Here is a 56303-nt window from a genome sequence, read left to right on the forward strand (position 1 = left end):
AGGTTGTCGATGCCGGTGAGTACATAGGACGTGCCGAGCGTCGCGATGATGGGCGGCACATGCAGATAGGTGATGACCGCGAAGTTCCCGCCTGCGGCCGCAGGGCCCCCGGCTTGGTCCGCGGGATCTGCCTGCCGTCCGTGCCGACCACCGTGCGGCCGTCGAGCGGCGCGTCCAGCCGTACGGTCCTCACGTACTGCTTGGCGATCAGGATGCACACCTTGTCCGGCCAGGGCTTCTCGGTCACGGTGACCTTCACCTGCCGCGGGCTCTCCTTCACCGACACCGCGTAGTCGGCGCACACGCCGCCCATGAAGCTCACGGTCAGCTCCCGGTCGTCGGCGGTGTAGCCGTCCACCTTCACGTCGTGCGACCGCGCGCCGGGCGACCGCGGTGACGACGTCGGTGACGAGGTCGGGTCCGGAGCCGGTGCCGGGGCCGACGGCGAGGTCAGGTACTTCGACTCGACCGCCGGGTACGTCACCGTGAAGGCGCCCTGCGCCGCCGAGCCCCGCACCTCGAACAGCCAGGACGGCACCAGCGTCTGCCGCCCGGCGACGGAGTGCGCGGCCAGCCCGAACACGGCCTTGTCCACGGTGAACGCGCCGGTCCCCGAAGCGGCGGCCGCCCGCGGCACCGACTCCGCCTTCGTCCCCGCCCCCGAACCGGTCTCCGGCTCCGCCTTCGCCCCCGGCGCGGGCGCGGGCGCGTTGCACAGCTGTTCCAGCCGGTCCTTCAACGGCACCGGACGCGCGCAGCCGCCGATGCCCATCCGGTGCCCGTGCCGCTGCGCCGCGTTCATCAGCGCCAGCGTCTTCCGCGCGCCCAGCACGGGGTAGGAGGCCCCCTTCACCGGCGCCACCAGCAGCCCGTGGCCGCCGACGACCGAGCCCTTCCTGTCGACGGTCAGACCGGTCGTCCAGCCGGACGTGGGCAGACCGCCCACCACGGGATCGGCGTTCACCACCCGCTGGGCGCCCATCACCTGACTCGCGTCGACCTTCGCGTCGTCCTGCCCGAGCGCCTTCAGTACGGGCGCCGCCGTCCGTGTCGCCACCGCCGTGCTCACCGGCTCGCCGGCCGGGGCGCCCGGGTCCTGCGTGCAGACGGTGACCTTCTCGCAGTTGTCGGTGCCGGGCGCGTACCGGCTGATGGTCCAGCTGCCCGGCGCGTCCCCGGCCACCCGCAGGGCCGGCCCGAAACCGTCCTTGCCGCCGACGCGCCAGCCGCCGCCCTGCGCCACAGGCGTGCCGTCGACCCCGAGCGCCTCGGCCAGCCGGGCCACCGCGTCCTCGCCCACCCGGCCCCGCGGCGCGTACACCGGCGCCGAGCCGGGGCCGTCCGGCAGCTTCCCCGCGGCCGTGTACGTGGCGCCGTACGGATCCGGCTCACCGGGCGCGATGCCACCCGTGCCGGCCCCCGCCCAGCCGTCCAGGACGAGCGGCGGGGGAGTGCCGCCGCCACCGGACGCGCCCGCGTCGCTACGGCCGCTGGGCCCCCCGCTCGCCGCGAGGTACGCGCCACCGCCCCCGACCAGCAGCACGGCCGCCGCGACGGAGAAGACGACCAGGGGAGTACGGCGCCGCCCGGACGCCCCCTCGGTGTGCTCCGAGGGGCCGGGGTCCTCGTGCTCCGGGTTCCTGGGGGCCTCGGGGTTGTCAGGAGCCTCGGAATTCTCGGGCCGCTCGGTGTCCACCGCATCGCTCCTCGCTGGTTCGTGTCCCACGTCCCCGGCACGGGGGACGGCGATGGGACGCGCGAGGGGAGCGCACGGTTCCCGCCGGTGCGCTCGTCGCTCAGTCGCCGTAGTCGGACATGGCGTCCAGCAGCCGGGCGGACCGCGTCGGCACGGACACCCCGTGGATCAGCGACGGCGGCACCGGACGCGACGCGGCGTGCTCGGGAGCCGTCCAGCGCGGGGCCATCCGGGCGCAGTCGCCGCGCAGAGAGGCGAGATCGCCTTCGAGGTCGGCCGGGGCGGGCGAGGTGACCTTGAGGTTCGTCATGACGGCACCGTAGGCATGAGGAGTGCCGCGAAGAAAGGTCTACTATCGGGTAGTTTTGCCAGCTTCAGTGGCCGTCACCGAGCGGGTAGCGTGAACTGTCAACCCTCTTTCCCGTCGCCCACCACCCCTCCAACGAGCGCTGACGCGCGCGTTTCACTCATCCGCAGGAGAATGTCCGTCGTGCGCATCGCAGTCACCGGCTCCATCGCAACCGACCACCTCATGACCTTCCCCGGCCGCTTCGCCGACCAGTTCGTCGCGGACCAGCTGCACACGGTCTCGCTCTCCTTCCTGGTCGACAACCTGGACGTCCGCCGCGGCGGCGTCGGCGCGAACATCGCCTTCGGCATGGGCCAGCTCGGCACCCGGCCGATCCTGGCCGGGGCCGCGGGCTTCGACTTCGACGAGTACCGGGCCTGGCTCGACCGGCACGGTGTGGACACCGAGTCGGTCCGTATCTCCGAGACCCTGCACACCGCCCGCTTCGTGTGCACCACCGACGCCGACCACAACCAGATCGGCTCCTTCTACACCGGCGCGATGAGCGAGGCCCGCCTCATCGAGCTGAAGACCGTCGCCGACCGCGTCGGCGGTCTCGACCTGGTCCTCATCGGCGCCGACGACCCGGAGGGCATGCTCCGCCACACGGAGGAGTGCCGCTCCCGGAACATCCCGTTCGCCGCAGACTTCTCCCAGCAGATCGCCCGGATGGAGGGCGAGGAGATCCGGATACTGCTGGACGGGGCGACGTACCTCTTCTCCAACGAGTACGAGAAGGGCCTCATCGAGTCCAAGACCGGCTGGAGCGGCGCCGAGATCCTGTCCAAGGTCGGCCACCGCGTCACCACGCTCGGATCGCGGGGCGTGCGGATCGAGCGGGAGGGCGACGACCCGATCGAGGTCGGCTGCCCCGAGGAGGAGCGCAAGGCCGACCCCACGGGTGTCGGCGACGCCTTCCGCGCGGGCTTCCTGTCGGGTCTCGCGTGGGGTGTCTCGCTGGAGCGCGCGGCTCAGGTGGGCTGCATGCTGGCGACGCTCGTCATCGAGACGGTGGGGACGCAGGAGTACCAGCTGCGGCGGGGGCACTTCATGGAGCGGTTCACCAAGGCGTACGGGGACGAGGCGGCCGAGGAAGTTCTGGCTCACCTGAGCTGAGCGCCGTTGCCGTTGCCGGGTGCGGGTGCGGGTGCGTGGGGCTGAGCGCGCCGTTCCCCGCACCCCTTGGTCTCTCAGCTCGTCCGGCGGACCACGTACGCCGTGCCCCGCTGCGCCGGTTCCTCGCCCACGTACTCCTGGCCCCGCATCTCGCACCACGCCGGGATGTCCAGGCGGGCCGCCTCGTCGTCCGAGAGGACGCGGACGGTGCCGCCGACCGGCACCGTGCCGATCACCTTCGCCAGTTCGATGACCGGGATCGGGCACCGCTTGCCCAGGGAGTCGACGACCAGTTCCGCCGCCCGCACCACGGTGGCCGGGGCAGGCGCCCCCAGCTTCTCGCGGACCCCGGCCACGGTCGCCGGCAGGACGTCCAGGAAGCGTTCCACGTCCTCCTCGGCCGTTCCCGCCGGCAGGGAGACCCGTACGTTGCCCTCGCTCAGCACCCCCATCGCCTTCAGCACATGGCTGGGCGTCAGCGTGCTGCTCGTGCAGGAGGAACCGGACGAGACGGAGAAGCCCTCCCGGTCCAGCTCGTGCAGCAGGGCCTCGCCGTCGACATAGAGACAGGAGAAGGTGACGATCCCCGGCAGCCGCCGCTCGGCGTCGCCCACCACCTCCACGTCCGGCACCAGCTCCGGCACGCGGGTCCGGATCCGCTCCGTCAGCTCCCGCAGCCGTACCGCCTCCTGGGCCGCCTCGGCCCGTACGGCCCGCAAGGAGGCCACGGCCGCCACGATCGCCGGGATGTTCTCGAAGCCGGCCGAGCGCCCGGACTCCCTTTCGTCGACCGGGCCTTGGGCGGCGAAGCGCACGCCCTTGCGCACGACGAGCAGTCCGACCCCCGAGGGCCCGCCCCACTTGTGGGCGCTGCCCGTCAGCAGCGACCAGTTCCCCTCCACCGGCCCCCACCCCAGCGACTGGGCGGCGTCCACCAGCAGGGGCACCCCGGCCGCCCGGCACGCCTCGGCCACCTCGGCCACCGGCTGCACGGTGCCCACCTCGTGGTTGGCCGACTGGAGAGCGGCCAGCGCGGTGTCCGGCCGGAGCGCGGCCGCGTAGGCCGACGGGTCCACCGCTCCTGCCCGGTCGACGGCCACTTGGGTGACACTCCCGCCGTCCGCCTCGAACAATTCCGCCGAATGGAGGACGGAGGAATGTTCGACGGCCGACACGATCAGGTGGCGCCCCACCCGCCGACGTCCGGCCGACGCCCCCGCGATCCCGGTGTGGACGGCACGGGTCCCCGAGGGCGTGAACACCACCTCGTCCGGCCGGCACCCCACCGCATCCGCGGCCGCCTCCCGAGCGGCGTCCAGCAGCATCCGTGCCTTGCGCCCCTCCCGGTAGAGACGGGCGGGATCCGCCCACCCCTCCTCCAGAGAGGCCAACAGAGCCTGACGGGCCACAGGGTGGAGAGGGGCGGAGGAGGCGGCGTCGAAGTAGGGCACACAGCAACGTTAAGTCTTCGGTGGGAGCGGCCGGCCCAGGGGTGCCGGGCCGGGCCGGCATGCGGCTCCGTCGCGTGCGCTGCGACCAGCCACAACGCACCCGCACCCGCCCGTCAAACCCCCACAACCCGAGCTATTGGGCACCCGTTCCCACCCCAACAGGGTGACAGGCGACGCGTATGCCCCCCTCCCCGCGAACCCTCGAAGAGCGTCGGCTAGGGTTTGGTCCGCATAAACATCCAAACCCCTGCCCGCCGCAGGGCGGCGACCGACCAGCGAGAAGGCCGCAGCCGACCGCGCGGGCGAGACTCTCGGGAAGGCGCTACGTGAGTCCCAACGGCTCCGACCGCTCGCCGCGGCGCCCGATGCGGCGGAAGCTGCTGCAGGCACTGACCGCGGGCCTGGTCCTGGCGACCGCAACCGGTTGCACATACAAGGACTTCCCCCGCCTTGGCATGCCCACCCCGACCACGGAAGAGGCTCCGCGGATCCTCTCCCTGTGGCAGGGCTCCTGGGCTGCCGCACTGGCCACCGGCGTGCTGGTGTGGGGCCTGATCCTGTGGAGCACCATCTTCCACCGGCGCAGCCGCACCAAGGTCGAGGTTCCTCCGCAGACCCGGTACAACATGCCGATCGAGGCCCTGTACACGGTGGTCCCGATCATCATCATCTCGGTGCTCTTCTACTTCACGGCCCGGGACGAGACGAAGCTTCTCAGTCTCACCGACAAGAAGGCCGACGTCACGGTCAACGTGGTCGGCTTCCAGTGGAGCTGGGGCTTCAACTACATCGAGAGCGTCCCGGGTTCCACCGGTGACGCCAAGACCGACAAGAACCTGGACGCCATTCCGGACCGGTTCAAGAAGGACTTCCCGGCGAACGCCGGCGGTGTCTACGACGTCGGTACCCCCGGTACGCGGAACCCGCAGACCGGCAACCCCGGTCCGACGCTGTGGCTCCCCAAGGGCAAGACGGTCCGCTTCGTCCTGACCTCGCGTGACGTCATCCACTCCTTCTGGGTGGTGCCGTTCCTCATGAAGCAGGACGTCATCCCGGGCCACACCAACGCCTTCCAGGTGACCCCCAATCAGGAGGGCACCTTCCTCGGCAAGTGCGCTGAGCTCTGCGGCGTCGACCACTCCAGGATGCTGTTCAACGTGAAGGTCGTCTCCCCCGAGCGTTACGAGCAGCACCTCAAGGACCTCGCCAAGAAGGGGCAGACCGGTTACCTTCCCGCCGGCATCGCGCAGACGAGCCACGAGAAGAACCGGGAGACGAACAACCTGTGAGCATCCTCAACGAACCCCAGGGTGCCGCGGCAGCTGAGGACTCGTACGAGAACGAGCTGCCGGTCAGGCGCAAGCAGCCCGGCAATGTCGTGGTGAAGTGGCTGACGACCACCGACCACAAGACGATCGGCACGCTGTATCTGGCGACGTCGTTCGCGTTCTTCCTGATCGGCGGCGTGATGGCGCTGCTCATGCGCGCCGAGCTGGCCCGTCCGGGCCTGCAGATCATGTCGAACGAGCAGTTCAACCAGGCGTTCACGATGCACGGCACGATCATGCTGCTGATGTTCGCGACGCCGCTGTTCGCCGGTTTCACGAACTGGATCATGCCGCTGCAGATCGGCGCGCCCGACGTGGCGTTCCCGCGGCTGAACATGTTCGCCTACTGGCTCTACCTGTTCGGCTCGACCATCGCCGTCGGCGGCTTCCTCACCCCGCAGGGTGCGGCCGACTTCGGCTGGTTCGCCTACTCCCCGCTGTCGGACGCGGTCCGCAGCCCGGGTGTCGGCGCCGACATGTGGATCATGGGTCTGGCCTTCTCCGGCTTCGGCACCATCCTCGGTGCGGTCAACTTCATCACCACGATCATCTGCATGCGTGCCCCGGGCATGACCATGTTCCGCATGCCGATCTTCGTGTGGAACGTGCTGCTGACCGCCGTCCTGGTCCTGCTCGCCTTCCCGGTCCTCGCGGCCGCGCTGTTCGCCCTGGAGGCGGACCGCAAATTCGGTGCGCACGTGTTCGACGCGGCAAATGGCGGAGCCCTGCTCTGGCAACACCTCTTCTGGTTCTTCGGCCATCCAGAGGTGTACATCATCGCGCTGCCGTTCTTCGGCATCATCTCCGAGGTCATCCCGGTCTTCTCCCGCAAGCCGATGTTCGGCTACATGGGTCTGATCGCCGCGACCATCGCGATCGCCGGTCTGTCCGTGACGGTGTGGGCCCACCACATGTACGTCACCGGTGGTGTGCTGCTGCCGTTCTTCTCCTTCATGACGTTCCTGATCGCGGTTCCGACCGGCGTGAAGTTCTTCAACTGGATCGGCACGATGTGGAAGGGCAGTCTGTCCTTCGAGACGCCGATGCTGTGGGCGACCGGCTTCCTGGTCACCTTCACCTTCGGTGGTCTGACCGGTGTCATCCTGGCCTCGCCGCCGCTTGACTTCCACGTCTCCGACTCGTACTTCGTGGTGGCCCACTTCCACTACGTGGTGTTCGGTACGGTCGTCTTCGCGATGTTCTCCGGCTTCCACTTCTGGTGGCCGAAGTTCACCGGCAAGATGCTGGACGAGCGCCTCGGCAAGATCACCTTCTGGACGCTGTTCATCGGCTTCCACACCACGTTCCTGGTCCAGCACTGGCTGGGTGCGGAAGGCATGCCCCGCCGGTACGCCGACTATCTGGCGGCCGACGGCTTCACGGCGCTGAACACGGTCTCGACGATCGGTTCGTTCCTGCTCGGCCTGTCGATCCTGCCGTTCCTCTACAACGTCTGGAAGACGGCCAAGTACGGCAAGCCGGTCGGCGTGGACGACCCGTGGGGCTACGGCCGCTCGCTCGAGTGGGCGACGTCCTGCCCGCCGCCGCGGCACAACTTCCTCACCCTGCCGCGGATCCGCAGCGAATCCCCGGCGTTCGACCTGCACCACCCCGAGATCGCCGCCCTCGAGCAGCTTGGGGCCTCTGGCCACGGTGCCATCGCGGGCAGCAAGGAGGCCGGCAAGTGAAGATCCAGGGTCGGATGTTCATCTGGCTGAGCTTCTTCATGCTGATCATGGCCGTCGTGTACGGCGTGTGGTCGAAGGAGCCGGCCGGTACCACGGCGCTCTTCCTGGCCTTCGGGCTGTCGGTCATGATCGGCTTCTACCTGGGCTTCACCGCCCGCCGGGTGGACGCCGGTGCGCAGGACGACAAGGAGGCCGACGTCGCGGACGACGCGGGCGAGCTGGGCTTCTTCAGCCCGCACAGCTGGCAGCCGCTCGCCCTGGGCGTCGGCGGCGCGCTGGCCTTCCTCGGCATCGCCGTCGGCTGGTGGCTGGTGTACTTCTCGGCACCGATCATCATGATCGGCCTGTTCGGCTGGGTGTTCGAGTACTACCGCGGTGAGAACCGCACCCAGTAGCACGCGCTGAGACACGCCGGGAGCCCGGACCTCCGTCAGGAGAGTCCGGGCTCCTGCGTTTACAGCAGTGTCTGTCCCCCATATGGGTTACTTGGCGCGCTCATAAGGTCTGCACCTCATAGCGTGATCATATGAACCACACTGCGCGGACCCGCATCGTCGTCAGCTGCACCCTGCTGGTGACCGCCCTCGGCGCGGGCGTCACCGCCTGCAGTTCGCACGGCAACGCCCTGGCGGACAAGCCCTACGACGCAGCGGGTCAGATCTCCTTCAACGGCCCCACCGGTGCGGGGAAACAGGCCGATCCGGACAAGCCCCTGGAGGTCACCGTCAAGGACGGTGACGGCCGCATCACGGACGTGACCGCCCAGGACTCCACAGGGCGCTATGTGACGGGCGAACTGAGCGCCGACGGCAGCCGGTGGCACAGCACCTCCCCGCTGGCCGCCAACGCCCACTACACGGTCCGCGTCAGCACCGAGGACGACGACGGCGCACCGGGCCGCAAGCTGCTCACCTTCGACACCACCAAGCCCACCAGCAAGAAGCGGCTGACCGTCACCTTCGGGCCGGACGCAGGCGAGTACGGCGTCGGGCAGCCCATCACCGCGCAACTCGACCAGGCGGTCAAGGACACGGCGCAGCGGGCCGTCGTGGAGCGCGCCCTCAGGGTGGACTCGGTGCCGGCCGTGCAGGGCTCCTGGTACTGGGTGAGCGACAAGGAACTCCACTACCGCCCCAAGGACTACTGGCCCGCCCACACCACCATCCAGGTCCACAGCAACCTGGACGGCGTCAAGGTCGGCGACCGCCTCTGGGGCGGCACGGCCAAGCCCCTGAAGATCACCACCGGGGACAAGATCGAGGCCGTCACGGACGCCGCCACGCACCAGCTGACGTACTACAAGAACGGCAAGGCGGTGAACTCGATCCCGGTCACCACGGGCAAGCCCGGCTTCGAGACCCGCAACGGCGTCAAGGTGGTCCTGGAGAAGCAGTACTTCGTACGCATGAAGGGCACCACCGTCGGCATCGCCGAGGGCAGCGCCGACTCCTACGACCTGCCGGTCTACTACGCCACCCGGGTGACCTGGTCCGGCGAGTACGTGCACGCCGCACCCTGGTCCGTGGGCTCCCAGGGCTACGCGAACGTCAGCCACGGCTGCACCGGCATGAGCACCGGAAACGCCGAGTGGTTCTTCCAGAACATCCACGAGGGCGACATCGTCAAGGTCGTCAACTCGGGCGGCAGCCAGATGGAACCCTTCGGCAACGGCTTCGGCGACTGGAACCTCGACTGGGCCAAGTGGCGCACCGGCAGCGCGCTCGGCAACGGCGCTGCCGACGCCCCGGCCCCCGAGAACACGGCCCGCCTCCAGCCGGCGGCGGTGTGACCCACGCAGGGGCGCGGGGCCCGCGCGACCGGCCGTGACGGACCGGCACTCGCGCACACCCCCGCGCCCCGCGGACGCCCAGGCGCTCAGGCGCCCGCGTCTACGCGCTCAGCAGCCTCTTCCGGCGCAGCAGAGAGGCCAGCGCCGAGGCGAACTCCACAGGATCGACCGGCAGGGTGACCGCCGCGTCGGCGCGGCTCCACGTGGCCAGCCACGCGTCCTGGGGCCGCCCCATCAGCAGCAGCACGGGCGGGCACTCGAACACCTCGTCCTTGATCTGCCGGCACACGCCCATGCCTCCCATCGGCACGGCCTCGCAGTCCAGGACGCACACGTCGATGCCGCCCTTGTCCAACTCCCTGAGCACCGCCTCGGGAGTCGCGCACTCCATGAACTGAACGAGCGGCACATCGGGAGCCGGCCTGCGGCCTGCGGCCAACCGCACCTGTTCCCTGGTGTTGGAGTCGTCGCTGTAGACCAGCACCGTGGCGGTCGGCTGCATTGTTCCTCCGGGAGACGTCAGCGTCGTACGGACAGGACGGACGGGGCCGTTTGGGCGGATGTTACTCCCATGAACACCACGTCAACACCGGTTCGGCGGGCAGCAACACTCCGAACGGCACCCCCCGGGGTGAGCGCGAGATAAGCGACCGACATAATGTCGGTCGTGGCGACAGCAACGACAGTAGAAACCGGGCACGCGCACCCGTCGGTCAACCGGCCGAACCTCACCAGCGTCGGAACCATCATCTGGCTGAGTTCCGAGCTGATGTTCTTCGCGGCCCTCTTCGCGATGTACTTCACCCTCCGGTCGGTGACCGGACCGGCGCACTGGAAGGAGATGGCGCACGCGCTCAACGTGCCCTTCTCCGCGACGAACACCACGATCCTGGTGCTCTCCTCGCTCACCTGTCAGCTCGGCGTGTTCGCGGCCGAGCGCGGTGACGTGAAGAAGCTCCGTGGCTGGTTCATCCTCACGTTCATCATGGGTGCGATCTTCATCGGCGGTCAGATCTACGAGTACACCGAGCTGGTGAAGAAGGACGGCATCTCGCTCTCCTCCGACCCGTACGGCTCGGTGTTCTACCTGACCACCGGCTTCCACGGCCTGCACGTGACGGGCGGTCTCATCGCCTTCCTGCTGGTCCTCGGCCGCACCTACGCGGCGAAGAGGTTCACTCACGAGCAGGCGACCGCCGCCATCGTCGTGTCCTACTACTGGCACTTCGTCGATGTCGTCTGGATCGGCCTTTTCGCCACGATCTACCTGATCAAGTAGCCGGGACCGTTCCCGCACATCCAGAAGCACCGACGCAGAAGATCCTGACACCGGGGTAATCCGTGAAAAAGCTCTCCGCACGACGACGCCATCCGCTGGCGGCGGTCGTCGTCCTACTCCTCGCGCTGGCGGCCACTGGGGGGCTGTACGCCGCGTTCGCACCCGCGGGCAAGGCGCAGGCCGATGAATCCTCCCAGTCCCTGACCATCAAGGAGGGCAAGAAGCTCTACGAGGTCGGCTGCGCCAGCTGCCACGGCACCGGTGGCCAGGGCTCCTCCGACGGGCCGAGCCTGGTCGGTGTGGGCGCCGCCGCGGTCGACTTCCAGGTCAGCACCGGCCGTATGCCGGCGTCCACCTCGCAGATGGCTCAGCTCCCGCGCAAGAAGCCCGTCTACACGCAGGACCAGATCGACCAGCTCGCCGCGTACGTGGCCTCGCTGGGCGCCGGTCCGAGCGTGCCCACGAGCGAGCAGTACGGTCCGGGCGGCGCGGACATCGGCAAGGGTGGCGAGCTGTTCCGCAGCAACTGCGCGCAGTGCCACAACTTCACCGGTAAGGGCGGTGCCCTGACCAAGGGCAAGTACGCCCCGAACCTCGATGGCGTCTCGCCGAAGCACATCTACGAGGCCATGCAGACGGGCCCGCAGAACATGCCGTCCTTCTCCGACACCACGCTGTCGGAGAAGAACAAGAAGGACATCATCGCGTACCTCGACGCGGTCAACGGCAGCAAGACGGAGAACCCGGGCGGTCTGGATCTGGGCGGCATCGGGCCGGTCAGTGAGGGTCTGTTCGCCTGGATCTTCGGCCTCGGCGCGCTGGTCGCGGTCGCCGTCTGGGTCGCCGCTCGGACCGCAAAGGCCAAGAAGTCATGAGTAGCCAAGACATTCCAGAAGAGAACCTGCCGGCTGAGTCCGCAGGACACAACGAGCACGCGCACGGCGTGGTGAGCGTCGCGGACGAGGAGAACCCGTTCGCCGACCCGGGGCTGCCGCCCCACGAGCACCGCATCCAGGACATCGACGAGCGGGCCGCCAAGCGGTCCGAGCGCGTGGTCGCCCTGCTGTTCACGGTGTCGATGCTGGCCACCGTCGGCTTCATCGCCTCGTACGTGACGATCCCGCGCGACAAGTCGGTCTTCGTCTTCCCGATCGGTCACATCAGCGCGCTGAACTTCGCGCTGGGTCTGACTCTCGGTGTGGCGCTGTTCTGCATCGGCGCGGGCGCGGTCCACTGGGCCCGCACCCTGATGTCCGACGCGGAGATCGCCGACGAGCGTCACGCGATCGCCGCCTCTCCCGAGGTCCGCGCGCAGGTCTTCGACGACTTCCGCCAGGGCGCCAAGGAGTCCGCGATCGGCCGTCGCAAGCTGATCCGCAACACGATGTTCGGCGCGCTGGCCCTGGTGCCGCTCTCCGGCGTCATGCTGCTGCGCGACCTCGGCCCGCTGCCGCACAAGTCGCTTCGTCACACCCTGTGGGCGAAGGGCAAGCTGCTCGTCAACATGAACACCAACGAGCCGCTGCGTCCCGAGGACGTCGCCGTCGGTTCGCTGACCTTCGCCAAGCCCGAGGGCCTGGAGGAGACCGACGAGGACTTCCAGAACGAGATCGCCAAGGCCGCCCTGATGATCATTCGGCTCCAGCCGAACAACATCAAGGACAAGCAAGAGCTCGAGTGGTCGCACGAGGGCATCGTCGCGTACTCGAAGATCTGCACCCACGTGGGTTGCCCGATCTCCCTGTACGAGCAGCAGACGCACCACGTGCTGTGCCCGTGCCACCAGTCCACCTTCGACCTCTCCGACGGCGCCCGAGTGATCTTCGGTCCCGCCGGTCACGCCCTGCCGCAGCTGCGCATCGGCGTGAACGAAGAGGGTTACCTCCAGGCTCTCGGTGACTTCGCGGAGCCCGTCGGTCCTGCATTCTGGGAGCGCGGATGAGTACTGCATCGAACGCATCGAATTCGTCCGCCGGCGCGGCGGGCACCTCGCGCGGGAAGGCTCCGGCCGGCGAGCGCGTCGCCGACTGGGCGGACGGCCGGCTCGGGATCTACTCCCTGGCCAAGGCCAACATGCGCAAGATCTTCCCCGACCACTGGTCGTTCATGCTGGGTGAGGTCTGCCTCTACAGCTTCCTCATCATCATCCTGACCGGTGTCTACCTGACGCTGTTCTTCCACCCGTCGATGAACGAGGTGGAGTACCACGGCAGCTACGTCCCGCTCCAGGGACAGCTGATGTCCGAGGCGTTCAACTCGACCCTGCACATCAGCTTCGACGTGCGCGGTGGTCTGCTCATCCGGCAGATCCACCACTGGGCCGCGCTGATCTTCCTCGCCGGCATGTTCGTGCACATGATGCGCGTGTTCTTCACGGGCGCGTTCCGCAAGCCGCGTGAGATCAACTGGCTGTTCGGCTTCCTGCTGTTCGTCCTCGGCATGTTCACCGGCTTCACCGGTTACTCGCTCCCGGACGACCTGCTCTCCGGCACCGGTGTGCGCTTCACCGAGGGCGCGATCCTGTCCATGCCGATCGTCGGCACGTACATCTCGTACTTCCTCTTCGGCGGCGAGTTCCCCGGCCACGACTTCGTGGCCCGGTTCTACTCGATCCACATCCTGCTGCTGCCGGGCATCATGCTCGGTCTGGTCGTCGGCCACCTGATCCTGGTCTTCTACCACAAGCACACGCAGTTCGCGGGCCCCGGCAAGAAGGAGACGAACGTCGTCGGCATGCCGCTGCTGCCGGTGTACATGGCGAAGGCCGGTGGCTTCTTCTTCCTGGTCTTCGGCGTCATCGCGGCCATCGCGGCGGTCGCTCAGATCAACCCGATCTGGGCCATCGGCCCGTACCGGCCGGACCAGGTGTCCACCGGCGCCCAGCCCGACTGGTACATGGGCTTCGCCGAGGGTCTGGTCCGCTACATGCCGGGCTGGGAGATCAACTTCTGGGGTCACACGCTCGTCCTCGGCGTGTTCATCCCGCTGGTCCTCTTCGGTGTGGTCCTCACGGCGATCGCGGTGTACCCGTTCATCGAGTCCTGGGTCACCGGCGACAAGAGCGAGCACCACATCCTGGACCGCCCGCGCAACGCCCCGACGCGCACCGCGTTCGGTGTCGCCTGGGTGACCGTGTACATGATCGGTCTGGTCGGTGGTGGCAACGACCTGTGGGCCACCCACTTCCACCTGTCGATCAACGACGTGACCTGGTTCGTCCGTATCGGCTTCTTCGTCGGACCGGTCCTCGCGTTCATCATCACCAAGCGGATCTGCCTCGGCCTGCAGCGCCGGGACAAGGACAAGGTGCTGCACGGTCGCGAGACCGGCATCATCAAGCGCCTGCCGCACGGTGAGTTCATCGAGGTGCACGAGCCGCTCAGCCAGGAGCAGCTGCACACCCTCACGGCGCACCACCAGTACGAGCCGGCGCAGATCGGCCCGGCGGTGGACGAGAACGGTGTCGAGCGGAAGGTGAAGGGCACGGAGAAGCTGCGTGCCAAGCTCTCCAACGCCTACTTCGGCGAGGACAACCAGATCCCGAAGCCGTCTGTCGACGAGTACAAGGAGATCACGAGCGGCCACGGCCACCACTGATCCCCGCGTCGCCACGCCACGGTAGAAGGGCCCCGTCCGGTTTCGGACGGGGTCCTTCTCCGTGCTCACGGGTGGATAGGGTGGTGTACGACGAATCGAACCCGTGTACTCGACTGGAGCGGCTGATGAGCGCTGTGACCCCCGCTGGAGGCGACACCGCGGCGGGCCGTTCCTGGCCCGCCCTGCTGAACGGGCTGCTGGACGGCCGCGACCTGTCCGCCGACGAGACCGCGTGGGCGATGGACCGGATCATGCGCGGCGAGGCGACCGACGCCCAGATCGCCGGGTTCATGGTGGCGCTGCGGTCCAAGGGCGAGACGGTCCAGGAGATCATCGGGCTCGTCCGGACCATGTACGAGCACGCCAACGTGATCGAGGTGCCCGGCCCGGCGGTCGACATCGTCGGCACGGGCGGCGACGGCGCCAAGACGGTGAACATCTCCACGATGTCCTCGATCGTCGTGGCCGGCACGGGGGCGAAGGTCGTCAAGCACGGCAACCGCGCCGCGTCCTCCGCCTCCGGCTCCTCCGACGTCCTGGAGAAGCTCGGGGTCAACCTGAACCTGAGCCCGCAGCGCGTCGCCGAGGTCGCCGAGGAAGCCGGCATCACCATGTGCTTCGCGGTGAAGTTCCACCCGTCGCTGCGTCATGTCGCCGCCGCACGCGGCCAGTTGGGCATCCGGACGACCTTCAACGTTCTCGGCCCGCTGACCAACCCGGCCCGGGTGCGGGCCCAGGCGGTCGGCGTCGCCGACCCGCGCATGGCGCCCATCGTGGCCGGCGTCCTCGCCGAGCGCGGCAACTCCTCCCTGGTCTTCCGCGGCGACGACGGCCTCGACGAGCTGACGACCACGTCCACGTCCCGGGTCTGGGTGGTCCGGGACGGCAAGGTCAGGGAGGAGATCTTCAACCCGCGCGAGGTCGGCATCGACCTCGTCCCCATCGACGCCCTGCGCGGCGCCGACGCCGCCTACAACGCGGAGGTGGCACGGCGCCTGCTGGACGGCGAGCAGGGCCCGGTCCGCGACGCCGTCCTGCTGAACTCGGCGGCGGCCCTCGTCGCCCTGAACCCCACGGACGCCTCGCTCCCCGAGCAGATCCGTGAAGGGATGGCCAAGGCCGCCGAGTCCATCGACTCGGGCGCGGCGAAGCGGACGCTGGAGCGCTGGATCGCGGCCACCCACCGCTGACGTCCGCCCATGTGACGCGGGGCGCGGTCCAGATGGCGGACTGCGCCTTGCGCGTCGAAGATCGTGTGGCAGGATACGAACCAGGTCATGAGCGACAGTCATTCGGCCCCGGCCGACTGTCCGGCAACCCTCCGTCCGTGGCGGGGTGCCCCGGGTGAAGACCAGGTCGTAGGCAGCGAGGCCTACGGCAAGCGCGGACCCCTCACACACTCTGGGAAGTGTGGGGCCAGGGGTCCTGGTCGTTCGAGGGAGCCTTCCGTGAGCAAGCGAATGCGATAGGGCCGCAGAGCCCCGCCTCCGCATCCCCTTTCACCCTTCTCCGCCACATCGCACCGCGCTCGAGCATGTCCGCTCGCGCGGCGATTCCGGCCTGCCTCACGGGAGTTCGCCATGTCTGTCTTCACCGCTGCCGCCGCCCAGTCCGTCTGCCGTGAAATCTCCGGGTTTCTGCCCGTCCTCGGCCGGGACGTCACCGTGCCCCTCGTCACCGGCGGCGAGGTCACCTACGCCGCGCTCGACTACGCCGCCAGCGCCCCCGCCCTGCAGCGCGTCTGGGACGACGTCGCCGCGTACGCCCCCTACTACGGCAGCGTCCACCGCGGCGCCGGCTACCTGTCCCAGCTCTCCACCGACCTGTTCGAGAACGCCCGCAGGACGGTCGCCGAGTTCCTCGACTGCCGCGCCACCGACCAGGTGATCTTCACCCGCTCGACCACCGACTCCCTGAACCTGCTGGCCCGCGCGCTCCCCGCCGACTGCCAGGTCTTCGTCTTCGAGACCGAGCACCACGCCTCGCTGCTGCCCTGGCAGGACGCCCGGGTCACCTACCTCAACGCCCCGCGCACCCCGCGCCAGGCCGTCGAGACCCTGGAGCGGGCCCTCGCCGAGCGCACCGAGTCCAGTGAAGGGGGCCACGGCCCGGCCCTGGTCTGCGTCACCGGCGCCTCCAACGTCACCGGCGAGCTGTGGCCGGTGCGCGAACTGGCCGCCGCCGCGCACGCGCACGGCGCCCGGATCGTCCTGGACGCGGCCCAACTCGCCCCGCACCACCCGGTGTCGGTCACGGACCTGGACGTCGACTGGGTCGCCTTCTCCGGCCACAAGCTGTACGCGCCCTTCGGCTCCGGCGTGCTCGCAGGCCGCGCCGACTGGCTCCAGGCCGCGCAGCCGTACCTCGCGGGCGGCGGCGCGAGCCGTGCCGTATCCCGTCGCCAGGACGGCGGGGTGGACGTGCAGTGGCACGAGAGCGCGGCCCGCCACGAGGCCGGCTCCCCGAACGTCATCGGCGCCTACTCCATCGCCTCCGCCTGCAAGGCGCTCACCGAGACCGGCTTCGAGGCGCTCGTCGCCCGCGAGCGGCACCTGATCGCCACGGTCCGCGAGGGCCTCGCCGAGGTGCCCGAGGTGAAGGTCCTCTCCCTCTTCGGCGACGACGCCCCGCGCGTCGGCGTCATTTCCTTCGTCGTCGAGGGCTGGAACAGCTCCCACTTCGCCGCCGCCCTCTCCGCCGAGTACGGCATCGGCGTCCGCGACGGCCTGTTCTGCGCCCACCCGCTGGTCCGCACCCTCCTCGGCAGCGACCCGGGGACCCAGGGCGAGTGCGGCGCCCCCGAGGCCGCGCCCGGCGAGAAGTCCCTGAACGCCATCCGTGTCAGCTTCGGCGCGGGAACCCCGGACGAGCACGTCGAACGATTCGTCGCCGCAGTGAAGGAACTGGTGACCGAGGGCGCGAAGTGGACCTACCGCACCGAGGAAGGCCGCTGCGTTCCGGCGGTGTGACCTGCTGATTCAGCCGACGCACGGGGCAGCGCCCCGAAAGGGGCGCGGGGAACTGCGCGACCGGCCACGACGAACCGGCAGTCGCACACGCACCCGCGCCCCTCGGACGAGCAGGCGATTCAGTTGTCCAGCCCGATGGCGAACGCGGCCTCGAGGTCATGCTGCGAGTACGTCCGGAACGCCACATGCGTGTCCGTCGCCTCGACTCCCTTGATCTTGCTGATCCGCCCCGGAATGACGTCCGCCAGATCCTCGTGCTGCCGCACCCGCACCATCGCGATCAGGTCGTACGTGCCGGTGACGGAGAAGACCTCGCTCACGGACTCCAGCGAAGCGATCTGCTCCGCGATCTCGGGGATCCGGTCCACGCTGGTCTTGATCAGGACGATCGCGGTGATCACGGCTGCTTCTCTCCCTTGGGTGCCGGAGCTGGGGCCGACCTCACTCTAGCCCTCCCGTCTCCCGCCACCACCCTTCCAATGCCGCCCTCCGGGCCCTTCTCTTCCCCGTCTCCCGCCACCACCCTTCCAATGCCGCCCTCCGGGCCCTTCTCTTCCCCGTCTCCCGCCACCACCCTTCCAAGGCCGCCCCTGAGGCCCTTCCCCCTGCCGTACCGCAGCCAGGCGTAACCGAAGCCGAGGCAGAAGCCGACGACGTGCGCCAGGTAGGCCACCCCGGGGCCCTGCGGTGCGCGGCTCGCCGCGAGCCACTGCAGGGCAGCCCAGAACGGCAGCACGATCCAGGCCGGGAAGCGCAGCGGCAGGAAGAAGAGGAAGGGGAGGAGACTGGTCACACGGGCACGCGGGAACAGATACAGGAACGCCCCGAGGACCGCCGAGATCGCCCCGGACGCGCCGACCAGCGACTGCTGGGAGCCGGCGTTGGCGGCCGCGTACCCCAGCAGGGCCAGGTAACCGCAGCCGACGTAGAAGAGGGTGAACTCCACCCCGCCCATCCGTTCCTCGGTCATCACCCCGAAGACGAAGAGGAAGAGCATGTTGCCGAGCAGGTGCACCCAGCTGCCGTGCACGAACAGGGCCGTGGCCGGGGAGAGGGCCTCACGCAGGGGTGCGCCGAACAACTCCGCCGGGATCACCCCCCAATGCCGGAAGTACGCGCGCTGCGCGGCGGCCAGCGTGTTCCCGGAGCCGTACGTCGGGGTGAGCCCGGAGGCCGGGCCCAGAACGAAGATCAGACAGCACAGGGCGATGAGCGTGTACGTCATCGGTGCCGTGATGCCCCGTGCTGCCCTGAACGTCCGGCCGGCTGTCGTGCTCCAGTCGCTGATCATGAACACAGAGCATGACGTAACCGGACGCACTGGCACAGACCGCCTCGCCGCCGTGGACGGACGGGCGACGAGGAGCCGCCAGGCCGTAGGGTTACGACCCACACGCGTCGGGGAGCGGCGCAACCGACCCGAGAAGGAAGCGGACAGTCACGATGACGGTACCTCTGCCGACCGCCACCACGCGGTGGCGCTGCACCCTCTGCGGCAACCTCACCCGATTCGACGTGACGCGCGCGTCCAAGGTCGTCGAGTACGTCCACCTGGACCTCGCCGGTGCGCCGACCGTCGAGGAGCGCGAGGTGGTCAGTGAGACGATCGAGTCGGTGCGCTGCCGCTGGTGCAACGCGGTGGACCAGGTGGAACTCGTGGACAGGCCGGGCGCCGGCTCCTGAGCGGAGCGGGCCCCGTCGAGGCATTGGGGTGTGACGGATGGTGGAGACCGCAGGCGGGGGGCCGGGCGACGGCACCGCTGAGGTGCTTGACCGTCCGCTGCCCGACGGCGTGCGACGGCGGGTCGTGCAGATCGTCTCCGACGCCTTCGGCAGCCTGACCGTGGCCGAACTGCCCACCCAGTTGCGGCAGTACGCCCGGTTCGCCCCGAACCGGCGGGCCAAGTTCGCCGGGAACGCGATGGCGGCCGCGCTGGAGGCCGATCCGCTGTTCCGGCAGCGGATCGGGGAGAAGTTCAGAGAGGCGCACCCGGAACTCTCCGGCGCCCTGGACTCCGGCTCCCCGCCCCCGGCCGCGGACCCGCTCGATGTGGCGGCCGCGGCCTACGTACTGCGCCCCACGGGCTGGGTGAAGCTGGTCGCCGCGGCCGGCGAGGAGGCCCAGCGGGCGAACGCCGAACGGGCTGACGAGGAGAGTCGGGCCGAACTGGAGCGGCTGCGCGAGGAGCTGGCGCAGGCCCGCGAGCAGACCCGGACCGAGACCGAGCGGCTGCGTGCCGAGCTGGACGCGGCGAAGAGGGAAGCGGAATCGCTTCACCGCAAGCTGCGTTCCGCCCACAGTGACATCAAGCGCGGGGATGCCGCTCTGCGCAGGATCCAGGGCGAGGTGGAGGCCGCGCGGGCCGAGGGGCAGGCGCAGGTGTCCGCCGCGGAGAGCGAGTCCCGGCGGCTCAAGGCCCGCCTGGGCGAGGTGGAGGCCGTACTGGAGGCCACCCGCCGGGCGTCCCGCGAGGGTCGCAGCGTGGAGGACATGCGGGTACGGCTGCTGCTGGACACCGTGCTGGAGGCGGCTCAGGGGCTGCGGCGCGAACTGGCGCTGCCACCGGTCTCCGTGCGCCCGGCCGAGACCGTGGACGCGGTCGCACCGGGACGGATGACCCCGAAGGACATCGCGGCCCGCGCCCTGTCCGAGAACGACCCCGCGGTCCTCGACCAGTTGCTCGCGCTGCCGCAGGCGCACCTGGTCGTCGACGGCTACAACGTCACCAAGACCGGCTATCCGCAGATGCCGCTGGAGAAGCAGCGGCTGCGGCTCCTCGGCCAGCTCTCGGCGCTCGCCGCACAGACCGGTGCCGAGGTGACGTGTGTCTTCGACGGTGCCGAACTGGTCGCGCCGGTGCTGCTCGCGCCCCCGCGCGGCGTCCGGGTCCTGTTCTCCAAGCCGGGCGTCACGGCCGACGAGCTGATCCGGCAGCTGGTGCGCGCGGAGCCGCCGGGCCGTCCGGTCATCGTCGCCTCGACCGACCGGGAGGTGGCCGACGGGGTCGCGCGCGCCGGTGCCCGGCCTGTGGCCTCTGCGGTACTTCTCAAGCGACTGTCCTGAACGTTCACCAGGTATATGCAATGCCCGAATTGGGCCGATCTTCACGCAACGTAGTGTCAAGCGGGCGTCACGCCTGGTGAGTTGTGTGCAAAGAATGCAGTGAGTGACGAGATTTTTTGCTGTGAGGATTTGATCTGATCACAACTGGGTCACTAGGGTCAGGCCTCGAACCTCCGAACGGGTGATCACTCACAAGAAGGAGTTCGTCCTCCGTGGCGTCCCATCGTCGACCCAAGCAGCCGAGCCGCACGCGTGTCACCGTGCTGACCACCGCAGCCGCCGCTGCCGTCGCGCTCAGCGCGAACGCCGCCAATGCCGCGCCGAGCGCCAAGCTCAGCAAGGACGAGGTCAAGGCGAAGGTCGACAAGCTCTACGAGCAGGCGGAGCAGGCCACCGAGAAGTACGACGGGGCCAAGGAGAAGCAGCAGAAGCTGCAGAAGGAAATCTCCACCATCCAGGACAACGTCGCCCGCGGTCAGCAGGATCTGAACAAGCTGCGCGACGGCCTGGGTTCGATGGCCACCGCGCAGTACCGCTCCGGCGGCATCGACCCGTCGGTCCAGCTCTTCCTGTCGTCCGACCCGGACAGCTTCCTCGACAAGGCCTCCACGCTCGACCAGTTGAGCAGCCAGCAGGTCGAGGCCCTGAAGAAGATTCAGGACAAGCAGCGCGAACTCGCCCAGGAGCGGGCAGAGGCCACCGAGAAGCTCAAGGACCTCGCCAGTACACGTACCGAGCTGGGCAAGAAGAAGAACGAGGTCAAGGCCAAGCTCGCCGAGGCGCAGCGGCTGCTCAACACCCTGACCGCCAAGGAGAAGGCGGCCCTCGCCGCCGAGCAGGAGCGCGCCAACCGCTCCTCCACCCAGCGCCCCGACCTCGGCAACGACACCTCCGCCTCCGGCCGTGCCGCCGCCGCGTTCTCCGCCGCGCAGAGCAGGATCGGCACCCCGTACGTCTACGGCGCCTCCGGCCCCTCCTCCTTCGACTGCTCGGGCCTGACCTCCTGGGCCTACGCCCAGGCCGGCGTCTCCATACCGCGCACCTCCGAGTCGCAGGCCGGCATCGGCGCGCACCTCTCCATGAGCCAGCTCCAGGTCGGCGACCTGGTGTTCTTCTACGGCGACCTGCACCACGTCGGCCTCTACGCCGGCAACGGCCAGGTGCTGCACGCCCCGCACACCGGCGCCGTGGTCCGCTACGAGTCGATCGGCAACATGCCGTTCCAGTTCGGCGTCCGGGTCTGACCCTTCGCCCGAACCGCTCCGGGAGGCGCCCGATCGGGCGAATCCCGGTAACCGGAACTGACTCCACGCCCCGCCCATGACCTGCGTCAGCGGCGGGGCGTCGCGTTCGTGAGGCCCCCCGCGACTTTGGCGGAGTCCGTCCGCACGGCTACTGTCTGGCGCGTTTCCCCGGCGCCCGGGTCTCCCCGTCCCCGGCGCCGGGGACGGTACCTGTCGCCCAGCAGAAGGACTGCCGTGGGGTCCCATCGCCGTCTTGTCCCCTCCGGATTCCACCGGGGGGCCTCCGCCCTGTGCGTACTGTCGGCCGCGGCCGGCACGCTCGGCGCCGTGTCCGCGCACGCGGCGCCGCACACGGACACCCGTGCCGAGGTGGACCGCCTCTACGAGGAGGCCGAGAAGGCGACCCAGGCCTACGACAAGGCCGACGAGCGCGCCGGCGCGCTGCGCCGGGAGATCCGCGACACCCAGGACCACATCGCCCGGCAGCAGCAGCGCGTCAACGACCTGCGGGAGCGGCTCGGTTCGCTGGCCGGCGCCGAGTACCGCTCCGGCGGCCTCGACCCGGCCGTCGCCCTGCTCTTCTCCCGGAATCCCGACGAGTACCTCGACAAGGCCACCACCCTCGACCGCATCGACGCCCAGGAGGCCGGTCAGCTCAGGGAGTTGCGCTCGGCGCTGCGCGAACTCGCGCAGGAGCGCGAGGAGGCGGCGAGGAAGCTCGCCGAGCTGGAGCGGAGCCGCAAGGCGGTCGGCACGCACAAACGGACCGTGGAGAAGAAGCTCACCCGGGCCCGGCAACTCCTCGGCTCCCTGCCACCCGCCGAACGTGCCGCCTACGACCGGGCCTCCCGCTCCGGCCGCTCCGACCTGCTGGGCCTGACCGCCGTCCCCGACGCCCGCTCCGCGGCCGCCCTGGCCGCCGCCCGCTCCGCGCTCGGCCGCCCCTACGTGTGGGGTGCCAACGGCCCCTCCGGCTTCGACTGCTCGGGCCTGATGCAGTGGTCGTACGCGCACGCCGGGATCCATCTGCCGCGCACCTCGCAGGAGCAGCGGTCCGCCGGCCGACAGATCCCGCTCTCCCAGGCACGCCCCGGTGACCTGGTCGTCTACCGCTCCGACGCGAGCCATGTGGCGATGTACGCGGGCCACGGCCAGGTCATCCACGCGCCCCATCCCGGGGCGCCGGTGCGCTACGACCCGGTCGGGATGATGCCGATCTCCTCGGTGACCCGGCCCTGACCTGACGCCGTACGCCGTACGATCGCAAAGTGGCTGTTCGTGGACGGGCGCGAGGGGCGCGGCGGGCGTGGCGCGCCGCCGTCGCGGGGCTCTGCCTGCTGCTCGTGCCGCCCCTGGCGGGGTGCGAGGCGCGGCAGGCCGGCGACACGGCGCAGGCCCAGGTGCAGCGGGTGCTGGACCGGCGGGCGGCGGCCCTGCTCGACCACGACGAGACGGCGTACGACGCGACCGGCGGCCGCACCCAGTACGCCCGGCTGACCGCGCTCCCGCTGGCCTCCTGGAGCTACCGGGTCACCACCCTGCACCGAGGCCGCTCCGGCGCCACCGCCGACACCGAGCTGAGCTACCGGGTCGCCGGCTACGACAGGGTCCCGGTCAGCGTCCGCCGCACCGTCACCCTCGGCCACGGGTCCGACGGCACCTGGTACGTCACCGGCGACAAACCCGCCGGCCGGGCCGGGCAGCAGCTGTGGGACCAGGGGCCGGTGACCGCGTTCAAGGGCGCGCGTAGCCTGGTCCTCGGGGCCGGACAGGACAGCGACGAGCTGCGCACGTACGCCCGGCTCGCGGACCGCGCGGTGCCGGCCGTCTCCCGGGCCTGGGGCACGGACTGGACCCGGCGGGTCGTCGTCCTCGTACCGCGCTCCCTGGACGGCATGGCGGGACTCCTCGGCGCGCCCGCCTCCAACTACCGGGGCATCGCCGCCGTCACCACCGGCGAGGCGGGAGGGTCCGGCCGGACGCCCGCGGACCGGGTGGTCGTCAACCCGGAGGCGTACGTGGCCCTCGGCGGGACCGGCAAGCAGGTCGTGCTCACCCACGAGACCACGCACGTGGCCACCCGGGCGCACACCACCGCCGCCACCCCGCTGTGGCTCTCCGAGGGCTACGCCGACTGGATCGGCTACCTCGACACCGGCCGCACACCCACCGAGGCCGCGCCGGAACTCGCCCGCACGGTCCAGGACGGGCAGGCGCCCTCGCAGCTCCCCTCCGACAAGGCCTTCGGCTTCACCGGCGACCCGACCCACCTCGCGCAGGCCTACGAGGGCGGCTGGCTGGCCTGCCGGATGATCGCCGACCAGTGGGACCAGGCCCGGCTCGGCGCCTTCTACCGCTTTGTCGGGAGCCACCAGAAGCGGGAAGGCGCGGTCGAGGCGGCTCTGGAGAAGGTCCTCGGGACGACGCAGAAGGAGTTCACCGCGCGGTGGCGCGAGTATGTGCGCGAGCAGCTGACCTGAGTGAGCGGGGCCCCGGCGGCGCCGGCGCGCAGGGCCCGCCCGTCAGGAGGAGACGGACGTCGCGTTCGTGGGGGCCGCCCGAGGTGCGGAGGGAGCCGTGGCGGCCCGAGGCACGGTGGAGCGCCACAGGCGGCGGCAGGCCGAGAGGGCCGCGGTGACCAGCAGGCCGTTGCGCAGGAGCAGCAGCGTGATGCCGTACCCGTCGCTCACCACCACGTGGGAGAAGCCGAGCGGGAACTCCAGCACCGTCACGAACGAGGCCGCCACCACCATGAGCACGGGCGCCCCCATCGGGCTCGCGCGCAGGCACAGGCACACCGCGGCCAGCCCGACCAGCCACACCAGGTACTGGGGGCTGATCACCCTGCTGGTGACCGTGAACAGCAGCACCGCCGTGAAGGCCGCGTCCGCGAGCGTGTGCGGGGCGCTCCGCCTGGCACGCAGCCGCCACAGCAGCAGCCAGCCGAAGGCGAGCCCGGTCAGCGCCAGCGCGGCGGTGCTGACCAGCCCGACGTACGGGCCGAGGAACTCGATCGATCCGTAGTTCAGCAGCACCTCGCCCCGCCAGCCGAAGTGCCGGGCCACATGGAAGACCAGCGCGCCCACCGACTCCACCTCGGTGCCGCGTTCCCGCTGGAAGGTGAGGAAGGCGAACGAACCCGGCATGGACACCGCGAACAGCGCCGCGAGCCCGGCCGTGGTCACCACCCCCGCCCACCACGCCCGGCGCCGGAAGGAACCCGCCAGCAGCAGCGCCGGCCACACCTTCAGCAGTGCCCCGACCCCGGCCAGCGCCCCCAGCACCCGCGGATGCCGCGTCCCCGCGAGCAGCGCGGCCACGGCCACCGCGGTCACCATCACGTCGTAGCGGGCGTACACCGTCGGGCCGAGCAGGGCCGGGCCCACCGTCCACACCCAGGCGCCGCGCGCCGACCCGCCGGGTCGCCGGCCCGCGCGGCGCAGCAGCGCCAGCACCGCCAGGTCGGCGAGGAAGGCCAGGACGTAGAAGGCGTGCGGGTAGTCGAGGAACGGCAGGAGGCCGGGGGAGAGGATCGCGAGCGCGGCGACCGGCGGGTACTGCCAGGTCACGTCGTCCAGCGGAAACGTGCCCTGGCGCAGTACCTCGTACCAGCCCTGGTAGATCACCGACACGTCGGAGGTGACGTCCGGACCGGGGAAGGCGAACACCCGGAACACGAAGAGCAGCAGCGCCACGCGGGTCACGCACCAGGTCGCGAGCAGCCACGCCCGGGACCGCCCGGGGCCCTTCGTCTCCACGTGATCCCCTGCCGTTCGATGACCGCGTCGCGGAACTCATGATGTCCTGCCCGGCTGTGCACCCGCAGGCGGACCCGGCCGGGCGGGGCACCGGACGGCCGATTGGGTAGGGTCGGCGGCGATGCACAAGACGCTCGTCGTGACCAACGACTTCCCGCCCCGTCCCGGCGGCATCCAGGCCTTCCTGCACAACATGGCGCTGCGGCTGGACCCCGACCGGCTGGTCGTCCACGCCTCCACCTGGAAGCGCACCCCGGAGGGTGTCCGGGCCACGGCCGACTTCGACGCCGAGCAGCCGTTCACCGTCGTACGCGACCGTACGACCATGCTGCTGCCCACACCGGGGGCGACCCGACGGGCGGTCGCCCTGCTGCGCGAGCACGGCTGCACCTCGGTGTGGTTCGGGGCGGCGGCACCGCTCGGCCTGATGGCGCCCGCGCTGCGCAGGGCCGGCGCCGAGCGGCTGGTCGCCACGACGCACGGGCACGAGGCCGGCTGGGCCCAGCTGCCCGCCGCCCGGCAGCTGCTGCGCCGGATCGGCGAGTCCACGGACACGATCACCTACCTCGGCGAGTACACCCGCTCCCGCATCGCCACGGCCCTGAGCCCCGGGGCGGCGGGGCGGATGGTCCAGCTGCCGCCGGGGGTCGACGAGAAGGTCTTCCACCCCGGCTCCGGAGGCGAGGAGGTGCGCGAGCGGCTCGGCCTCACCGACCGGCCGGTCGTCGTCTGCGTCTCCCGTCTGGTGCCGCGCAAGGGCCAGGACACCCTCATCCGGGCCATGCCCCGGATCCTGGCCGCCGAGCCGGACGCCGTGCTCCTGATCGTCGGCGGCGGCCCCTACGAACAGGACCTGCGCCGCCTGGCCCGCGAGAGAGGCGTCGACTCCTCGGTCCGCTTCACCGGCGCCGTCCCCTGGTCCGAGCTGCCCGCCCACTACGGCGCCGGCGACGTCTTCGCCATGCCCTGCCGCACCCGCCGCGGCGGCCTGGACGTGGAGGGCCTCGGCATCGTCTACCTGGAGGCGTCGGCCACGGGGCTGCCGGTCGTCGCGGGCGACTCGGGCGGTGCGCCGGACGCGGTCCTGGACGGCGAGACGGGCTGGGTCGTGCGGGGCGGCTCCGCCGAAGAGGCCGCCGACCGCATCGTGCCCCTCCTGGCCGACCCCGACCTGCGCCGCAGGATGGGCGAGCGAGGCCGCCAGTGGGTCGAAGAACGCTGGCGCTGGGACCTGCTGGCGGAGCGGCTCAAAGACTTGCTGTAGCGCAGCGAACCTAAAGGGGCGCGGGGCTGTATCGATATGCGGCTCCGCCACCACCCGCTGGGCGGCTGCGTCCTCGGGAAGGCGACCGACGACTACGGCCGGGTGAAGGGGTACTCGAGGCTCTACGTCACCGACGGCTCGCTCGTGCCCGGCTCGATCGGCGTGAACCCCTTCGTCACCATCACCGCGCTCGCCGAACGCACGATGGCGCGGGTCCTCGCCGAGGACACCGCGCCATGACGCACGTTCAACTCTCCGCGCGGGCGGACTACTTCGCGTAGATCGCCTCGATGTCGTCCGCGTAGTCCTTCGCCACCACGTTCCGCTTGAGCTTCAGCGACGGGGTGAGGTGGCCCGACTCCTCCGAGAACTGGGAGGACAGAATGCGGAACTTCCGCACCGATTCCGCCTTCGACACCGCGGCGTTGCCGTCGTCGACGGCCGTCTGGATCGCAGCGTTCAGATCCGGGTCGTCCTTCAGCGACGCCGCGGTGGAACCCGCCGGCTTGCCGTGCTCGGCCGCCCAACGGCCCAGGAACTCCTCGTCGATGGTGACCAACGCGCCCACGAACGGCCGCCCGTCGCCCACCACCATGCACTCCGCGACCAGCGCGTGCGCACGGATCCGGTCCTCGATCACCGCCGGGGCCACGTTCTTGCCGCCCGCCGTGACGATGATCTCCTTCTTCCGGCCGGTGATCCGCAGGTAGCCGTCCTCGTCGAGGGTGCCGATGTCACCGGTGTGGAACCAGCCGTCGGCCAGCGCCTCCGCGGTCGCGGCCGGGTTGTTCCAGTACTCCTTGAACAGGTGTTCGCCGTGCAGCAGCACCTCGCCGTCGTCCGCTATCCGGATCACCGAACCGGGCAGCGGCTGGCCGACCGTGCCGATCTTCTGCCGGTCCCACGGGTTGAACGCGGTCGCCGCGCAGGACTCGGTCAGGCCGTAGCCCTCCAGCACCGTGAAGCCGATGCCCCGGTAGAAGTGGCCGAGCCGCTCGCCCAGCGGGGCACCGCCGGAGATGGCGTACTCACCCCGGCCGCCGAGGACGGCGCGCAGCTTGCTGTAGACCAGCTTGTCGAAGACCTTGTGCTTGATCTTCAGCGCCAGGGGCGGGCCCGACGGGGTGTCCAGCGCCTTGCTGTACGCGATCGCGGTGTCCGCCGCCTTGTCGAAGATCGCGCCCTTGCCGTCCGCCTGCGCCTTGGCCCGCGCGGTGTTGTAGACCTTCTCGAAGACGCGCGGCACACCGAGGATCAGCGTCGGCCGGAAGGCGGCCAGTTCGTCGGTGAGGTTCTTGACGTCCGGGACACAGCCGAGCTTGATCGGGGCCATCATCGGCGCGATCTGCACGAGCCGCCCGAAGACGTGTGCGAGCGGGAGGAAGAGGAGCACGGAGCATTCGCCGGTGCGGAACAGCGGCCGCAGTCGCTCGACGATGTTGCCGCACTCGGCGAAGAAGCTGCGGTGGCTGAGCACACAGCCCTTGGGACGGCCGGTCGTACCGCTCGTGTAGACGATCGTCGCCGCGTCGTCGGCCTTGGCGAGCGAGCCGCGCTCCTCCACGGTCGCGTCCGAGACGTCCTGGCCGAGCCGGCCCAGCTCCTCCAGGCCGCCGGCCTCGATCTGCCAGACGTGCTTGAGCGCGGGCAGCGTCTCGCGCACCGCGTCCACGGCGGCCGCGTGGGTGTCCAGCTCCACGACGCACGCGGTCGCGCCCGAGTCGGACAGGATCCACTGGACCTGCTCCGGCGAGCTGGTCTCGTACACCGGCACGGTGACGGCGCCCGCGCACCAGATGGCGAAGTCCAGCAGCGTCCACTCGTAGCGGGTGCGGGACATCAGGCCGATCCGGTCGCCCGGCTGCACACCGGCGGCGATCAGACCCTTGGCGGCGGTGTGCACCTCGGCCAGGAACTGCCGGGCCGTGACGTCCTGCCAGGCGCCTCCGACCTTGCGGGCGATGACGGCGACGTCGGGGTGCTGCGCGGCGTTTCTGCGGACGATGTCGGTCAGATTTCCGTCGGCAGGGACCTCGTACAAAGCCGGAAGGCTGAACTCGCGCAAGACTGCTGCTCCTCATAGGGCGCCGGCGCCACGACACTGTGTGATGCGACGGTGCGGTCCAAGGCTCGGGCAAGTGCTCCGGGGTCCACATGTGAAATGCGCATGTTGAAAACCAGAGCACGACTGGACGGCCCGGACGTTACCCGTCGGTATGGCTTCTGGGACAGGGGGTCCCGGCGAGATGTTCGCTGCGTCACACAGGTTGGCGTTCTTCGCGCACAGTAGTCCACCCCTTGACCGACCGGCCAGTAACCCCAGGTCGGTCCGCCACTGTTCACGCACACCGCACAGGCCTACCCTTCATCACCATGGCATCTACACCCATCGACGGCCGCAGGACCCGGGTCCACGTGGTCAGCGACGTGCACGGAAACGCCCGCGACCTGGCCCGGGCCGGCGAGGGTGCGGATGCCCTGATCTGCCTCGGTGACCTCGTTCTCTTCCTCGACTACGCCGACCACTCGCGCGGCATTTTCCCCGATCTGTTCGGCAAGGACAACGCCGACCGCATCGTCGAGCTGCGCACCGCCCGCCGGTTCGAGGAGGCGCGCGCGTTCGGTGCCCGGCTGTGGGCGGGCATCGGCACCGACCGGCGCTCCGCCATCGAGGGGGCGGTGCGCCGGCAGTACGCCGAGCTGTTCGCCGCGTTCCCGACACCGACGTACGCCACGTACGGCAATGTCGACATGCCGCCCCTGTGGCGCGAGTACGCCGGACCCGGCACCACCGTCCTGGACGGCGAGCGGGTCGAGATCGCCGGCTGGACCTTCGGCTTCGTGGGCGGGGGCCTGCGTACGGCGATGCGGACGCCGTACGAGATCGACGACGAGGAGTACGCGGCGAAGATCGAGGCCGTCGGCGAGGTCGACGTGCTGTGCACCCACATCCCGCCGGAGGTCCCGGAACTCGTCTACGACACCGTCGCGCGCCGTTTCGAGCGGGGCAGCCGCGCCCTGCTGGACGCGATCCGCCGCACCAGGCCCCGGTATTCACTGTTCGGGCACGTCCACCAGCCGCTGGCCGCACGGATGCGGATCGGCGCCACCGAGTGCGTGAACGTGGGGCACTTCGCCGGTACGGGCAAGCCGTGGGCGCTCGAATGGTGAGTACGCGCGGCGGGGACGCGACGGTGTGGAAGAGGCCGGTGGAGAGAGCGGGGGAGGGACCGGGGGAGACGGGGTGAAGGCGGCAGGTCGGTGGCGCGGTAGCCTTCACGCTGCACACTCTTAGGTCCGCGTCTGGAGGAGCCACGGCGATGGCGGAACACACCAGTTCGAGCATCACGATCGAGGCGGCTCCGGCCGACGTCATGGCGGTGATCGCCGACTTCGCGCGCTACCCGGACTGGACCGGCGAGGTCAAGGAGGCCGAGGTCCTCAAGACCGACGGCCAGGGCCGCGCCGAGCAGGTCCGCCTCGTCATGGACGCCGGGGCCATCAAGGACGACCAGACCCTCGGCTACACCTGGACCGGGGACAACGAGGTGTCCTGGACGCTGGTGAAGTCCCAGATGCTGCGCTCCCTCGACGGCTCCTACATCCTGAAGCCGGCCGGCGCGGACACCACCGAGGTCACCTACCGGCTCACCGTCGACGTCAAGATCCCCATGCTGGGCATGATCAAGCGCAAGGCCGAGAAGGTCATCATCGACCGCGCTCTGGCCGGCCTGAAGAAGAGGGTGGAGTCGGGGCAGTAGGCCCTGCTCCCCGGTGCGCGTGACTCCGTTACCGTTCAGCCTCATGCGCACCATCCTGATCACGGGCCCCGGCGGCAGCGGTCGTACGACGGTGGCCGCCGCCACGGCGGTCGAAGCAGCCCGCGAGGGCACCCGCACGCTTTTGCTGAGTGCCGACCGTACGGACACCGTGGGTGCGGCGCTGGGCGGTGCGACGGGCGCGAAGCCGAGGGAATTCGGCGAGCGGCTGAGCGTCTGGCGACCGGACGCGGCCCGGCGGTTCCGGGACGATCTCACCGCCTTCCAGGACCGTGCGGCGAACGTCCTGGACCTGCTGGGCGCCGCACGACTGGACGGTGAGGAAGTCACCCCGCTGCCCGGAGCCGAGGAACTGTCCTTCCTGCGCGCCCTGCGGGACGCCGCGCTGTCGGAGCGCTACGACCTGCTCGTCGTGGACCTCCCGCCCCTCCCGGGCGCCCTCGCCCTGCTCGCCCTCCCCGAGGAACTGCGCCGCTATCTGCGCCGACTGCTCCCGCCCGAGCGGCAGGCGGCCCGCGCGCTGCGCCCCGTCCTCGGCCGGCTGGCCGGTGTCCCCATGCCCGCCGAGTGGCTGTACGAGACCGCGTCCCGCTGGGACGTCGAGCTGGCCGCCGTCGAGGCAGTCCTCACCGACCGGCACACCGCCGTACGCCTGGTCGCCGAACCCGGCCCGGCCGGCGTCGACGCCGTGCGCACCGCGACCCTCGGCCTCGCCCTGCGCGGCCTGCGCACCGAGGCCCTCGTCGCCAACCGGGTGCTGCCCGAGACCGTGCCCGACCCCTGGCTCGCGGGCCTGGTCGCCCAGCAGCGCAAGGCCCTGGCCGAGTGGGCCGGGACCCACCGTGTGCACACCGTCGCGCACCTCGGCCGCGACCCCCACGGCATCGACGACCTGGAGGCGCTCGCCGTCCCCGGCGTCAACGCCGGGCCCGCCCCGGTCGAGTGGCCCGTCACCGACCGGCTCGTGGACGACGGCCACCTGGTCTGGCACATCCCGCTGCCCGGCGCGATACGGGACGACCTCGATCTGGTCCGGCGCGGCGACGAACTGGTGATCACCGCCGGCCCCTTCCGCCGGATCGTGCCGCTCCCGTCCGCCCTGCGCCGCTGCACCGTCGCCGGTGCCGGGCTGCGGGAGGGCGAACTGCGGATCCGGTTCGCCCCGGACCCCGCGCTGTGGCCCGCCGGGCGGTGATCCGGCTACCCCCGTTCGGGTAACGTCGAAGGTGCGAACCGTAGTCAGGAGTCCGCCATGAGCGAAGAGCGCCCCGTACCCGACCCCGACGACGAGGTGGCGGTCCCCCCTGCCGGAGCGGAGTCGGACACCTGGGGGAAGGCGACCGACGCCGATGCCTGGGCCACGGCCTGCGCCGAGGACCTCGCCGCCGAGCAGGCCCGCCGCCGCGCCGAGTACGGCTCACCCCCCGGCTCGGCCGCCGAGGAACTGAAGAAGCTCGTGGACACGGTGGCCGACAAGCTGTCCGGCCTCCAGTCCCCGCTGCTCGGAGCCGTCGCAGGACCCGCCGCCCAGCAGGTGGTGCGCCAGGTCGTCCAGCAGGCGAAGGCCGCCGTCGAGCCCGTCATAGAACGCAACCCCGACGTCTTCGACCACCTCGCCGCCGCCGGCAACGAACTGCTCGCCGCCTACCGCTCCGCCGTCGAGGCCCACGAGCACCGCTGGACCGCCGGTCCCACCCGGCCGAAGGACGCCGGCGACGACCGGCCCGGCCCCCGCCGAGATCCGGGCGAGGGCACCGGTCCGGGGGAGCGCATCGACCTGGACTGAAGCCGTTGTGCGGCAGGGCCTCGGGTACGGTTGGCCGTAGCGGGGCTCGACCGGAACTGAGGGATTCATGGGACTCACCATCGGCGTCGACATCGGCGGCACGAAGATCGCGGCCGGCGTGGTCGACGAGGAAGGCAACATCCTCTCGACCTTCAAGGTGCCGACCCCGGGCACGCCCGAGGGCATCGTGGACGCCATCGCCTCGGCGGTGGAGGGAGCCCGTGCCGGGCACGAGATCGTCGGCGTGGGCATCGGTGCGGCCGGCTACGTGAACCGGCAGCGCTCGACCGTCTACTTCGCGCCCAACATCGACTGGCGCAACGAGCCGCTGAAGGAGAAGGTCGAGGCCCGCGTGGGCCTCCCCGTCGTGGTCGAGAACGACGCCAACGCGGCCGCCTGGGGCGAGTACAAGTTCGGCGCGGGCAAGGGCCACCGCAACGTCATCTGCATCACGCTCGGCACCGGCCTCGGCGGCGGCATCATCATCGGCAACAAGCTGCGCCGCGGACACTTCGGAGTGGCCGCCGAGTTCGGCCACATCCGCATGGTCCCGGACGGCCTGCTGTGCGGCTGCGGCTCGCAGGGCTGCTGGGAGCAGTACGCCTCCGGCCGGGCCCTGGTCCGCTACGCCAAGCAGCGCGCCAAGGCCACCCCCGAGATCGCCGAACTGCTGCTGTCCCTGGGCGACGGCACCCCCGAGGGCATCGAGGGCAAGCACATCTCCATGGCCGCCCGCCAGGGCGACCCGGTCGCCGTCGACTCCTACCGCGAGCTGGCCCGTTGGGCCGGCGCCGGCCTCGCCGACCTGGCCTCCCTCTTCGACCCCTCCGCCTTCATCGTCGGCGGCGGCCTTTCCGACGAGGGCGAACTGGTCCTCGACCCCATCCGCAAGTCCTACAAGCGCTGGCTGGTGGGCGGCAACTGGCGCCCCGTGGCCGAGGTGATCGCGGCCCAACTGGGCAACAAGGCCGGTCTGGTGGGCGCGGCGGACCTGGCGCGGGAGCCGGACCCGATCATGTGACGTCGCCTTCTTGACGAACGGCAACTGCGCCGACCCAAGGGGCGCGGGGCTGTATGACGACGTGGCAGTCGCGCACAGACCCCGCGCCCGACCCCATTGGGCGTACTGTGATCCACATGGAGCTGCTCCCCAACTCCCGTACAGAGCCGGACGGTTCCGCCGTCCTGCGCGTCCTGAGCTACAACATCCGCTCGATGCGCGACGACCCCGCCGCCCTCGCCAGAGTGATCACCGCCTGCTCCCCGGACCTGGTCCTGGTCCAGGAAGCCCCCCGTTTCTTCCGCTGGCGCAAGAAACTCGCCCGCCTCGCGGCCGCCTCCGGCATGGTCATCCTCACCGGAGGCGCCACGGCGGCAGGACCGGCGATCCTGTGCTCCCTGCGAGCCACGGTCGAGCGCACGGAGGACGTACTCCTCCCGCTCACCCCCGGCCTGCACCGGCGCGGCTTCGCCACCGCCGTCGTACGTTTCGGCAGGGTCCGCGTGGGCGCGCTCAGCTGCCATCTGTCGCTGCGGAAGGACGAGCGTCACGACCAGGCCGGAATGCTCCTCGACCGCCTCGCCGGCATGGGCGTGGAGCATGCCGTCGCCGGCGGCGACCTCAACGAGCGCCCCGACGGCCCCTCGTTCCGTCTCCTCGCCGACGCACTCCAGGACTGCCGGGCCACGGCCCCCTGGGGCGGCGAACAGACCTCCACGCCCGCCGACCCGCACCAGCGCATCGACGCCGTCTTCGCCACCAAGGGCATCGAGGTCCTCGGCTGCGGCGTGCCCCTGGACCAGCCCGGGATCACCCAGGCAGACCTGAGGGCGGCCACGGACCATCTGCCGGTCCTGGCCGCCCTCAGAGTGCCCGCGAGCTAGAGCGGCTCAGACGACCGCCCCGCGCCCGGGGTCGCCGTCCTCGTCGTCCGTCCGCATCCGCGCCACCAGCGTCACGAACCCGCCGAGGAACCCGCCGATGCCGAGGGTCGTCAGCCACCAGGTCATCTGCCAGCCGAGCAGCACCGCCAGCAGAAGCAGGAGCGGCCCGCCGACCACCCCGAGCCAGGCGAACCGGGCGGTGGTGTCGGTGGACGGCAGCGGGGGCGGCTCGGGCGGCACGAAGTGGCCCTCGTCGTCCTCGGCGTCCTCGTCGGAGGCATCGTCGGACGGCTCCGCCACGCTGTAGTCGCGCGGGCCTATGCCGGGCGCGAACGAGACCGAGCTGCCCAGCGGCCGGGCCGGCCGTGGTTCCTCGGAGCTGTCGGTGCCCTCGCCGGGGGTCTCCTTCTCGAGCAGCGCGAGATCCTCGACCGCCCGGAACGGCCGGGCACCCGGCGGATCCGGCGGCTCGTCGCCGTACCCGTCGACGATCGCCTTCCAGGCGGCGTCCTCGTCGAAGGGCACCTCGTGGTCGTCCGGCTCGCGGTCCTCGCGGTCGGAGTCGTGCTCAGCCAACTGCGGCCGTCCCTTCCTTGCCGAGAGTGGGTGCGACCCGGCCGATGAAGGCGAGGCTCTCCTCGAAGATCCGGTCCGCATCGTGGTCCAACGTCGCGACGTGGTAACTCTGTTCCAGCACGCTCTCGGTCACGTCCGTGGACGACACCCGGCTCAGCACGCGGGCCGAGTCGGCCGCCGGGACCACATGGTCCTGCGCGCTGCGCAGCAGCAGCAACGGCTGGGTGACCTGGGGCAGCTCGCCGTCCAGCCGGCGCAGGAAGTGCCGCAGGGAGTGCGCCGCGTGCAGCGGCACCCGGTCGTAGCCCAGCTCCGCCGCGCCGCCCTTGGCGATGTCGCTGGCGATGCCCTTCGTCGTCCGTACGAGGTGCCGGGCCACCGGAAGGGCGTACGCCGACAGGCCGTGCACCCGGTTCGCCGGGTTGACGACCACCACACCGGCGACCTTCTCCCCGTGCACGGCCGCCAGCCGCAGGGCCAGCGCCCCGCCCATCGACAGGCCTCCCACGAACACCCTGGAACAGCGGTCGGAGAGCAGCCGCAGGGCGCGGTCCACCTCCGCGTACCAGTCATGCCAGCCCGTGACCTGCATGTCCTCCCAGCGGGTGCCATGTCCGGGCAGCAGAGGAAGCGACACGGTCAGGTCGTGCGCCGCGTGGTGCTCCGCCCAGGGGCGCAGCGACTGGGGCGAGCCGGTGAAGCCGTGACAGAGGAGGACACCCACCTCCCCGCCCTTGTGGCGGTACGGCTCGGCTCCGGGAAGAACCGGCACCTTCGGGTCTCCTGTTCCTGAGAGAGGCGTGAAGAACTGGCGGATGTGCTTCACCGTACGCGACCGCACTGACACCGACCAGGGTCGTCGGGGTCATTGACGGCGGTCCGGGTTAAGGTCTGAACGACGGAAACGGGAGGCACGCGGGTGTTGTACGGCACGATGAAGGTCGCCATCGGAGGGCCGCTGAAGGTCGCCTTCAGGCCCTGGGTGGAGGGGCTGGAGAACATTCCGGCCGAGGGTGCCGCCATCCTGGCGAGCAATCATCTGTCGTTCTCGGACTCGTTCTTCCTGCCCGCGGTCCTCGACCGCAAGGTCACCTTCATCGCGAAGGCCGAGTACTTCACCACCCCCGGTGTGAAGGGCCGTCTCACCGCGGCCTTCTTCAAGGGCGTCGGCCAGCTTCCGGTGGACCGTTCCGGGGCGCGCGGCGCCGGCGAGGCGGCGGTGAAGAGCGGCATAGAGGTGCTGGAGCGCGGTGAGCTCTTCGGCATCTACCCGGAGGGCACCCGCTCGCCCGACGGCCGCCTCTACCGGGGCAAGCCCGGCGGCCTCGCGCGCGTGGCGCTCGCCACCGGCGCGCCGGTCATCCCGGTCGCGATGATCGACACCGAGAAGATCCAGCCGCCCGGCAAGGTGGTGCCGAAGCTGATGCGGCCCGGCATCCGGATCGGCAAGCCGCTCGACTTCAGCCGCTACCACGGCATGGAGCACGACCGGTTCGTGCTGCGAGCGGTGACCGACGAGGTCATGTACGAGATCATGAAGCTCTCCGGCCAGGAGTACGTCGACATCTACGCGACCGCCGCCAAGCGGCAGATCGCGGAGGCGGCCAAGGCGGCGAAGGCCGCCAAGAACGCCAAGGAAGCAGAGAAGGCCGGGAACACCGAGAACACCGAGAACACCGAGAACACCGAGAAGACCGAGAAGACCGAGTAGCGGCAGGCGGACGCCCAGCGGGGGAGTCCGGGGGATCGGGGGGCGGTCGTGGCCAGGCGCGAGCGGGTCATGCGGATGTCGGTCGAGCTGCCGCTGTGGCGTGCGCTCGCCGGATACCGCGTCCTGACGATGCTGTACGCCATCGGCCTGTGCGCCACCGCGTACTCCCACTTCGCACGCCCCGAGGTCGCGGTCGCCTACTACGCGGTCCTGGCCGTGTGGACGCTGGCCACCCTGCCCCGGGTGGCGAACGAGGCGAGCTGCACCAAGCGCTTCCTGGCCGCCGACCTCACCCTCGCCCTCACCGGCATCCTGCTCACCCCGCTCGCCGACAACCACGAGCGGATCGCGAGCGGCGGCCCGACCCTGCCGTCCATATGGACCGCCGGCTCGGTGCTGGCCTTCGCCCTCAAGGGCGGCTGGCGCTGGGCCGCCTTCGCGTCCACGGCGGTCGCCGCCGTCAACCTGGTCGAGCGCGGCCACCCCGCCCGCGACACCGTGCACAACGTGATCCTGGTCTGGGTGGCCGCCATCGCGATCGGCTACGTCGTGGAGGTCGCCCGCGCCTCCGAGCGCACCCTCGCCCGTGCCCTGGAGATCGAGGCCGCGACCCGTGAGCGGGAGCGGCTGGCCCGCGACATCCACGACGGCGTGCTCCAGGTGCTGGCGATGGTGCAGCGGCGCGGCGCGGTCATCGGCGGCGAGGCGGCCGAGCTGGGCCGGCTCGCCGGGGAGCAGGAGGTGGCCCTGCGCACGCTGGTCTCCGGCGGCCTGCTGCCGGTCTCCCGGGTCTCGCAGGACGCGGCCGACGGGGCGGTCGTCCACGTCGTCGAGGAACCGGACGACGACGGCCCCGTCGACCTGCGCTCCCTGCTCGCCCCCTACGCCGGCGCCCGGGTCAGCCTCGCCGAGCCCGGCGCCCCGGTGCCGCTGCCCCCGGCCGCGGCACGCGAGCTGGCCGCGGCGGTCGGGGCCGCCCTGGACAATGTGCGCGAACACGCCGGAGCGCAGGCCAGGGTCTGGATCCTGGTCGAGGACGAGCCCGACGAGATCGTCGTCACCGTCCGCGACGACGGCCCCGGCATCCCCGAGGGCCGGCTCGCCCAGGCCGAGCGCGAGGGACGGCTCGGTGTGGCCCAGTCGATCCGGGGGCGGCTGCGCGACCTGGGCGGCAGCGCCGAGCTGATCTCCGTCCCGGGGCAGGGCACGGAAGTGGAACTGAAGGTACCGAAGGGCGCCCGCCGGGCGCGGGGGAAGGCGGAGAAGCGATGACGCAGCGGCAGGACCCGATCAAGGTCATGGTGGTCGACGACCATCCCATGTGGCGCGACGCGGTCGCCCGGGACCTGGCCGAGTCCGGCTTCGAGGTGGTCGCCACCGCGGGGGACGGCGAACAGGCGGTCCGCCGCGCCAGGGCCACCGCCCCCGACGTCCTCGTCCTGGACCTCAACCTGCCCCTCAAGCCCGGCGTCCAGGTGTGCAGGGAACTGGTCGGCCACAACCCGGCGTTGCGCGTCCTCGTGCTGTCCGCGAGCGGTGAGCACGCCGACGTCCTGGAGGCGGTGAAGTCCGGCGCGACCGGCTATCTGCTGAAGTCGGCCTCCACCGAGGAACTCCTGGAAGCCGTGCGCCGCACCGCCGTCGGCGACCCGGTGTTCACCCCCGGACTCGCCGGCCTGGTCCTCGGCGAGTACCGGCGCCTGGCCACCGAGCCCGTCCCCGCCCCCGACACCGACCGGCCGGACGCGCCCCGGCTCACCGAACGGGAGACCGAGGTGCTGCGCCTGGTCGCCAAGGGCCTGAGCTACAAGCAGATCGCCGAACGCCTCGTCATCTCCCACCGCACGGTGCAGAACCACGTCCAGAACACCCTCGGCAAGCTCCAGCTGCACAACAGGGTCGAGCTGGTGCGGTACGCGATCGAGCGCGGCCTCGACGACGAGTGACACCCGGGCGGGGAGCACCGGGACGACTGGCACCGCGGAGTGGAACGACCGCCCGTACGGCACTCGCCGGAATCACCCTTCCCGCCTATCGCTGTGTGACGCGAATCACCATTACCGTGACTGAGCGTCAGGCAACCGCGGCGAAGGGATATTTCCATGCGGGTCGGAGTACTGACCGGAGGCGGCGACTGCCCCGGGCTCAACGCCGTCATCCGGGGCATCGTCCGCAAGGGCGTCCAGGAGTACGGCTACGACTTCGTCGGCTTCCGGGACGGCTGGCGCGGTCCCCTCGAGGGTGACACCGTGCGTCTCGACATCCCCGCGGTGCGCGGCATTCTGCCCCGCGGCGGCACCATTCTCGGATCCTCGCGGACCAACCCCCTCAAGGTGGAGGGCGGCATCCGCCGGATCAAGGACAACCTGGCCAAGGAGGAGGTCGAGGCGCTCGTCGCGATCGGCGGCGAGGACACCCTGGGCGTGGCCGCCCGGCTGTCCGACGAGTACGGCGTGCCCTGCGTCGGCGTGCCCAAGACCATCGACAACGACCTGTCCGCGACCGACTACACCTTCGGCTTCGACACCGCCGTCGGCATCGCCACCGAGGCCATCGACCGGCTGCACACCACCGCCGAGTCCCACATGCGGGTCCTCGTCTGCGAGGTGATGGGCCGCCACGCCGGCTGGATCGCCCTGCACTCGGGCCTCGCCGGCGGCGCCAACGTCATCCTCATCCCCGAGCAGCGCTTCGACCTCGACCAGGTGTGCGCCTGGATCACCTCCCGCTTCAAGGCGTCGTACGCCCCGATCGTCGTCGTCGCCGAGGGCGCCATGCCGAAGGACGGCGAGGCGGTCCTCAAGGACCAGTCGCTCGACTCCTTCGGGCACGTGCGCCTCTCCGGCGTCGGCGAGTGGCTGGCCAAGGAGATCGAGCGGCGCACCGGCAAGGAGGCCCGCACCACGGTCCTCGGGCACATCCAGCGCGGCGGCACCCCCAGCGCCTTCGACCGCTGGCTCGCCACCCGCTTCGGCCTGCACGCCATCGACTGCGTCCGCGACGGCGACTTCGGCAAGATGGTCGCCCTGCGCGGCACCGACATCGTCCGCGTCCCGATCGCCGAGGCCACCGCCAAGCTGAAGACGGTGGACCCGAAGCTGTACGAGGAGGTCGGGGTGTTCTTCGGCTGACGGCCGCCACGGCGGCTACACGGTCGTGCGGCGCAGCCGGCCCATCAGCTCCCGCACGACCGCGGCCCCGTTCAGGCTCAGCACCGACTCCGGGTGGAACTGCACCCCGCCGAAGCCGGGGCCGCGGACCGCGTGCACCTCGCCGCCCGCGGTCCGGCTCACCTCGATCCCGTGCGCGGCCAGTTCGTGCGCCGCCTCGTCGTCGCAGCGCGCCACGAAGCTGTTGTAGAAGCCGACGGTCTCGCTCCGCCCGAACAGGTCGATCCGCGTCTGCGCACCCTGGTAGGGCACCTCCTTCCGCACGATCTCCAGGCCCAGCTCCGCCGCGATCAGCTCGTGCCCGAGGCAGACCCCGAGGACACCGTGCCGGTGCTCCTTGAGCACCCGGGCGGTCAGGTCCCGCAGGAACCGCATCTTCGGGTCGGCGAGGTCCGTGGGGTCACCCGGGCCGGGGCCGAGCACCAGCGGGCCCTCGTGCGCGAGCGCCGCCTCCCGCAGCCCCGGTTCGTCGTACCGCCGTACGGTCACCTCCAGGCCGGACGAGCGCAGCACGTGCGCCAGCATCGCCGTGAAGGTGTCCTCGGCGTCGACGACCAGCGCGTGCCCGTCGAGCGCCTCGGCCCGCTCCTGCATCCGCAGCCAGAACGGCGCCAGCGCCGAGCGCCGCCCGTCCAGCGCGGCCCGCACCCGGGGGTCGTCGGCCAGCCGGGGCCGCGCCCGCTCCTCGCGCGGCCGGGAGGGCCGCACCCCGAGGGCCGCCAGGACGCCCGCCGCCTTCGCGTGGGTCTCCGCCACCTCGCCCGCCGGGTCCGAGCCGCGCACCAGCGTCGCGCCGACCGGGACCCGTAGCCGCCCGTCGGCGGAGATGTCGGCGGTGCGGATGAGGATGGGGGAGTCGAGGCTCTGGGCGCCTGTGGAGTCCTGGCCGAGCAGGGCGAGCGCGCCCGCGTAGTAGCCCCGGCCCCCGACCTCGTGGCGCTCGATGACCCGGCACGCGTTCTGCACCGGCGACCCGGTGACGGTCGCCGCGAACATGGTCTCCCGCAGCACGTCCCGCACGTCCATGGAGGACTTCCCGCGCAGCTCGTACTCGGTGTGCGCGAGGTGGGCCATCTCCTTCAGGCGCGGGCCGACGACCACCCCGCCCATGTCGCCGACGGTGCACATCATCTTCAGTTCCTCGTCGACGACCATGGACAGCTCCTCGATCTCCTTGCCGTCGGCGAGGAAGTCCAGCAGGTGCTCGGGCGTCGGCCCCTCGGCCGGATAGCGGTACGTCCCGCTGATCGGGTTCATGACGACGGTCCCGCCCGCCCGTCTCCCACCACCGCCCTCGACCGAGAGCGCTTCGCGCTCGCCCCTCCTGTTCGACATGCGGACATGCACCTCGGGGCTCGCGCCGACCAGGGTCCGCCCACCCGTCTCCCACCGCCGCCCTTCCGAGGAAGGCCCTTCGAGCCCTTTTTGATCTCCGGTGTGCACCACGAACGTCCAGTACGCGCCCCGCTCGCCCTCCAGCAGCCGCCGGAACAGCGCCAGCGCGTCGGCGCGGCCGAAGCCCGGGATCTCGCCCTCGTACGTCCGCCGGATCACGAAGTTCGCGCCCTCGCCCCGGCCGATCTCCTCCCGCAGTACCCGGCCGACGATCTCTCTGTACTCCTCGTCCCCGACGTCGAAGCCCCCGCCCTCGACCCGCACCGCGTGGCCGGGCAGCGTCCGCAGGGCCTCGTCGAGCGGGATCCCGTACGACTCCTCGGGCGTCAGCACCAGCAGCGGGGTGCCGTCGTCGCGGACGTCGAAGCCGCGCTCGCGGATCTGCCGGAACGGGATCAGCGCCAGCCCTTGGCCCGGCAGGTCGGCGAGACGGTCGTACGTGCGGACCGGGCCGAGGAGCACCTCCACGGTGTTCTCGTCATGGCCCGGCGTGCGACGGCGCAGCAGGGCGAACGGGCGCTCGTCGTGCAGGAGTTGTGTGAGGTCCATCGTTCCTCTTCTGTCTGTCGTGAGGAGGGACGACCCTGGTGGCGCAAACGCCGAAGGCCGCCCCTCGGGCGGCCTTCGCGAAGTCGTGGGTACGCGCAGTCAGTGGGCCGCCGGACGAGCGGTCCACCACCAGTTCTGGTTCGAGTGCGCGAACATGCGGCGACCTTACACCAGCCATGCGGATACGGATCGAGGTCAGGGCGGTCGTCCAACTGGTGGCTCGAGTACTGAACGTCACCCGGCCGCCCGCGCGAGCGACACGCGGGCGGCCTCCGCCACGTCCTCGCGTGGCCCCCGGGCGCACTTCTTCAGATACGACCGCGCCCGGCGGCCCGGCCAGCGTGCCGCCGCGACGGCCGGCCAGTACCGCAGGTGGTGCTCCCCGGGAGTGCGCTCCACGAAGTCGAGGATCGCGTCACGCACCGGCTCGTCCGGTACGAGGCCCAGGCGGGCCATGCCCCGCAGCGCCCCGTCGGCGAGCATCTCGGGCCCTTGCCCCAGACACCACACAACGGCCCGTGCCGGATCGTCCGCGAGCCGGACGACGGACTCGCCGACGGCGACGTACACCGCCGTCGCGGCGAAGGGGCGCCCGGCGAGTTCACGCAGGAACGGCAGCGCCTCCCGGTGGCCGCACAGGCCGAGGGCGAGGGCCATCTCGTACTGCGTCTCCCAGGTCCGGGCATCCGCGACCTCGTCGCGCAGTGCGCCGAGGAGGGCGGGGCCCGCCGCGGGGGCGCCGGTCCGCCCCAGCCGTTTCGCCGCCGCGCGCCGCCGCGGGGAGTGGCGGTCGGACAACTGTTCGAGCAGCATGTGAGCGTCCGTTCCCATGTCCAAGGAGCGTATCCGTCGTCTCACTTGCTGGGCGTGGGTCGGGAGGCGTGACATCACCCCGTAATGTTGAGGACGTGACCGTGAACGCTAAGACCAGCGCGAGCGCTGGCAACACCTGGCGAGACCTGCCCGCGGCGCAGCAGCCCGAGTACCCCGACGTCGAGGCTCTGCGCGCAGCGATCGCGGACCTCGAGTCGTATCCGCCGCTCGTCTTCGCGGGCGAGTGCGACCAGCTGCGCGCCCGCCTGGCGGCCGTCGCCAAGGGGGAGGCGTTCCTTCTCCAGGGCGGCGACTGTGCCGAGGCCTTCGACGGGGTGTCCGCGGACCACATCCGCAACAAGCTGAAGACGCTGCTCCAGATGGGTGCCGTCCTGACCTACGCGGCCTCCGTGCCCGTGGTCAAGGTGGGCCGTATCGCGGGGCAGTACTCCAAGCCGCGTTCCAAGCCGACCGAGACCCGCGACGGCGTGACGCTCCCGACCTACCGCGGCGACTCCGTCAACGGCTTCGACTTCACCGAGGCCAGCCGCGTCCCGGACCCGGAGCGCCTCAAGCGCATGTACCACGCCTCGGCGTCCACGCTGAACCTGGTGCGCGCCTTCACCACCGGCGGCTACGCCGACCTGCGCCAGGTGCACGCCTGGAACCAGGACTTCGTGAAGTCGTCCCCGTCGGGCCAGCGCTACGAGCAGCTCGCCCGTGAGATCGACAACGCGCTGAACTTCATGCGGGCCTGCGGCGCCGAGCCGGAGGAGTTCAAGACCGTCGAGTTCTTCGCCTCCCACGAGGCGCTGCTGCTCGACTACGAGACCGCCCTGACCAGGGTCGACTCGCGCACCGGCAAGCTGTACGACGTCTCCGGCCACATGGTGTGGATCGGTGAGCGCACCCGGCAGATGGACGGTGCGCACATCGAGTTCGCCTCGAAGATCAGCAACCCGATCGGCATCAAGCTCGGCCCGTCCACGACGGCCGAGGAGGCGCTGCGCTACATCGACCGCCTCGACCCCGAGCGGGAGCCGGGCCGGCTGACCTTCATCGTCCGCATGGGCGCCGACAAGATCCGCGACAAGCTCCCCGAGCTGGTCGAGAAGGTGACGGCGTCCGGCGCGACGGTGGCCTGGGTGACCGACCCGATGCACGGCAACACCTTCGAGGCGGCCTCCGGTCACAAGACCCGCCGCTTCGACGACGTGCTCGACGAGGTCAAGGGCTTCTTCGAGGTCCACAAGGGGCTCGGCACCCACCCGGGCGGCATCCACGTGGAGCTGACCGGCGACGACGTCACCGAGTGCGTGGGCGGCGGCGACGAGATCTTCGTCGACGACCTGCACCAGCGCTACGAGACGGCCTGCGACCCGCGCCTCAACCGCAGCCAGTCGCTGGACCTGGCGTTCCTCGTCGCCGAGATGTACCGGGACCAGTGACCGGTCACGGAGTCCGATAGGCAAGGTGGGGCGCGGATCACACGAGATCCGCGCCCCACGCCACTTATGTGGACTCCCCACGACGGGTAAGGTTAGGTTTGCCTCACCGATAAGGGGATGGCAGTAAGAGAGCGATCCCGTCGGGAGGTGAGTCCGCGTGTACGTCTGCAGCTGCTTCGGCATCACCGAGGCGCAGGTCAAGAAGCATGCGGAGAACGGTGCCTGCACCCCCCGCCAGATAGCCTCCGCCTGCAAGGCCGGCACGGACTGCGGGTCGTGCGTGCGGCGCATCCAGGCGCTCCTGGGCCGCGGCGCCTGCCCCCGGCGTGAGCTCACCGACCTGGGCGGGCCGGTGCTCACCGGGCTGCCCGGCCCCACCGCCCTGGACGAAGCGGCCTAGCTCTCCGGCTGCTCGATGACCTGTGCGATGTAGAGCGCCTCGCCGAGCTTGTCCACCAGTTCCAGCTGGGTGTCGAGGTAGTCGATGTGATGCTCCTCGTCGGCCAGGATGTCCTCGAAGATGTTCGCGGACGTGATGTCACCCTTCTCGCGCATCACCTTGACGCCCCGCTTGAGCCGGTCGATCGCCTCCACCTCGATCTGCCGGTCGGCCTCGAACATCTCCTTGACGGTCTGCCCCACCCGCACGTGGAACAGCCGCTGGTAGTTGGGCAGCCCTTCCAGGAACAGGATGCGGTCGGTGAGCACCTCGGCGTGCTTCATCTCGTCGAACGACTCGCGCCGGGTGTACGTGGCGAGCTTCGTCCAGCCGAAGTTCTCCTGCATCTTGGCGTGCAGGAAGTACTGGTTGATCGCGGTCAGCTCGCCGGTGAGCTGCTCGTTGAGGAACTCGATGACCTCGGGGTCGCCCTGCATCGCAGCGGCTCCTTCCACACGGAGGGACGGGGGAGGTGTGCGGCGCATGATTGCACCGGCGGGGAAGATCGTCCAGTAAGTGCCTACTTAGTAAGTACATGCGGCCTTGATGGCGGTTGTCCGCTTCGCGGATCGGTGGTCAAGGGCACTGCCCAAGGTCTGTCAGGATGGATACATGGGTCATCCGGTGGAGCGCGCGTCTGGGGCAGGGGTGGGGTCCGAACTTCCGCCGGGGCAGCGACTTCAGCGCGGCTGGCCGGTCATGCACTACGGACCCGTCCCGAAATTCCGGCCCGAGCGCTGGGAATTCAGGGTCTTCGGCGCCACCGCCGACGGTGACAAGCACACCTGGAACCACGAGGAGTTCACGGCCCTGCCGTACACCACCGTGGTGTCCGACCTGCACTGCGTCACGAAGTTCAGCATGCTCGGCGCGGAGTGGGGCGGGATCCCGGCCCGCTCGATCCTGGACCTGGCCCCGCCGGCGCCGGACGTCACCCATGTGATGGTGTGGGCCGAGTACGGATTCAGCTCGAACCTGCGCCTGTCGGACTTCGCCTCCGACCGCACCATCTTCGCCACCCACAAGGACGGCGAACTCCTCACCGCCGAGCACGGCTTCCCGGTCCGTCTGGTCGTCCCCCACCTGTACGCCTGGAAGGGCCCGAAGTGGGTGCGCGGCGTGGAGTACATGACCGTCGACCGCCGCGGCTTCTGGGAGGAGCGCGGCTACCACAACATCGGCGACCCCTGGCAGGAACAGCGCTACTCCTACCAGGAAGAGCCCGGGGACGGCCCCGAGCTCTGAACTCTCCTGGTGTGCCGGCCAGTACCGGTCAGTGGTGGTACTGGTGCACCACCGCGTGGCCCTTGCCGCGGCCGATCGTCCACTTGTTGACCGGGGTGGTCACCACGAAGGCGATCACGAAGGAGATGGCCAGCGAGATCCAGAACAGCGCGTCGCTCAGCGTGGCGTCCATCGCCGAGGGCCAGACCAGGATCACGCCGTTGTCGATCAGTTCCATCACGGCGATCGACAGGGTGTCCGCGGCCAGCGCCACCTTGAAGGCCGTACGGAAGTCGACGCCCGCCTTCAGTACGCCGCGCAGGGTGAGCGAGTAGCCGAAGAAGAAGGCCAGCACGATCGCCAGGATCATCGTCGGCAGGTTCCCCCAGCCGAACGCCGTGCCGATGACCATGCCGAGCACTTCGCCGATGGCGCAGCCCGTGAGGCAGTGCAGGGTTGCCTGGACGGCCATGGACCAGGTGGCGGCGGGCGCGTGGTGCGCGTGGGCGTCGTGCTCGTGCCCGTGACCGGTGTGCGGGTCCGCGTGTGCCGTGTGGTGGTGCGCGTGGTCCGTGTGGTGGTGCGCGTGGTCCGTGTGCTCGGCGTGGTCAGCGTGGTCAGCGTGTTCGGCGTGCGCCTCGTGCTGCATGACTACCCCCATGTCAGGTGACGGTTCCTGCTCCGAGCAAGAACCTATACCCCCAGGGGGTATTTCCCAAGGGGTTATCCGTCGCGCAGTTTCTTCAGCCGCTCCACGTCCGCCGCGTGCCCCTCCTTGCCGCCGGGGGTCTCGATGACCAGCGGGACGCCCGCCGTCGCCGGGTGGGTCATCAGGGCGCGGAAGGGGTCCTCGCCGATGTGACCGGCGCCGATGTTCTCGTGCCGGTCCTTGTGCGCGCCGGCCACGTCCTTGGAGTCGTTGGCGTGGATCAGCCGCAGCCGGCCCTCGCCGACCGTGTCGACCAGCAGGTCGAGGGTCTGGTGCATGCCGCTCGGGCCGGTCAGGTCGTGGCCCGCCGCGAAGATGTGGCAGGTGTCCAGGCAGACGCCCAGCTTGGGGTGGGCGTCCAGCGCCTCGAAGTACGGCCCGAAGTCCCAGGTGCGCGAGCACAGCGAGAAGCCCTGCCCGGCGGTCGACTCCAGCAGCAGGAACGGGTCGTCGTCGTGGGTCAGCTCGTCCAGCAGTGGCAGCATGTGCTCCCGCACCTGCCGCAGCGCCACCGCCCGCGCCCGCCCGCCGGTCGCGCTGCCGGTGTGCACGACCACGCCGAGTGCGCCGATCTCCCGCCCGCGCCGCAGCGAGTGCCGCAGCGACTCCACCGACCGCTCCACGGTCGCCTCGGTGTGCGAACCGAAGTTGATCAGATACGGCGCGTGCACGTACGCCGGGATCGACTCCGCGGCACAGGCCTCGCGGAACGCCTCGTCCTGCCGGGGGTTGCCGGCCGGGGTGGCCCAGCCACGCGGATTGGCGACGAAGACCTGCACGGTCTCCGCCTTCAGCTCACGGGCGTACGACAGGCCCACCGCGTGCAGCCCGCCGGCCACGGGCACGTGACCGCCGACCGGGTTGCGAGCGGCACCGGACAGGGCGGCAGACGAGGCGGGGGAGGCCGGGGAGGCAGGAGCGGTGGGGGATGGGGACTGCTGGCTTCTCACCCGTTCAGGGTGTCACGCCGACCTCCGCCGCCCGACCACGGTCCCGCCGGCCTCCGGCACCACACGGTGATCGTGACCGTCACCGGATGGTGATCGTGATCGTCGACCCCTTGGGCGCCGTGTCGCCGCCCTCCACCGACTGCTTCCGCACAGTGTCGCCGAACAGCCCGAGCAGCCCGCGGTCCTCCTCGACCTGGAAGCCCGCGTCCTCCAGCTGCTTCGTCGCGTCGTCCACGTTCGACCCGACCACGTCCGGGACCTCGACCATCACCGGGCCCTTGGACAGCGTCAGCGTCACCGTGTCGCCCTCGGCGGCCTGCTTGCCCTTGTCCGGGGTCTGCCGGGCGACCGTGCCCTTGTCGAACTCGGAGTTGACCCGCTCGGTGGCGATCTTCACCTTGAGCCCGGCGTCCTCCAGGTCCTGCCGGGCGCTGTCCGGGTCCTCGCCGGTGACGTCCGGCACGTCGACGGGGCTGCCCTCGCTGACGACGAGCGCGATCGCCGAGCCGGTGTGCTGCTCGGTACCCGCCTGCGGGGCCGTGTCGATGACCGCGCCCCTCGCGACGTCCTCGCTGAACTCCCGGGTGACCATGCCCGGCTCGAGACCGTCCGCCTTCAGCCGGGCCCGCGCCCGGGCCAGCGACTGGCCCTTCACGTTCGGCACGTTCACCGTCTCCGGGCCGAGCGAGACGGTCAGGGCCACGGAGTCGTTGTCCCGGATCCGGGCGCCGGGCGCGGGGTCGGAGCTGATGACCGTGCCGCGCTCGACCGTGTCGCTGTAGGCGCGCTTGACCTGTCCGACGTCGAGACCGGCCTCGTGGAGCCGCTGCCTGGCCTGCGCCTCGGTCCGGGACAGCACCGGCGGGACCTTCGTGAACTGGCCGGAGTTGATGTACCAGACCCCGGCGCCCACGCCGAACACCAGCAGCACGGCCGCGACGAGCGTCAGCAGCCCGCGCCGGGGCCGCTGACGGGGGGTGCGCCGCTCGGACACGGGCGGGGACTGCAGCCGGGTGGTGCGCCGCACGCCCGCGTCCCGGGGCTCCTCCTCGTCCTCGTTGACGGGCAGCGGCCGGGGCACGGTCAGCGAGCGCGGGATCACGCTCGTACGGTCCGCGGAGATGTCGCGGTGCTCGTGCTCGGCGGACAGCGCCTGCGGCGGCAGGGCGTCCAGCTGCGCGGCGGTGAGCGTGGCCCGGGCCCTGAGCGCGTCGCCCAGCAGCGCCGCCGCGTCCTGCGGCCGCAGGCCCGGGGTGCGCGCGGTGGCCGAGGCGACCAGCTCGTCCAGCTCGTACGGCAGCCCCGGCACCAGCGCCGAGGGCGGCGGCACGTCCTCGTGTATGTGCTTGTAGAGCACCTGCGCGGGGGTGCCCCCGGGGTGCGGCTTGCCACCGGTCAGCATCTCGTAGAGCACCACACCGCACGCGTACACGTCGACGCGCGGGTCGGCGGTGCCCTGCTCGATCTGCTCGGGCGCGAGGTAGGAGACGGTCCCGAGTACGGTGCCCGTCGTGCTGGTCTGGGTGTCCACGGACCGCACCAGCCCGAAGTCGGCGACCTTGACCCGGCCGTCGTCCCCTATCAGCACGTTCTCGGGCTTCATGTCCCGGTGCACGAACCCGGCCCGGTGCGCGGCGCCGAGCGCGGCCAGCACAGGCTCCAGGACGTCCAGCGCGGCCCGCGGCTGCAGCGCGCCCCGCTCGCGCAGCACGTCCCGCAGGGTGCACCCGGCCACGTACTCCATCGCCAGGTACACGTACGACCCGTCGGTGCCCTGGTCGAAGACCTGCACCACGTTGGGGTGGGCGAGCCGGGCGACCGACTTGGCCTCCCGGATGAACCGCTCCACGAAGGACCCGTCGGCCGCCAGCGCCGGGTGCATCACCTTGAGCGCGAGCACCCGGTCCAGGCGGGTGTCCAGGGCCCGGTAGACCGTGGCCATCCCGCCGACGGCGATCCGCGCGTCGACGCGATAGCGGCCGTCGAGCACCTGCCCGACGAGAGGGTCCTGAAGGGTCGTATCCACGCAATGGAGTCTACGAGGACCGACCGACACGCCGGCTCGCTGCGCCGTTCGGGTGGCGGAATGCAGCAGAGCTGTGACTGTCGTGGGACCGCGGCGACCAGACCGCGGCCCTGGACCGCAGGCCCGACCGCGGCCCTGGAAACCTGGCCCGACCGCGGCCCTGGACCGCTTGCCTGGAACGCGGCTCTAGAACGCGGGCCGCTCGGGGTCCAGGCGGGCGAGACCCTCGGTGGGGGAGGAGGCCTCCGCGAAGTGCCGGCGCGGGATCCGCCCGGCCAGCCGGGCCAGCCGTCCCGCCTCCACCGCGTGCCGCATGCCGGCCGCCATCAGCTCCGGCTCCTGCGCGCGGGTCACCGCGGAGGCGAGCATCACACCCGCGCAGCCCAGCTCCATCGCCAGCGTCACGTCGGACGCGGTACCGGCGCCCGCGTCCAGGATCACGGGCACGCGCGCGTGCTCCACGATCAACTGGAAGTTGTGCGGGTTGCGGATGCCGAGCCCGGACCCGATCGGCGAGCCCAGCGGCATCACCGCCGCACAGCCCACGTCCTCCAGCTTCCGTGCGAGCACCGGGTCGTCATTGGTGTACGGCAGCACCGTGAAACCGTCGTCCACCAGCGTCTCCGCCGCCTCCAGCAGCTCCACCGGGTCCGGCAGCAGCGTCCGCTCGTCGGCGATGACCTCCAGCTTGACCAGGTCGGTGCCGAGCGCCTCCCGGGCCAGCCGGGCGGTCAGCACGGCCTCGCCGGCGGTGAAACAGCCCGCCGTGTTCGGCAGCACCCTGATGCCCAGCTTCTCCAGCACCGACAGCACGGAGCCGTGCACCCCGGGGTCGACCCGTCGCATCGCCACCGTGGTCAGTTCGGTGCCGGAGGCGACCAGCGCCCGCTCCAGCACGTCCAGGCTCGGTGCGCCTCCCGTGCCCATGATCAGCCGGGAGCCGAGGGGCACGCCCCCGAGGACGAAGGGATCGTCGGCCATGGGTCAGCCTCCTTGGACGGCGGTGAGGACTTCGACACGGTCGCCCTCGGCGAGGGCCGTGACCGCCCACCGCGTGCGCGGGACGACGGTCTCGTTGACGGCGGCGGCCACCCCGGAGGACGCCACGGTGAGCGACCCCACGAGGGTGTCCAGCGCGGTGCCCGGGGCGACCTCGCGGCGCTCCCCGTTGACGGAGATGGTGACGGAGTCGTTCATGCGGGCTGCTCCACGAGTACGGCGCCGAAGCGTTGCGGCGTGAACGGACGGGCGTTCGCGGGCAGTTCACCGCCGGTCAGCAGCTCCGCCATGACGTCCCCGGTGACCGGGGTCAGCAGTACCCCGTTGCGGTAGTGCCCGGTGGCCAGCAGCAGCCCGTCCAGGCCGGACGGGCCGAGCAGCGGCGCGTTGTCCGGGGAGCCGGGGCGCAGCCCGGCCCGGGTCTCGGTGAGGGGCAGCTCGGTGATGCCCGGCACCAGCTCGTGGGCGTCGCGCAGCAGCTCGTACACCCCGCCCGCGGTCACCGTCGTGTCCCAGCCCAGCTCCTCGCTGGTGGCGCCGACGACCAGCTCGCCGTTCTCCCGGGGCACCAGGTAGACCTGGCTGCCGCGCACCACGGCCCGCACCGTACGGCTCAGGAACGGCGCGTACCGGCGCGGCACGGTCAGCCGCAGCACCTGCCCCTTCACCGGCCGCACCGGAGGCAGCAGGTGGTCCGGCATGCCCGCGAGGCGCCCGCTCAGGCTGCCGCCCGCGAGCACCACCTGCCCCGCGGTGAGCGCGGTGCCGTCCGTCGTCGTGACACCGGCGGCCCGGTCCCGTACGACGTCGAGCCGCTCGACCCACGACCGATGGAAGACCACCCCGGACCGCTCGCACGCGGCCACCAGGGCCGACGCCAGCCGCCTCGGGTCGATCTGGTGGTCCCCGTCCACCCGCAGCCCGCCGCGCACACCGGGCGCGAGCATCGGCTCCAGGCGCCGGCACTCCCGCCCCGACAGCCACTGCGAATCCAGTCCGGAGCGCTGCTGAAGGGTGTGCAGTTCGCGCAGGTGGGCGCGGTCGTCGGCGTCCAGCGCGACGGCCAGGGTGCCGCAGCGGCGGTAGCCGAGGTCGTGACCGGTCAGCTCGGTCAGCTCGGCCGCGAAGTCCGGGTAGCGGCGCGCGGACTCCAGGTTCAGGGCGAGCAACGTCTCCTCGCCGTAGTGCAGTTCGGTGACCGCGGCCAGCATCCCCGCCGCGACCTGCGCGGCTCCGCCGCCGGGCTCGGGGTCCACCACGGCGGTGGCGAGTCCGCGTTGCGCGGCACGCCAGGCCGTGACCAGGCCGATGATTCCGCCCCCGATGACGAGGACGTCGGACGTATCGGACGTACGTGACGACATGGGCGTCCAGCCCCTCCCTTCGCCGGCATGACCCGGATCAGGTTCGTACGGTCGGAGGCCGCCCAGCCTCCCTCTCAGCCCGGTGCGTCCGGGCTCCCGCGAGTGCTTGTACGGTGGCCACCCTAGCTCGCGAAGCGCCGCTCTTGTAAGGGAGCCCCTGTCCATGGCCCGATCCCTCGACGGACTCACCTTCGCCCCCGTGGTGGACCAAGCCCCAGGTCAGGTGGGTACCCGTACCCGCTTCGCGTACCACGAGAAGGACGGCGAGATCTGGGCCGAGTACGCGGGCGGCGACGTGGTGCGCGGCCATCTGGTCGGCACCCGCGAGGGCGACAGGCTGGACTTCCGGTACGTGCAGCTGAGGCACGACGGCACCACCTCCTCCGGGCACTGCGTGTCCACCGTCGTGGAGCTCTCGGACGGGCGGGTGCGACTGGAGGAGACCTGGCGGTGGGAGTCGCAGCCGGGCGCCGGGACGAGTGTTGTGGAACAGGTCACCGAGCACGCCCGATGACTGACGATTTGTCAGTTGTCTATGGTGAGCGGGTGAGCGAGCAGACAGCGCAAGAAGGCACCTCGCGCGGCGGCGCGGGGCAGGAGCGGCGCGTGGTCGTCGCCGGCGCGGGCATGGCCGGGGTGCAGACCGCCGTCGCCCTGCGGGAACAGGGCTTCAGGGGCTCCGTGACCCTCATCGGCGCCGAACCCCATCAGCCCTACGACCGGCCGCCGTTGTCCAAGGCCGTGCTGCTCGGCACGTCCGAGGGCTCCGCGTTCGACGTCGACTTCGACTCGCTCGACATCGAACTGCGGCTCGGCTGCGAGGCGCTGGGCGTGCGCACCGCCGACCACGAGCTGGACACCGAGACCGGACCCGTCCCGTACGACGTCCTGGTCCTCGCCACCGGCGCCGAACCGATCCGGCTGCCCGGCACCGAGGGCGTGCCCGGCGTGCACCTGCTGCGCACCCTGGACGACGCCGAGCGGCTGCGGCCCGTGCTCGATCGGCAGCACGACATCGTGGTCGTCGGCGCCGGCTGGATCGGCGCCGAGTTCGCCACCGCCGCCCGTGAGGCGGGCTGCGCGGTGACCGTCGTCGAGGCCGCCGACCGGCCGCTGGCCGGCGCGCTGCCCGCCGAGGTCGCCGCGCCGATGACCGCCTGGTACGCCGACAGCGGCACCGAACTGCGCACCCACGCGCGCGTGGAGCGCGTCGAGCCCGGCGCGGTCGTGCTCGCCGACGGATCGCGGCTGCCCGCGGGCGCCGTTGTGGTCGGCATCGGCGCGCGCCCCGCCACCGGCTGGCTGGCCGGCTCCGGCATCGAACTGGGCGCGCACGGCGAGGTCGTCGCCGACGACCACCTGCGCACCTCCGCCGAGGACGTGTACGCGGTCGGCGACTGCGCCTCGTTCCCCTCGGCCCGCTACGGCACCCGGCTGCTGGTCCACCACTGGGACAACGCCCTCCAGGGCCCGCGCACGGTCGCCGCGAACATCCTCGGCGAGCAGGCCGTGGTCTACGACCCGGTGCCGTACTTCTGGTCCGAGCAGTTCGGCCGGTTCGTCCAGTACGCGGGCCATCACGCCGCCGCCGACCGGATGGTCTGGCGCGGCGACCCGGCGGGCCCGGCCTGGTCGGTGTGCTGGCTGCGCGACGACCGCCTGGTCGCCCTGCTGGCAGTCGGCCGCCCCCGCGACCTGGCCCAGGGCCGCCGCCTGATCGAGGCAGGCCGCCGCATGGACCCACAGTCCCTCTCCGACCCGTCCCGCCCCCTGAAAAACGCCACCACCGACTGAACGACAACCCCGCCCAGCGGAGCACCCCAAAGGGCGGCGTGGACATGCGCGACGACGGTGCCGCGGTCGGTTGCCGGGTGGGGTGCGGGGAGCTGCGCGAGGGGCCACGGCGGCGGCGCGGATGGCTGCCGGGTGGGGTGCGGGGAACTGCGCGACCGGCCACGACGGTGCCGCGGACGGTTGCCGGCAAGGGCCGCGGGGAACGGCGCGCGGGGCCACGGCGGCGGCGCGGACGCTTGCCGGCAAGGGTCGCGCGGAACTGCGCGACCAGCGACGACGCCGACGCGGACGGCCGACGGCACATCGCGGCGACCCCAGCGGAGCGCCTACGCTAGGACCCGTGACCGAGATTGACGCAAAGATTGATGCTCTCGTCCCCGCCTGGCTCACCCTCCCCGACATCGCCGAAAAGCTCGACGTCGAGGTGACGCGCGTGCGGCAGCTGGTCAAGGAGGGCCAGCTCATCGCCGTACGCCGAGGTGAGAACCGGGCGCTGCACGTCCCCGCCGCCTTCATCGACGGGGACAAGGTCGTCAAGGGTCTGTCCGGGACCCTGACGCTCCTGCGGGACGACGGTTTCGCGGTCGAAGAGATGATCGAGTGGCTCTTCACCCCCGACCCGACCCTGCCCGGCACCCCCGCGCAGGCCCTGAGCGAGAATCGCGGTACGGAGGTGAAGCGCCGGGCCCAGGCGCTCGCCGTCTGAACCAACCGCACCCGGGGTGGCGTACCGGCCGCGGCCCGTACGCCACCCGCTCGCACGCCCACGGACACCGACCAGGGGGGACCCACGCATGTCCGACACCGCCCGCACCAGGTTCGCCGACGCCCGGCTCTACCTCTGCACGGACGCCCGCCGCCGGCAGGGCGACCTCGCCGAGTTCCTGGACACGGTCCTGGCCGGCGGTGTCGACATCGTGCAGTTGCGCGACAAGGGCATGGAGGCCGCCGAGGAGCTGGAGCACCTCGAGGTCTTCGCGGACGCCTGCGCCCGGCACGGCAAGCTGCTCGCGGTCAACGACCGGGCCGACGTCGCCCACGCGGCCCGCGCCGACGTGCTGCACCTGGGCCAGGGCGACCTCCCGGTGCCCGCGGCACGCGCGATCCTCGGCCCCGACGTCCTGATCGGCCGCTCCACGCACGCCGAGTCCGAGGCCGCCGCGGCCGCCGTCCAGGAGGGCGTGGACTACTTCTGCACCGGCCCCTGCTGGCCGACCCCGACCAAGCCGGGCCGCCACGCCCCCGGCCTCGACCTGGTCCGGTACACCGCCGCGCTGGGCACCGGGCGCCCCTGGTTCGCCATCGGCGGCATCGACCTGGGCAACCTCGACGACGTGCTGGACGCGGGCGCCCGCCGGGTGGTCGTGGTCCGCGCGATCACCGAGGCGGACGACCCGGGAGCCGCGGCGGCGGAGTTCACCAAGCGGCTGCGGCAGGCCTGACGGCCGCCCGGGGCCACCGAGAGCCACCGCGAGAGCCACCGTGAGGGCTGAGGCGAGGGCCCTTGCCGGGACCCGGCAGGGCCTCGTTTCCCGCGCCGTGTCCAGGTTTTTGTCCAAGGGGTGGACAGGAAGTCGACAATTCGGTCAAATCGCCGATGCCCGGTTGGGGGACCGCCCACCCCTGACTAACCTGCGGGTATGGCCCTCGGAACCGCATCCACCAGGACTGATCGCGCACGCACCGTGCGTGACATCCTCGCCGCCGGCAAGACGACGTACTCGTTCGAGTTCTACGCGCCGAAGACCCCCCAGGGCGAGCGGAACCTGTGGAACGCGCTGCGCCGGGTCGAGGCCATGGCCCCCGACTTCGTGTCCGTCACCTACGGTGCCGGTGGTTCCACGCGCGCCACCACGGTCAAGGAGACCCAGCAGATCGTCGTCGACACGACGCTCACACCGGTCGCCCACCTGACCGCCGTCGACCACTCCATCGCCGAACTGCGGAACATCATCGGCCAGTACGCGGACGCCGGTATCCGCAACATGCTCGCCGTGCGCGGCGACCCGCCCGGCGACCCGATGGGCGACTGGGTCCCGCACCCCCGCGGCCTGACCTACGCGGCCGAACTCGTCCGCCTCATCAAGGAGTCGGGCGACTTCTGCGTCGGCGTCGCCGCCTTCCCGGAGATGCACCCGCGCTCCACGGACTGGGACACCGACGTCGCGCACTTCGTGGACAAGTGCCGCGCGGGCGCCGACTACGCCATCACGCAGATGTTCTTCCAGCCGGAGTCGTACCTGAGGCTGCGCGACCGGGTGGAGGCGGCGGGCTGCGCGACCCCGGTCATCCCCGAGGTCCTGCCTGTCACCAGCGTGAAGATGCTGGAAAGACTCCCCCAACTCAGCAATGCGCTTTTCCCGCCCGCCCTGAAAGAGCGGATCCTCACAGCGAAGGACGACCCGTCGGCGGTACGCTCCATCGGTATCGAGTTCGCCACGGAGTTCTGTGCACGGTTGCTGTCCGAGGGAGTTCCCGGACTGCACTTCATCACGCTCAACAACTCCACGGCGACCTTGGAAATCTACGAGAACCTTGGCCTGCACCACCCTCCGCAGGCCTAGACCGGCCGCACCGCTATAGGACACACTGCGTAGCGGTCACTGGGAGAGGGGCGTACATGGGCTGGGCGGTCCTCTACATCGCGTTCGGCGTCGTCGCACTGTGGTTGCTCGGCGAGGTGCTGCTGCAGTACAAGGCTCGGCTGCGCTGGCGGCTGCTGGCGTTCGCCGGCTTCCTGGGTGTCGTGGTCGGTGTGCTGATGCCGTCCGTTGTCGTCATCGGCGTGGGCGCGATCGCCTTCGCGATCGGTCAGACCTACGTCACGCTGTCCTTCCGCCGCGGCTTCGCGGCGGGCTGGGCGGTCAAGCGCCCCGACGAGGAGACGGGCGAGCCCACCAAGCGCCGCCGCGGCAAGGCGGACCGTCAGGACCCGGCCCTCGAGGTCTCCGACATGGAGAACGGCGAGGCCGGCCCCGACGGTGACCACGACCGGCGCTACGACGACGGCTACGGCCACGACGGTTACGACCGCGACGGCTACGACCGCGACGACGTGTTCTCGCCGGCCGGCGGACCCGAGCCCGTCGCCGGGA

At 71.1% G+C, this 56303-nt stretch carries 55 protein-coding genes, 2 pseudogenes and 2 riboswitches (1 of these 59 running past the window's edge); of the genes and pseudogenes, 37 read left to right on the top strand and 20 right to left on the bottom strand.

Annotated features, from left to right (window positions below; genetic code table 11):
* A partial coding sequence (locus tag ACWD5D_RS14995; protein WP_451373107.1) for a hypothetical protein occupies positions 1-1696 on the bottom strand: 1696 nt, incomplete at its 3' end.
* A gap of 100 nt (positions 1697-1796) precedes the next feature.
* Positions 1797-2006 carry a hypothetical protein gene (locus tag ACWD5D_RS15000; RefSeq protein ID WP_451373108.1) on the bottom strand — a complete coding sequence of 70 codons (210 nt, stop codon included), beginning with the start codon at positions 2004-2006 and terminating at the stop codon, positions 1797-1799.
* A 180-nt stretch (positions 2007-2186) separates the two neighbouring features.
* Here ACWD5D_RS15000 and ACWD5D_RS15005 point away from each other — a divergent pair, with 180 nt between their 5' ends.
* On the top strand, positions 2187-3161 hold the full coding sequence (locus ACWD5D_RS15005; protein WP_451373109.1) for a carbohydrate kinase family protein: 975 nt from the start codon (positions 2187-2189) through the stop codon (positions 3159-3161).
* A 74-nt stretch (positions 3162-3235) separates the two neighbouring features.
* On the opposite strand, the gene ACWD5D_RS15010 is transcribed toward ACWD5D_RS15005, so the two are convergent.
* Entirely contained in the window at positions 3236-4612 is a 1377-nt protein-coding gene (locus ACWD5D_RS15010) for an aminotransferase class V-fold PLP-dependent enzyme (protein WP_451373110.1), read from the bottom strand.
* A 326-nt stretch (positions 4613-4938) separates the two neighbouring features.
* Here ACWD5D_RS15010 and ctaC point away from each other — a divergent pair, with 326 nt between their 5' ends.
* The 4 genes from ctaC to ACWD5D_RS15030 all read left to right on the top strand — a co-directional run bounded on the left by ctaC (position 4939) and on the right by ACWD5D_RS15030 (position 9417).
* On the top strand, positions 4939-5901 hold the full coding sequence (gene ctaC, locus ACWD5D_RS15015; RefSeq protein WP_451373111.1) for an aa3-type cytochrome oxidase subunit II: 963 nt from the start codon (positions 4939-4941) through the stop codon (positions 5899-5901).
* On the top strand, positions 5898-7628 hold the full coding sequence (ctaD, locus tag ACWD5D_RS15020) for an aa3-type cytochrome oxidase subunit I (protein ID WP_451373112.1): 1731 nt from the start codon (positions 5898-5900) through the stop codon (positions 7626-7628). The genes ctaC and ctaD overlap by 4 nt, the downstream gene beginning before the upstream one ends.
* The gene (locus ACWD5D_RS15025; RefSeq protein WP_451373113.1) at positions 7625-8023 is read left to right on the top strand and encodes a cytochrome c oxidase subunit 4; all 399 of its coding nucleotides are present in this window, start codon (positions 7625-7627) and stop codon (positions 8021-8023) included. Before ctaD ends, ACWD5D_RS15025 begins: the two co-directional genes overlap by 4 nt.
* A 131-nt stretch (positions 8024-8154) precedes the next feature.
* Positions 8155-9417 carry an Ig-like domain-containing protein gene (locus tag ACWD5D_RS15030; protein ID WP_451373114.1) on the top strand — a complete coding sequence of 421 codons (1263 nt, stop codon included), beginning with the start codon at positions 8155-8157 and terminating at the stop codon, positions 9415-9417.
* 100 nt (positions 9418-9517) lie between these two features.
* Here ACWD5D_RS15030 and ACWD5D_RS15035 read toward each other — a convergent pair whose 3' ends face one another.
* Entirely contained in the window at positions 9518-9919 is a 402-nt protein-coding gene (locus ACWD5D_RS15035) for a hypothetical protein (protein WP_451373115.1), read from the bottom strand.
* A 156-nt stretch (positions 9920-10075) separates the two neighbouring features.
* Between ACWD5D_RS15035 and ctaE the strand changes: the two genes are divergently transcribed.
* From ctaE to ACWD5D_RS15065, 6 genes are all read left to right on the top strand, one after another.
* On the top strand, positions 10076-10696 hold the full coding sequence (gene ctaE / locus ACWD5D_RS15040) for an aa3-type cytochrome oxidase subunit III (protein WP_301974529.1): 621 nt from the start codon (positions 10076-10078) through the stop codon (positions 10694-10696).
* Between the two features lie 62 nt (positions 10697-10758).
* Entirely contained in the window at positions 10759-11571 is an 813-nt protein-coding gene (gene qcrC, locus ACWD5D_RS15045; RefSeq protein ID WP_451373116.1) for a cytochrome bc1 complex diheme cytochrome c subunit, read from the top strand.
* Positions 11568-12638 carry a cytochrome bc1 complex Rieske iron-sulfur subunit gene (gene qcrA / locus ACWD5D_RS15050; RefSeq protein ID WP_451373117.1) on the top strand — a complete coding sequence of 357 codons (1071 nt, stop codon included), beginning with the start codon at positions 11568-11570 and terminating at the stop codon, positions 12636-12638. Before qcrC ends, qcrA begins: the two co-directional genes overlap by 4 nt.
* A complete protein-coding gene (qcrB, locus tag ACWD5D_RS15055) occupies positions 12635-14293 on the top strand; it encodes a cytochrome bc1 complex cytochrome b subunit (RefSeq protein WP_451373118.1) in 1659 nt (552 codons plus the stop codon). The genes qcrA and qcrB overlap by 4 nt, the downstream gene beginning before the upstream one ends.
* A 125-nt stretch (positions 14294-14418) precedes the next feature.
* Positions 14419-15483 carry an anthranilate phosphoribosyltransferase gene (gene trpD, locus ACWD5D_RS15060; RefSeq protein ID WP_451373119.1) on the top strand — a complete coding sequence of 355 codons (1065 nt, stop codon included), beginning with the start codon at positions 14419-14421 and terminating at the stop codon, positions 15481-15483.
* Between the two features lie 83 nt (positions 15484-15566).
* A riboswitch (SAM riboswitch) is annotated at positions 15567-15683 on the top strand.
* A gap of 190 nt (positions 15684-15873) precedes the next feature.
* Positions 15874-17262 carry an aminotransferase class V-fold PLP-dependent enzyme gene (locus ACWD5D_RS15065; RefSeq protein WP_451373120.1) on the top strand — a complete coding sequence of 463 codons (1389 nt, stop codon included), beginning with the start codon at positions 15874-15876 and terminating at the stop codon, positions 17260-17262.
* Between the two features lie 119 nt (positions 17263-17381).
* Here ACWD5D_RS15065 and ACWD5D_RS15070 read toward each other — a convergent pair whose 3' ends face one another.
* Both ACWD5D_RS15070 and ACWD5D_RS15075 read right to left on the bottom strand, forming a co-directional pair.
* Entirely contained in the window at positions 17382-17663 is a 282-nt protein-coding gene (locus ACWD5D_RS15070; protein ID WP_451373121.1) for an Lrp/AsnC family transcriptional regulator, read from the bottom strand.
* Between the two features lie 200 nt (positions 17664-17863).
* A pseudogene (locus ACWD5D_RS15075) lies at positions 17864-18553 on the bottom strand (rhomboid family intramembrane serine protease); the annotation flags it as partial.
* A gap of 152 nt (positions 18554-18705) precedes the next feature.
* Between ACWD5D_RS15075 and ACWD5D_RS15080 the strand changes: the two are divergent.
* The 5 genes from ACWD5D_RS15080 to ACWD5D_RS15100 all read left to right on the top strand — a co-directional run bounded on the left by ACWD5D_RS15080 (position 18706) and on the right by ACWD5D_RS15100 (position 24050).
* Positions 18706-18945 (top strand): hypothetical protein, encoded by a 240-nt coding sequence (locus ACWD5D_RS15080; RefSeq protein WP_451373122.1) that lies wholly within the window; start codon positions 18706-18708, stop codon positions 18943-18945.
* A 37-nt stretch (positions 18946-18982) separates the two neighbouring features.
* Positions 18983-20326 (top strand): NYN domain-containing protein, encoded by a 1344-nt coding sequence (locus tag ACWD5D_RS15085; RefSeq protein WP_451373123.1) that lies wholly within the window; start codon positions 18983-18985, stop codon positions 20324-20326.
* Between the two features lie 212 nt (positions 20327-20538).
* A complete protein-coding gene (locus ACWD5D_RS15090; RefSeq protein ID WP_451373124.1) occupies positions 20539-21570 on the top strand; it encodes an NlpC/P60 family protein in 1032 nt (343 codons plus the stop codon).
* A 234-nt stretch (positions 21571-21804) separates the two neighbouring features.
* Positions 21805-22809, top strand: coding sequence for an NlpC/P60 family protein (locus ACWD5D_RS15095; RefSeq protein WP_451373125.1), 1005 nt, complete (start codon positions 21805-21807; stop codon positions 22807-22809).
* Positions 22810-22838: 29 nt separating this feature from the next.
* Positions 22839-24050 (top strand): hypothetical protein, encoded by a 1212-nt coding sequence (locus ACWD5D_RS15100; RefSeq protein WP_451373126.1) that lies wholly within the window; start codon positions 22839-22841, stop codon positions 24048-24050.
* Between the two features lie 42 nt (positions 24051-24092).
* On the opposite strand, the gene ACWD5D_RS15105 is transcribed toward ACWD5D_RS15100, so the two are convergent.
* Positions 24093-25328 (bottom strand): glycosyltransferase 87 family protein, encoded by a 1236-nt coding sequence (locus ACWD5D_RS15105; RefSeq protein ID WP_451373127.1) that lies wholly within the window; start codon positions 25326-25328, stop codon positions 24093-24095.
* A 121-nt stretch (positions 25329-25449) separates the two neighbouring features.
* Between ACWD5D_RS15105 and ACWD5D_RS15110 the strand changes: the two genes are divergently transcribed.
* On the top strand, positions 25450-26592 hold the full coding sequence (locus ACWD5D_RS15110) for a glycosyltransferase family 4 protein (protein WP_451373128.1): 1143 nt from the start codon (positions 25450-25452) through the stop codon (positions 26590-26592).
* Between the two features lie 48 nt (positions 26593-26640).
* Positions 26641-26832, top strand: a pseudogene (locus ACWD5D_RS15115) (GMC oxidoreductase); the annotation flags it as partial.
* Between the two features lie 28 nt (positions 26833-26860).
* Here the strand turns inward: ACWD5D_RS15115 and ACWD5D_RS15120 are convergent.
* Positions 26861-28657, bottom strand: coding sequence for an AMP-dependent synthetase/ligase (locus tag ACWD5D_RS15120; protein ID WP_451373129.1), 1797 nt, complete (start codon positions 28655-28657; stop codon positions 26861-26863).
* Positions 28658-28965: 308 nt separating this feature from the next.
* On the opposite strand from ACWD5D_RS15120, the gene ACWD5D_RS15125 reads away from it, so the two are divergent.
* The 6 genes from ACWD5D_RS15125 to ACWD5D_RS15150 all read left to right on the top strand — a co-directional run bounded on the left by ACWD5D_RS15125 (position 28966) and on the right by ACWD5D_RS15150 (position 34041).
* On the top strand, positions 28966-29763 hold the full coding sequence (locus ACWD5D_RS15125) for a metallophosphoesterase family protein (protein ID WP_451373130.1): 798 nt from the start codon (positions 28966-28968) through the stop codon (positions 29761-29763).
* 149 nt (positions 29764-29912) lie between these two features.
* Positions 29913-30353, top strand: a complete 441-nt coding sequence (locus tag ACWD5D_RS15130) for an SRPBCC family protein (RefSeq protein ID WP_451373131.1) — start codon at positions 29913-29915, stop codon at positions 30351-30353.
* 43 nt (positions 30354-30396) lie between these two features.
* A complete protein-coding gene (locus ACWD5D_RS15135; protein WP_451373132.1) occupies positions 30397-31566 on the top strand; it encodes an ArsA family ATPase in 1170 nt (389 codons plus the stop codon).
* A gap of 57 nt (positions 31567-31623) precedes the next feature.
* Positions 31624-32157, top strand: coding sequence for a DUF5304 domain-containing protein (locus ACWD5D_RS15140; protein WP_451373133.1), 534 nt, complete (start codon positions 31624-31626; stop codon positions 32155-32157).
* Between the two features lie 67 nt (positions 32158-32224).
* Complete coding sequence (locus tag ACWD5D_RS15145; protein ID WP_451373134.1) at positions 32225-33178, top strand: ROK family glucokinase; 954 nt, start codon at positions 32225-32227, stop codon at positions 33176-33178.
* Between the two features lie 116 nt (positions 33179-33294).
* Positions 33295-34041: an endonuclease/exonuclease/phosphatase family protein gene (locus ACWD5D_RS15150; protein ID WP_451373135.1), complete on the top strand. Its 747-nt coding sequence runs from the start codon at positions 33295-33297 to the stop codon at positions 34039-34041.
* Between the two features lie 6 nt (positions 34042-34047).
* Here ACWD5D_RS15150 and ACWD5D_RS15155 read toward each other — a convergent pair whose 3' ends face one another.
* Together ACWD5D_RS15155 and ACWD5D_RS15160 are read right to left on the bottom strand one after the other, a co-directional pair.
* Positions 34048-34617, bottom strand: a complete 570-nt coding sequence (locus ACWD5D_RS15155) for a hypothetical protein (protein ID WP_451373136.1) — start codon at positions 34615-34617, stop codon at positions 34048-34050.
* Complete coding sequence (locus ACWD5D_RS15160; RefSeq protein WP_451373137.1) at positions 34610-35389, bottom strand: alpha/beta hydrolase; 780 nt, start codon at positions 35387-35389, stop codon at positions 34610-34612. The genes ACWD5D_RS15155 and ACWD5D_RS15160 overlap by 8 nt, the downstream gene beginning before the upstream one ends.
* 150 nt (positions 35390-35539) lie before the next feature.
* Between ACWD5D_RS15160 and ACWD5D_RS15165 the strand changes: the two genes are divergently transcribed.
* From ACWD5D_RS15165 to ACWD5D_RS15180, 4 genes are all read left to right on the top strand, one after another.
* On the top strand, positions 35540-36328 hold the full coding sequence (locus tag ACWD5D_RS15165; RefSeq protein ID WP_451373333.1) for a lysophospholipid acyltransferase family protein: 789 nt from the start codon (positions 35540-35542) through the stop codon (positions 36326-36328).
* A gap of 48 nt (positions 36329-36376) precedes the next feature.
* A complete protein-coding gene (gene macS / locus ACWD5D_RS15170; protein ID WP_451373138.1) occupies positions 36377-37600 on the top strand; it encodes a MacS family sensor histidine kinase in 1224 nt (407 codons plus the stop codon).
* Positions 37597-38274: a response regulator gene (locus ACWD5D_RS15175; protein ID WP_451373139.1), complete on the top strand. Its 678-nt coding sequence runs from the start codon at positions 37597-37599 to the stop codon at positions 38272-38274. Before macS ends, ACWD5D_RS15175 begins: the two co-directional genes overlap by 4 nt.
* 156 nt (positions 38275-38430) lie before the next feature.
* Positions 38431-39459 carry a 6-phosphofructokinase gene (locus ACWD5D_RS15180; RefSeq protein ID WP_451373140.1) on the top strand — a complete coding sequence of 343 codons (1029 nt, stop codon included), beginning with the start codon at positions 38431-38433 and terminating at the stop codon, positions 39457-39459.
* A gap of 15 nt (positions 39460-39474) precedes the next feature.
* Here ACWD5D_RS15180 and ACWD5D_RS15185 read toward each other — a convergent pair whose 3' ends face one another.
* The 3 genes from ACWD5D_RS15185 to ACWD5D_RS15195 all read right to left on the bottom strand — a co-directional run bounded on the left by ACWD5D_RS15185 (position 39475) and on the right by ACWD5D_RS15195 (position 42273).
* A complete protein-coding gene (locus ACWD5D_RS15185; RefSeq protein WP_451373141.1) occupies positions 39475-41442 on the bottom strand; it encodes an anthranilate synthase family protein in 1968 nt (655 codons plus the stop codon).
* A 99-nt stretch (positions 41443-41541) separates the two neighbouring features.
* Complete coding sequence (locus tag ACWD5D_RS15190; RefSeq protein WP_079050971.1) at positions 41542-41598, bottom strand: trp operon leader peptide; 57 nt, start codon at positions 41596-41598, stop codon at positions 41542-41544.
* Between the two features lie 78 nt (positions 41599-41676).
* Complete coding sequence (locus ACWD5D_RS15195) at positions 41677-42273, bottom strand: HEAT repeat domain-containing protein (protein WP_451373142.1); 597 nt, start codon at positions 42271-42273, stop codon at positions 41677-41679.
* Between the two features lie 77 nt (positions 42274-42350).
* Between ACWD5D_RS15195 and ACWD5D_RS15200 the strand changes: the two genes are divergently transcribed.
* Both ACWD5D_RS15200 and ACWD5D_RS15205 read left to right on the top strand, forming a co-directional pair.
* Positions 42351-43703 (top strand): class II 3-deoxy-7-phosphoheptulonate synthase, encoded by a 1353-nt coding sequence (locus ACWD5D_RS15200; RefSeq protein WP_451373143.1) that lies wholly within the window; start codon positions 42351-42353, stop codon positions 43701-43703.
* A gap of 157 nt (positions 43704-43860) precedes the next feature.
* A complete protein-coding gene (locus ACWD5D_RS15205) occupies positions 43861-44103 on the top strand; it encodes a (2Fe-2S)-binding protein (protein WP_451373144.1) in 243 nt (80 codons plus the stop codon).
* On the opposite strand, the gene bfr is transcribed toward ACWD5D_RS15205, so the two are convergent.
* Positions 44100-44579, bottom strand: a complete 480-nt coding sequence (bfr, locus tag ACWD5D_RS15210; RefSeq protein WP_451373145.1) for a bacterioferritin — start codon at positions 44577-44579, stop codon at positions 44100-44102. The genes ACWD5D_RS15205 and bfr overlap by 4 nt on opposite strands.
* A 175-nt stretch (positions 44580-44754) precedes the next feature.
* Between bfr and ACWD5D_RS15215 the strand changes: the two genes are divergently transcribed.
* A complete protein-coding gene (locus ACWD5D_RS15215; protein WP_451373146.1) occupies positions 44755-45387 on the top strand; it encodes a sulfite oxidase-like oxidoreductase in 633 nt (210 codons plus the stop codon).
* Positions 45388-45415: 28 nt separating this feature from the next.
* Here ACWD5D_RS15215 and ACWD5D_RS15220 read toward each other — a convergent pair whose 3' ends face one another.
* The 6 genes from ACWD5D_RS15220 to thiO all read right to left on the bottom strand — a co-directional run bounded on the left by ACWD5D_RS15220 (position 45416) and on the right by thiO (position 51414).
* A complete protein-coding gene (locus tag ACWD5D_RS15220) occupies positions 45416-46015 on the bottom strand; it encodes a DUF4396 domain-containing protein (RefSeq protein ID WP_451373334.1) in 600 nt (199 codons plus the stop codon).
* 74 nt (positions 46016-46089) lie between these two features.
* On the bottom strand, positions 46090-46956 hold the full coding sequence (locus tag ACWD5D_RS15225) for a deoxyribonuclease IV (protein ID WP_451373335.1): 867 nt from the start codon (positions 46954-46956) through the stop codon (positions 46090-46092).
* A 148-nt stretch (positions 46957-47104) separates the two neighbouring features.
* A complete protein-coding gene (gene pknB / locus ACWD5D_RS15230) occupies positions 47105-49051 on the bottom strand; it encodes a Stk1 family PASTA domain-containing Ser/Thr kinase (RefSeq protein ID WP_451373147.1) in 1947 nt (648 codons plus the stop codon).
* Between the two features lie 186 nt (positions 49052-49237).
* Positions 49238-50032, bottom strand: coding sequence for a thiazole synthase (locus ACWD5D_RS15235; RefSeq protein ID WP_451373148.1), 795 nt, complete (start codon positions 50030-50032; stop codon positions 49238-49240).
* A 3-nt stretch (positions 50033-50035) separates the two neighbouring features.
* Complete coding sequence (gene thiS / locus ACWD5D_RS15240; protein WP_451373149.1) at positions 50036-50248, bottom strand: sulfur carrier protein ThiS; 213 nt, start codon at positions 50246-50248, stop codon at positions 50036-50038.
* Positions 50245-51414, bottom strand: coding sequence for a glycine oxidase ThiO (thiO, locus tag ACWD5D_RS15245; protein WP_451373150.1), 1170 nt, complete (start codon positions 51412-51414; stop codon positions 50245-50247). The genes thiS and thiO overlap by 4 nt, the downstream gene beginning before the upstream one ends.
* A riboswitch (TPP riboswitch) is annotated at positions 51412-51524 on the bottom strand. It overlaps the preceding gene by 3 nt.
* 53 nt (positions 51525-51577) lie before the next feature.
* Between thiO and ACWD5D_RS15250 the strand changes: the two genes are divergently transcribed.
* The 6 genes from ACWD5D_RS15250 to ACWD5D_RS15275 all read left to right on the top strand — a co-directional run.
* The gene (locus ACWD5D_RS15250; RefSeq protein ID WP_451373151.1) at positions 51578-51928 is read left to right on the top strand and encodes a hypothetical protein; all 351 of its coding nucleotides are present in this window, start codon (positions 51578-51580) and stop codon (positions 51926-51928) included.
* Positions 51929-51960: 32 nt separating this feature from the next.
* Complete coding sequence (locus ACWD5D_RS15255; protein WP_451373152.1) at positions 51961-53208, top strand: NAD(P)/FAD-dependent oxidoreductase; 1248 nt, start codon at positions 51961-51963, stop codon at positions 53206-53208.
* 340 nt (positions 53209-53548) lie between these two features.
* A complete protein-coding gene (locus tag ACWD5D_RS15260) occupies positions 53549-53914 on the top strand; it encodes an Rv2175c family DNA-binding protein (protein ID WP_451373153.1) in 366 nt (121 codons plus the stop codon).
* 88 nt (positions 53915-54002) lie between these two features.
* Positions 54003-54650 carry a thiamine phosphate synthase gene (gene thiE, locus ACWD5D_RS15265; RefSeq protein ID WP_451373154.1) on the top strand — a complete coding sequence of 216 codons (648 nt, stop codon included), beginning with the start codon at positions 54003-54005 and terminating at the stop codon, positions 54648-54650.
* 198 nt (positions 54651-54848) lie between these two features.
* Positions 54849-55772, top strand: a complete 924-nt coding sequence (gene metF, locus ACWD5D_RS15270) for a methylenetetrahydrofolate reductase [NAD(P)H] (protein ID WP_451373155.1) — start codon at positions 54849-54851, stop codon at positions 55770-55772.
* Between the two features lie 56 nt (positions 55773-55828).
* On the top strand, positions 55829-56303 hold the 5' portion of the coding sequence (locus ACWD5D_RS15275; RefSeq protein WP_451373156.1) for an SCO2102 family sporulation regulator. Its footprint extends 458 nt past the window's final position; only the first 475 of its 933 coding nucleotides appear in the window; the start codon lies at positions 55829-55831; the stop codon falls past the right edge of the window.

The sequence above is a fragment of the Streptomyces sp. NPDC002520 genome (genome assembly GCF_053595235.1).

What these genes read in the sequence shown, in the direction of transcription:
- ACWD5D_RS15220 (WP_451373334.1), bottom strand. Translation starts at nt 46,015, where the DNA reads ATGCAGCACGAGGCGCACGCCGAACACGCTGACCACGCTGACCACGCC.
- ACWD5D_RS15125 (WP_451373130.1), top strand. Translation starts at nt 28,966, where the DNA reads ATGGCATCTACACCCATCGACGGCCGCAGGACCCGGGTCCACGTGGTC.
- ACWD5D_RS15195 (WP_451373142.1), bottom strand. Translation starts at nt 42,273, where the DNA reads ATGGGAACGGACGCTCACATGCTGCTCGAACAGTTGTCCGACCGCCAC.
- thiE (WP_451373154.1), top strand. Translation starts at nt 54,003, where the DNA reads ATGTCCGACACCGCCCGCACCAGGTTCGCCGACGCCCGGCTCTACCTC.
- ACWD5D_RS15065 (WP_451373120.1), top strand. Translation starts at nt 15,874, where the DNA reads ATGTCTGTCTTCACCGCTGCCGCCGCCCAGTCCGTCTGCCGTGAAATC.
- ACWD5D_RS15145 (WP_451373134.1), top strand. Translation starts at nt 32,225, where the DNA reads ATGGGACTCACCATCGGCGTCGACATCGGCGGCACGAAGATCGCGGCC.
- ACWD5D_RS15085 (WP_451373123.1), top strand. Translation starts at nt 18,983, where the DNA reads ATGGTGGAGACCGCAGGCGGGGGGCCGGGCGACGGCACCGCTGAGGTG.
- ctaE (WP_301974529.1), top strand. Translation starts at nt 10,076, where the DNA reads ATGTCGGTCGTGGCGACAGCAACGACAGTAGAAACCGGGCACGCGCAC.
- ACWD5D_RS15000 (WP_451373108.1), bottom strand. Translation starts at nt 2,006, where the DNA reads ATGACGAACCTCAAGGTCACCTCGCCCGCCCCGGCCGACCTCGAAGGC.
- ACWD5D_RS15185 (WP_451373141.1), bottom strand. Translation starts at nt 41,442, where the DNA reads ATGGACCTCACACAACTCCTGCACGACGAGCGCCCGTTCGCCCTGCTG.
- metF (WP_451373155.1), top strand. Translation starts at nt 54,849, where the DNA reads ATGGCCCTCGGAACCGCATCCACCAGGACTGATCGCGCACGCACCGTG.
- ACWD5D_RS15175 (WP_451373139.1), top strand. Translation starts at nt 37,597, where the DNA reads ATGACGCAGCGGCAGGACCCGATCAAGGTCATGGTGGTCGACGACCAT.
- ACWD5D_RS15180 (WP_451373140.1), top strand. Translation starts at nt 38,431, where the DNA reads ATGCGGGTCGGAGTACTGACCGGAGGCGGCGACTGCCCCGGGCTCAAC.
- bfr (WP_451373145.1), bottom strand. Translation starts at nt 44,579, where the DNA reads ATGCAGGGCGACCCCGAGGTCATCGAGTTCCTCAACGAGCAGCTCACC.
- thiO (WP_451373150.1), bottom strand. Translation starts at nt 51,414, where the DNA reads ATGTCGTCACGTACGTCCGATACGTCCGACGTCCTCGTCATCGGGGGC.
- ACWD5D_RS15235 (WP_451373148.1), bottom strand. Translation starts at nt 50,032, where the DNA reads ATGGCCGACGATCCCTTCGTCCTCGGGGGCGTGCCCCTCGGCTCCCGG.
- ACWD5D_RS15215 (WP_451373146.1), top strand. Translation starts at nt 44,755, where the DNA reads ATGGGTCATCCGGTGGAGCGCGCGTCTGGGGCAGGGGTGGGGTCCGAA.
- ACWD5D_RS15135 (WP_451373132.1), top strand. Translation starts at nt 30,397, where the DNA reads ATGCGCACCATCCTGATCACGGGCCCCGGCGGCAGCGGTCGTACGACG.
- trpD (WP_451373119.1), top strand. Translation starts at nt 14,419, where the DNA reads ATGAGCGCTGTGACCCCCGCTGGAGGCGACACCGCGGCGGGCCGTTCC.
- ACWD5D_RS15080 (WP_451373122.1), top strand. Translation starts at nt 18,706, where the DNA reads ATGACGGTACCTCTGCCGACCGCCACCACGCGGTGGCGCTGCACCCTC.
- ACWD5D_RS15130 (WP_451373131.1), top strand. Translation starts at nt 29,913, where the DNA reads ATGGCGGAACACACCAGTTCGAGCATCACGATCGAGGCGGCTCCGGCC.
- qcrA (WP_451373117.1), top strand. Translation starts at nt 11,568, where the DNA reads ATGAGTAGCCAAGACATTCCAGAAGAGAACCTGCCGGCTGAGTCCGCA.
- ACWD5D_RS15030 (WP_451373114.1), top strand. Translation starts at nt 8,155, where the DNA reads ATGAACCACACTGCGCGGACCCGCATCGTCGTCAGCTGCACCCTGCTG.
- ACWD5D_RS15250 (WP_451373151.1), top strand. Translation starts at nt 51,578, where the DNA reads ATGGCCCGATCCCTCGACGGACTCACCTTCGCCCCCGTGGTGGACCAA.
- thiS (WP_451373149.1), bottom strand. Translation starts at nt 50,248, where the DNA reads ATGAACGACTCCGTCACCATCTCCGTCAACGGGGAGCGCCGCGAGGTC.
- qcrB (WP_451373118.1), top strand. Translation starts at nt 12,635, where the DNA reads ATGAGTACTGCATCGAACGCATCGAATTCGTCCGCCGGCGCGGCGGGC.
- ACWD5D_RS15140 (WP_451373133.1), top strand. Translation starts at nt 31,624, where the DNA reads ATGAGCGAAGAGCGCCCCGTACCCGACCCCGACGACGAGGTGGCGGTC.
- ACWD5D_RS15110 (WP_451373128.1), top strand. Translation starts at nt 25,450, where the DNA reads ATGCACAAGACGCTCGTCGTGACCAACGACTTCCCGCCCCGTCCCGGC.
- ACWD5D_RS15150 (WP_451373135.1), top strand. Translation starts at nt 33,295, where the DNA reads ATGGAGCTGCTCCCCAACTCCCGTACAGAGCCGGACGGTTCCGCCGTC.
- ACWD5D_RS15035 (WP_451373115.1), bottom strand. Translation starts at nt 9,919, where the DNA reads ATGCAGCCGACCGCCACGGTGCTGGTCTACAGCGACGACTCCAACACC.